47 protein-coding genes and 11 pseudogenes (2 of these 58 cut by a window edge) are annotated in these 57671 nt (G+C 59.9%); 18 read left to right on the top strand and 40 right to left on the bottom strand.

Annotation, left to right across the window (positions count from 1 at the left end; all coding sequences use genetic code 11):
* A protein-coding gene (locus tag OMK73_RS09835) for an IS4 family transposase (RefSeq protein WP_267601839.1) crosses the window boundary here: on the bottom strand, positions 1-131 show its start. 1201 nt of this gene lie to the left of the window's left edge; only the first 131 of its 1332 coding nucleotides appear in the window; the start codon lies at positions 129-131; its stop codon lies off the left edge, out of view.
* Positions 132-286: 155 nt separating this feature from the next.
* On the opposite strand from OMK73_RS09835, the pseudogene istB reads away from it, so the two are divergent.
* A pseudogene (gene istB / locus OMK73_RS09840) lies at positions 287-1067 on the top strand (IS21-like element helper ATPase IstB).
* Between the two features lie 90 nt (positions 1068-1157).
* Here istB and OMK73_RS09845 read toward each other — a convergent pair.
* The 5 genes and pseudogenes from OMK73_RS09845 to OMK73_RS09865 form a co-directional block, all read right to left on the bottom strand.
* On the bottom strand, positions 1158-2165 hold the full coding sequence (locus tag OMK73_RS09845) for a hypothetical protein (RefSeq protein WP_267601840.1): 1008 nt from the start codon (positions 2163-2165) through the stop codon (positions 1158-1160).
* 183 nt (positions 2166-2348) lie between these two features.
* Complete coding sequence (locus OMK73_RS09850) at positions 2349-3338, bottom strand: hypothetical protein (RefSeq protein ID WP_267601842.1); 990 nt, start codon at positions 3336-3338, stop codon at positions 2349-2351.
* Between the two features lie 323 nt (positions 3339-3661).
* A complete protein-coding gene (locus tag OMK73_RS09855; RefSeq protein ID WP_267601843.1) occupies positions 3662-4822 on the bottom strand; it encodes a hypothetical protein in 1161 nt (386 codons plus the stop codon).
* Positions 4819-6033 (bottom strand): trypsin-like serine peptidase, encoded by a 1215-nt coding sequence (locus OMK73_RS09860; protein WP_267601844.1) that lies wholly within the window; start codon positions 6031-6033, stop codon positions 4819-4821. Before OMK73_RS09860 ends, OMK73_RS09855 begins: the two co-directional genes overlap by 4 nt.
* A 542-nt stretch (positions 6034-6575) precedes the next feature.
* Positions 6576-6705 (bottom strand): annotated as a pseudogene (locus OMK73_RS09865) (IS5/IS1182 family transposase); the annotation flags it as partial.
* Positions 6706-6928: 223 nt separating this feature from the next.
* On the opposite strand from OMK73_RS09865, the gene OMK73_RS09870 reads away from it, so the two are divergent.
* The 9 genes and pseudogenes from OMK73_RS09870 to OMK73_RS09910 all read left to right on the top strand — a co-directional run bounded on the left by OMK73_RS09870 (position 6929) and on the right by OMK73_RS09910 (position 17095).
* Positions 6929-7177, top strand: a complete 249-nt coding sequence (locus OMK73_RS09870; protein ID WP_267601845.1) for a hypothetical protein — start codon at positions 6929-6931, stop codon at positions 7175-7177.
* Between the two features lie 142 nt (positions 7178-7319).
* Positions 7320-9818: pseudogene (locus OMK73_RS09875) on the top strand (Tn3 family transposase); the annotation flags it as partial.
* Between the two features lie 56 nt (positions 9819-9874).
* Entirely contained in the window at positions 9875-11278 is a 1404-nt protein-coding gene (gene tnpC, locus OMK73_RS09880; protein WP_267601846.1) for an IS66 family transposase, read from the top strand.
* Positions 11279-11295: 17 nt separating this feature from the next.
* A complete protein-coding gene (locus tag OMK73_RS09885; RefSeq protein ID WP_267601847.1) occupies positions 11296-11793 on the top strand; it encodes a hypothetical protein in 498 nt (165 codons plus the stop codon).
* 41 nt (positions 11794-11834) lie between these two features.
* Positions 11835-12311: a hypothetical protein gene (locus tag OMK73_RS09890; protein WP_267601848.1), complete on the top strand. Its 477-nt coding sequence runs from the start codon at positions 11835-11837 to the stop codon at positions 12309-12311.
* A gap of 967 nt (positions 12312-13278) precedes the next feature.
* The gene (locus OMK73_RS09895; protein WP_267601849.1) at positions 13279-13869 is read left to right on the top strand and encodes a hypothetical protein; all 591 of its coding nucleotides are present in this window, start codon (positions 13279-13281) and stop codon (positions 13867-13869) included.
* Between the two features lie 845 nt (positions 13870-14714).
* A complete protein-coding gene (locus OMK73_RS09900) occupies positions 14715-15173 on the top strand; it encodes a MarR family winged helix-turn-helix transcriptional regulator (protein ID WP_267601851.1) in 459 nt (152 codons plus the stop codon).
* An 87-nt stretch (positions 15174-15260) separates the two neighbouring features.
* Positions 15261-15827 (top strand): isochorismatase family protein, encoded by a 567-nt coding sequence (locus OMK73_RS09905; protein WP_267601852.1) that lies wholly within the window; start codon positions 15261-15263, stop codon positions 15825-15827.
* A complete protein-coding gene (locus OMK73_RS09910) occupies positions 15824-17095 on the top strand; it encodes an MFS transporter (RefSeq protein WP_267601854.1) in 1272 nt (423 codons plus the stop codon). Before OMK73_RS09905 ends, OMK73_RS09910 begins: the two co-directional genes overlap by 4 nt.
* Before the next feature lie 8 nt (positions 17096-17103).
* Here the strand turns inward: OMK73_RS09910 and OMK73_RS09915 are convergent, their stop codons facing one another.
* The 4 genes and pseudogenes from OMK73_RS09915 to OMK73_RS09930 all read right to left on the bottom strand — a co-directional run bounded on the left by OMK73_RS09915 (position 17104) and on the right by OMK73_RS09930 (position 21969).
* A complete protein-coding gene (locus OMK73_RS09915; RefSeq protein WP_267601855.1) occupies positions 17104-17904 on the bottom strand; it encodes an IclR family transcriptional regulator in 801 nt (266 codons plus the stop codon).
* Positions 17905-18016: 112 nt separating this feature from the next.
* Positions 18017-20130: pseudogene (locus tag OMK73_RS09920) on the bottom strand (acetate--CoA ligase family protein).
* A gap of 4 nt (positions 20131-20134) precedes the next feature.
* Entirely contained in the window at positions 20135-20935 is an 801-nt protein-coding gene (locus tag OMK73_RS09925; RefSeq protein ID WP_267601856.1) for an enoyl-CoA hydratase/isomerase family protein, read from the bottom strand.
* A 98-nt stretch (positions 20936-21033) separates the two neighbouring features.
* Complete coding sequence (locus tag OMK73_RS09930; RefSeq protein WP_267602081.1) at positions 21034-21969, bottom strand: tripartite tricarboxylate transporter substrate binding protein; 936 nt, start codon at positions 21967-21969, stop codon at positions 21034-21036.
* A gap of 545 nt (positions 21970-22514) precedes the next feature.
* Here OMK73_RS09930 and OMK73_RS09935 point away from each other — a divergent pair.
* Positions 22515-24806 (top strand): annotated as a pseudogene (locus tag OMK73_RS09935) (Tn3 family transposase); the annotation flags it as partial.
* Positions 24807-25018: 212 nt separating this feature from the next.
* On the opposite strand, the pseudogene OMK73_RS09945 reads toward OMK73_RS09935, so the two are convergent.
* From OMK73_RS09945 to OMK73_RS09955, 3 genes and pseudogenes are all read right to left on the bottom strand, one after another.
* A pseudogene (locus OMK73_RS09945) lies at positions 25019-25126 on the bottom strand (cell division protein); the annotation flags it as partial.
* A gap of 639 nt (positions 25127-25765) precedes the next feature.
* Positions 25766-27256 carry a hypothetical protein gene (locus OMK73_RS09950; RefSeq protein WP_267601857.1) on the bottom strand — a complete coding sequence of 497 codons (1491 nt, stop codon included), beginning with the start codon at positions 27254-27256 and terminating at the stop codon, positions 25766-25768.
* A gap of 411 nt (positions 27257-27667) precedes the next feature.
* A pseudogene (locus OMK73_RS09955) lies at positions 27668-27892 on the bottom strand (Tn3 family transposase); the annotation flags it as partial.
* Positions 27893-28185: 293 nt separating this feature from the next.
* Here OMK73_RS09955 and OMK73_RS09960 point away from each other — a divergent pair.
* Complete coding sequence (locus OMK73_RS09960; protein ID WP_267601859.1) at positions 28186-28866, top strand: hypothetical protein; 681 nt, start codon at positions 28186-28188, stop codon at positions 28864-28866.
* A 275-nt stretch (positions 28867-29141) separates the two neighbouring features.
* Here the strand turns inward: OMK73_RS09960 and OMK73_RS09965 are convergent, their stop codons facing one another.
* Genes OMK73_RS09965 through OMK73_RS09980 form a run of 4 tightly spaced genes read right to left on the bottom strand, consistent with a single transcriptional unit; the run spans position 29142 to position 32001 of the window.
* Positions 29142-29510, bottom strand: a complete 369-nt coding sequence (locus OMK73_RS09965) for a calcium-binding protein (protein ID WP_267601860.1) — start codon at positions 29508-29510, stop codon at positions 29142-29144.
* A 35-nt stretch (positions 29511-29545) separates the two neighbouring features.
* Positions 29546-30043 (bottom strand): hypothetical protein, encoded by a 498-nt coding sequence (locus OMK73_RS09970; protein ID WP_267601862.1) that lies wholly within the window; start codon positions 30041-30043, stop codon positions 29546-29548.
* Positions 30044-30060: 17 nt separating this feature from the next.
* On the bottom strand, positions 30061-31212 hold the full coding sequence (locus OMK73_RS09975) for an IS66 family transposase (RefSeq protein WP_267601864.1): 1152 nt from the start codon (positions 31210-31212) through the stop codon (positions 30061-30063).
* Between the two features lie 30 nt (positions 31213-31242).
* Positions 31243-32001 (bottom strand): hypothetical protein, encoded by a 759-nt coding sequence (locus tag OMK73_RS09980; protein ID WP_267601866.1) that lies wholly within the window; start codon positions 31999-32001, stop codon positions 31243-31245.
* A 651-nt stretch (positions 32002-32652) separates the two neighbouring features.
* Here OMK73_RS09980 and OMK73_RS09985 point away from each other — a divergent pair.
* Together OMK73_RS09985 and OMK73_RS09990 are read left to right on the top strand one after the other, a co-directional pair.
* Positions 32653-33513: a lecithin retinol acyltransferase family protein gene (locus OMK73_RS09985; protein ID WP_267602082.1), complete on the top strand. Its 861-nt coding sequence runs from the start codon at positions 32653-32655 to the stop codon at positions 33511-33513.
* Positions 33512-33703: pseudogene (locus OMK73_RS09990) on the top strand (IS5/IS1182 family transposase); the annotation flags it as partial. The gene OMK73_RS09985 and the pseudogene OMK73_RS09990, both read left to right, overlap by 2 nt.
* 213 nt (positions 33704-33916) lie before the next feature.
* Here OMK73_RS09990 and OMK73_RS09995 read toward each other — a convergent pair.
* The 4 genes and pseudogenes from OMK73_RS09995 to OMK73_RS10010 all read right to left on the bottom strand — a co-directional run bounded on the left by OMK73_RS09995 (position 33917) and on the right by OMK73_RS10010 (position 38247).
* The gene (locus OMK73_RS09995; RefSeq protein ID WP_267601868.1) at positions 33917-34153 is read right to left on the bottom strand and encodes a hypothetical protein; all 237 of its coding nucleotides are present in this window, start codon (positions 34151-34153) and stop codon (positions 33917-33919) included.
* Between the two features lie 34 nt (positions 34154-34187).
* On the bottom strand, positions 34188-34667 hold the full coding sequence (locus tag OMK73_RS10000) for a hypothetical protein (protein ID WP_267601870.1): 480 nt from the start codon (positions 34665-34667) through the stop codon (positions 34188-34190).
* Positions 34668-34968: 301 nt separating this feature from the next.
* Positions 34969-37907, bottom strand: a pseudogene (locus OMK73_RS10005) (Tn3 family transposase).
* Positions 37908-38094: 187 nt separating this feature from the next.
* On the bottom strand, positions 38095-38247 hold the full coding sequence (locus OMK73_RS10010; protein WP_267601872.1) for a hypothetical protein: 153 nt from the start codon (positions 38245-38247) through the stop codon (positions 38095-38097).
* Between OMK73_RS10010 and OMK73_RS10015 the strand changes: the two genes are divergently transcribed.
* Positions 38240-38677, top strand: coding sequence for a hypothetical protein (locus OMK73_RS10015; RefSeq protein ID WP_267601877.1), 438 nt, complete (start codon positions 38240-38242; stop codon positions 38675-38677). The genes OMK73_RS10010 and OMK73_RS10015 overlap by 8 nt on opposite strands.
* A 150-nt stretch (positions 38678-38827) precedes the next feature.
* On the opposite strand, the gene OMK73_RS10020 is transcribed toward OMK73_RS10015, so the two are convergent.
* The 16 genes and pseudogenes from OMK73_RS10020 to OMK73_RS10095 form a co-directional block, all read right to left on the bottom strand.
* Positions 38828-39877, bottom strand: a complete 1050-nt coding sequence (locus tag OMK73_RS10020) for a competence protein CoiA family protein (RefSeq protein ID WP_267601878.1) — start codon at positions 39875-39877, stop codon at positions 38828-38830.
* A 411-nt stretch (positions 39878-40288) separates the two neighbouring features.
* Positions 40289-43012, bottom strand: coding sequence for a hypothetical protein (locus tag OMK73_RS10025; protein WP_267601879.1), 2724 nt, complete (start codon positions 43010-43012; stop codon positions 40289-40291).
* Positions 42999-43214, bottom strand: coding sequence for a hypothetical protein (locus tag OMK73_RS10030; RefSeq protein ID WP_267601880.1), 216 nt, complete (start codon positions 43212-43214; stop codon positions 42999-43001). Before OMK73_RS10030 ends, OMK73_RS10025 begins: the two co-directional genes overlap by 14 nt.
* A gap of 2 nt (positions 43215-43216) precedes the next feature.
* Positions 43217-43969 carry a hypothetical protein gene (locus tag OMK73_RS10035; RefSeq protein WP_267601881.1) on the bottom strand — a complete coding sequence of 251 codons (753 nt, stop codon included), beginning with the start codon at positions 43967-43969 and terminating at the stop codon, positions 43217-43219.
* A gap of 368 nt (positions 43970-44337) precedes the next feature.
* On the bottom strand, positions 44338-44613 hold the full coding sequence (locus OMK73_RS10040) for an H-NS family nucleoid-associated regulatory protein (RefSeq protein WP_267601884.1): 276 nt from the start codon (positions 44611-44613) through the stop codon (positions 44338-44340).
* A 257-nt stretch (positions 44614-44870) separates the two neighbouring features.
* Entirely contained in the window at positions 44871-45314 is a 444-nt protein-coding gene (locus OMK73_RS10045) for a hypothetical protein (RefSeq protein ID WP_267601885.1), read from the bottom strand.
* 246 nt (positions 45315-45560) lie between these two features.
* Positions 45561-45905: pseudogene (locus tag OMK73_RS10050) on the bottom strand (Tn3 family transposase); the annotation flags it as partial.
* On the bottom strand, positions 45869-46357 hold the full coding sequence (locus OMK73_RS10055; protein ID WP_420715495.1) for a DUF4158 domain-containing protein: 489 nt from the start codon (positions 46355-46357) through the stop codon (positions 45869-45871). The gene OMK73_RS10055 and the pseudogene OMK73_RS10050, both read right to left, overlap by 37 nt.
* Before the next feature lie 187 nt (positions 46358-46544).
* Positions 46545-47048: a hypothetical protein gene (locus OMK73_RS10060; RefSeq protein ID WP_267601887.1), complete on the bottom strand. Its 504-nt coding sequence runs from the start codon at positions 47046-47048 to the stop codon at positions 46545-46547.
* Positions 47049-47758: 710 nt separating this feature from the next.
* Positions 47759-47926, bottom strand: coding sequence for a hypothetical protein (locus tag OMK73_RS10065; protein ID WP_267601889.1), 168 nt, complete (start codon positions 47924-47926; stop codon positions 47759-47761).
* Between the two features lie 160 nt (positions 47927-48086).
* Positions 48087-49232, bottom strand: a complete 1146-nt coding sequence (locus tag OMK73_RS10070; RefSeq protein WP_267601890.1) for a hypothetical protein — start codon at positions 49230-49232, stop codon at positions 48087-48089.
* A 2-nt stretch (positions 49233-49234) separates the two neighbouring features.
* Positions 49235-50113: a MinD/ParA family ATP-binding protein gene (locus OMK73_RS10075; protein ID WP_420715496.1), complete on the bottom strand. Its 879-nt coding sequence runs from the start codon at positions 50111-50113 to the stop codon at positions 49235-49237.
* Positions 50114-50139: 26 nt separating this feature from the next.
* Entirely contained in the window at positions 50140-50583 is a 444-nt protein-coding gene (locus tag OMK73_RS10080) for a hypothetical protein (protein WP_267601891.1), read from the bottom strand.
* Between the two features lie 217 nt (positions 50584-50800).
* Complete coding sequence (locus OMK73_RS10085) at positions 50801-51136, bottom strand: hypothetical protein (protein WP_267601892.1); 336 nt, start codon at positions 51134-51136, stop codon at positions 50801-50803.
* 490 nt (positions 51137-51626) lie between these two features.
* On the bottom strand, positions 51627-52001 hold the full coding sequence (locus tag OMK73_RS10090) for a hypothetical protein (RefSeq protein WP_267601893.1): 375 nt from the start codon (positions 51999-52001) through the stop codon (positions 51627-51629).
* On the bottom strand, positions 51998-52546 hold the full coding sequence (locus OMK73_RS10095) for a hypothetical protein (protein WP_267601896.1): 549 nt from the start codon (positions 52544-52546) through the stop codon (positions 51998-52000). The genes OMK73_RS10090 and OMK73_RS10095 overlap by 4 nt, the downstream gene beginning before the upstream one ends.
* 487 nt (positions 52547-53033) lie before the next feature.
* On the opposite strand from OMK73_RS10095, the pseudogene OMK73_RS10100 reads away from it, so the two are divergent.
* Positions 53034-53253 (top strand): annotated as a pseudogene (locus OMK73_RS10100) (IS110 family transposase); the annotation flags it as partial.
* A 610-nt stretch (positions 53254-53863) separates the two neighbouring features.
* Here the strand turns inward: OMK73_RS10100 and OMK73_RS39055 are convergent.
* Together OMK73_RS39055 and OMK73_RS10110 are read right to left on the bottom strand one after the other, a co-directional pair.
* Positions 53864-54190 (bottom strand): hypothetical protein, encoded by a 327-nt coding sequence (locus OMK73_RS39055; RefSeq protein ID WP_420715497.1) that lies wholly within the window; start codon positions 54188-54190, stop codon positions 53864-53866.
* Positions 54163-54924, bottom strand: coding sequence for a DNA-binding protein (locus OMK73_RS10110; protein ID WP_420715498.1), 762 nt, complete (start codon positions 54922-54924; stop codon positions 54163-54165). The genes OMK73_RS39055 and OMK73_RS10110 overlap by 28 nt, the downstream gene beginning before the upstream one ends.
* A gap of 153 nt (positions 54925-55077) precedes the next feature.
* Here OMK73_RS10110 and OMK73_RS10115 point away from each other — a divergent pair, with 153 nt between their 5' ends.
* Positions 55078-56292, top strand: a complete 1215-nt coding sequence (locus OMK73_RS10115) for a tyrosine-type recombinase/integrase (protein ID WP_267601898.1) — start codon at positions 55078-55080, stop codon at positions 56290-56292.
* Between the two features lie 484 nt (positions 56293-56776).
* Positions 56777-57058, top strand: coding sequence for a hypothetical protein (locus OMK73_RS10120; protein ID WP_267602084.1), 282 nt, complete (start codon positions 56777-56779; stop codon positions 57056-57058).
* A gap of 401 nt (positions 57059-57459) precedes the next feature.
* Here OMK73_RS10120 and OMK73_RS10125 read toward each other — a convergent pair whose 3' ends face one another.
* Positions 57460-57671: the 3' portion of a hypothetical protein gene (locus tag OMK73_RS10125; RefSeq protein WP_267601900.1), read on the bottom strand. 169 nt of this gene lie beyond the right edge of the window; only the last 212 of its 381 coding nucleotides appear in the window; its start codon lies off the right edge, out of view — the gene reads right to left on this strand; the stop codon is at positions 57460-57462.

Below are 57671 nucleotides of genomic sequence, written 5' to 3' on the forward strand. Positions count from 1 at the left end.
CCAGGAATGCTCGCAGTCGGCCTCGCAGCCAGTCGCTTCAGCAGCCCCTTCGCCCGTCGGTCCCGCCTTGGATCGCCAAGATCCAGCGCCTCAAATTCTTCGTCCACCCATGCCCCCGACTCGTTGTTCATTCGCGCTCAAAAAAGCCAGGAGTAAACGCGAATCCGCACGAGTTTACAACCCCTCCCGCCCAAGTCCCATCAAATTCTGGTCGCACTGCGCCCGGTCAGGACGCTGGACTTTTGTATAAGGAGATGCCACTTACGATGCTGGTCGTCTCGCACTGATGCTCAACGAATTGCGCCTGCCAAAGATCGGCCGCATGTGGCCGGACTTCGCTGAGCGCTCGGACAAGGAGGGCTGGCAGGCGTGCCGGCTGCTCGGTGCACTACTCGAGCATGAACTTGCCGAGCGGGCCCAACGAAGCATCGAGCGTCATCGCACCGAGTCACGCCTGGATCCGACCAAGACGCTTGCCACCTTCGACTTCGGCGTTGTCCCCATGGTCTCGAAGGCGCATGTGATGGCGCTGGCCACTGGCGATTCGTGGCTAGAGAAAGGTGCCACGATTCTGCTGTTCGGGCCGCCTGGCGGGGGCAAAAGTCAGCTTGGAAGTGCCATCGGACACGCCCTGATCGACGCTGGATATCGCGTGCTGTTCACGCGCACCGGTGAAATCGTGCAGAAGCTCCAGGTCGCTCGTCAGAGTCTGCAACTGCCTTCGGCCCTCGCCAAACTCGACCGATTCGACCCTGATCATCCTGGACGATCTGTCGTGTCTGAGGAAAGATCAGGCCGAAACCAGCGTGCTGTTCGGGTTGATCGCTGAGAGGTATGAGCGGCGAAGTCTTCTGATCACGGCCAATCAGCCGTTCTCCGGCTGGAATGACGTCTTCCCGGACCCCGGCATGACGGTGGCCGCCATTGACTGGCTCGTCCATCACTCGACGATCTTCGAGCTGCATGTTGAGAGCTATCGGCGTCGCAAAGCCAGCGACAAACAGAAGGAGCGTCGCCGTCAATTACCCACTGACAACCCGAATGGAGCGACAGCCATGACCACTTGACGCGACAATCACCTCGGCCGACCGCCAAGATGTTTGTCGGTAAACCGGACATCCTGCTTGACGCTATCCACTGCGCGTTGCCATGGCTTGTCATGGTTCTGGGCGCAGCACGACGGCACCAGGCATGACCAATATATCAGGAATGATTGCCTGCTCAATCTTCAACAATGGCAAAGCGCTGTTAGGAGGCGAGTACTTATCTCCTACTTGGCGGCACATCTTGTCGTAACAATCAACCGCCAGTCGGATTGAGCTGTTAGCCAATTTTAGAAATTCATCCGTCTGTCTTTGCATAGGCTCAGTCCGCTGGGCGATTTCCTTGGTGATACTCTCTCGCATTACGTCAAACGAATCCCTACAGATTCCATTCCGACAGATCTGGGCAGGCGCCGTATGTGACGGCACAATAGCGTTTCCGTCCTGCGTCGCGATACAGGTATACTTAGTTTCACCGACGATCGTACAGTTTATGGAAAAATGAGACTTTGGCGACATTGAGAGGCCGACTCTATCTCTGCTGGCGCTTGCTTGCTTCACAAAATCGTCCATCATTGGACGAGCACTCTTTATGTGACCCGGGTCCTTATCAAGTTTATACAATGCATAAATAGAAAACAATTTATACGCCATCGCAGTTGTTGTGATAAATAGCGCTTGATCGTAATTCAGCGATAGCGGAATAAGTCGAGAAATCTCTATATCTGAATTTTGTAATAAGAGCTTATTCTGTTCTTGTTTTTTTGGTTTTAGACTAGCGTATTCATAGAGGATTGTAGTAACTCCTTGCAGACTAGCTCGCATCTGTTCCATGACCAAGGCATCCAACCTTATTTTTAGCTCTGCGGACACGTAGGCTTCGAGTTCAGCGACAGCGTTTTGAATCCAAATTCGTACGTCTGAGATCGTCGGATCCCCAAGGGCGCTCGACATCACCTTACCGCCAACATAGCTGATTCCACCCTGCAATAGAGCCAAGCCGACGAACGCCGCGGCCGCCCCCGTGGTTATTGGCTCGGCAGCAAGAACAGTTTTTCGGCTGTACATTGGTAAAACGACCGCTAAGGCGGAAAACACTACTTGTCGACGCGAAATGGACATTGGGCCTCCGATACTTTTCGTTTTATTTACGTTACCTCTACTCGTGTGGTCGCCACAGGCGATGCGACCTAATTTTGATGATTGCAGAGGCGCGCTATTCTCACATTTTCGCTGGAAATTCAGCTGAATTTCTATGAAATGTGCATCCAATTCAAACCGTACGCCATTATCTGGTGAATAATCCTACTTAGGGAATTCAAAAGGAGTGTTGAGAAGTGTGCTGGTACCGCCCGCCATGTCAAATGTGATGATCAAGTTCTGCACGCTGTCACGCTTCATTTCCACACCAGCACCGATGCTGACGATCTTAACATCAATTCCAACACCTCCTTTTTTACCATTTATAACTTCGAAATCCACTTCAGTCTTTAATTGACTTGGCCTAACGCATGGTAGTTGTGCATGGTCAATGTTCAAGAGATTTTGACGAAGAGTCCACAGAGTGGCCGCGAGAGTATGTTCTTTTAGAGCGGCTGGAGGCTGATCGGAATCTGCGTGTCCATATTCTGTTTTACCAACTGGAGCTATGGATTGGCGTAACAGGACGTAGCGATTCTCCAGATCCGCGTTCGCGCTCGCGATGGCGCCCGAGAAATTGGCATCAATAGTAGATTTGTGTTTGCCCTGAATATATATTTTTTCCGATTTTTTTAAAAATTCGATTCGTTTTCCTATTGTGTCAATGTCGCTTTGTAACTCAGCAACACTCCTGTGATGCTGTATATCAAGATCCAAGGTAAGGGCCTGAGTGCCATTTGTTCGATATGTACCAGAAAAGGAAGGATTCACGGTTATGATCGAACCTGCTGGAATTTTTACGCTAAGATTAGCGTCATAAATATTGGTGGCGGTGACTTTAAGAATTAATATCGCATTTGTCGGAACTACGCTAACAACAGCCCCTCCATTGACCCCGCCGCAGACTACTTTAGCGGGATTTTGCTGATGTGGAATATTTGGAGGTGTATCAGCGAACAATTTAAGCTCCTGCTTCAGCTCATTGACCACCTGGCTTACAGGCTCGCCGCCAGGCGGTACGGCCGTTGCTGTTGTATTACAGCCGCCTACCATCATCGCGATCGATATTAAGATAAATCTCATTTTTACCATTTCAAAATGGTCGCCATTTGTGCCAAGAAGCATATTTCGCAGGGACAATCCACAGGATGTCATTTGATTTATCGAAGATCACAGAAGGATGACGACTACATCGCTTTGACTGTCACTGTGGACGATGCCAAGGCGGCAAAGGGGGCCAATATCAGGATTGAAGCGGTCAACTTCGCGCAGACTCCTTGGTGATCAGCTCTCGAGCCTTCATGGCGGTCCCGTTCATGTCTGCCACTGTTTTGTCTCGCTACCATCAAGTGAACACAGTGCCGTAGGCGAACGACGGTTGCTCTGCTCGGCCTTTGGCGGCTCAGAGAGGCAGGCCCGTCACGCTGAACCAGCCTCCCCGCCCGCCTCAGGTGACCGCCGCGCCGTAGTTCAATAGCTCATTTCCCTTCAGCCGCTGCAGCGTCAGATACTCCCAGCGCCTTGCCTAGCCAATTCGAAACGGCCTTCTGAGTGATGTCTGTCGCCTTCTTCTTTGCTTCGTCGTCGAAAGCTGCAGCTGCGATAGCGCCGGCAAAATCGCCTCCGTCCTCCAACTCATTGATGATGACAGTAACCGTAACTGGCACGTTGCCATATACGGCAGCTTGCATCTCCCCACCGCTCGCCGACTTGGTTGCGGCAGCAAGCTTCTTCTTCCCATTTTCGTCGTTTGGCATAACAGCGGGAGCGGCAGCGAATGCCGTTGGGGCCGGCAATAGTGCCAAAGGTCCATCGTCGATGTCTAGATTCGTCGTCTTTCCGAATTGCAGCTTGCCAAAATCAAAAAGATGGTCATAAATGGGCTTCATCCCACTATCCCCCATCGTGCTAATCATTACTCTAGCAGTAACCTTCTTTCCGTTTCCATCATTTCGCTTGGCTCCGGACTTCAGATATAGCGCCTCAAGCGGAACCACTTTGAATTGGGTGGCGGCGTTCTTCCCAGGTTTCCCTGGGATTGGCATTCCTACTAGATCAATTGTAAAAGCTAAATATAACTCAGGTAGCGAGGATAGCTTGTATTTCGACCAATCGTCTTCGAGTTGTTCTTTTGTCCATCCCGGATACGGTTTATCGAATCCAGCCTCTTTTACTTCATTTACGCTAGCATCGTAGATCGTTTTGTTGAAATAAGGCTCTCTTAATGATCCTCGGACGAATTCTATACATTTAAATCCCAATCTTGACACGTCTGAGTCGTAAAATCCGGCACTAAACGTTGCTGTAGTCGACGCGGTCAAATTTGCCTTCTGAGACTTTAGCCAATCTGACGTCTTCTCAATGCCATACCCTGCAACCGCCCCGGCGGCCTTTGATCCAATCAGTTGAAGTAATGGGGCGAAAAGAAGAAGTAATGCTGGCGATTCGTTATGCCCAGGCACGATGGCCTTTTGACACTTATCTGCGGTGACTAAGCGGGCTGGTGATTGAGCTTTTGGAAGGATTGGCTGAGCAACGTCCTGACCTATGGTTTTCTCGTCTGCGGCGAAACCCATGCCGATGTGAGAAATGAACATCGCGGTCAAAACAATTCCATGATATTTATTTTTATTAATCATTTTAGTTCTTTAGGGGCAACTGCTACGTTCACTGTCGAACTGCCATCCACACCACGATTGCAACTAGGCTTTGGTGTACCTACATGGATACCTACCAAACTCTCCCGAATACTACTCTTAGCCGCAGCCTCATCAAAAACACCGGCCCCACTCACTCCAGGAAAACTGCTGCAACCATGAAGCACGCAAGTTTCCCCAGGACGCGGACTTCGCGTAATCAGTGCCTGACATAGCGTGGCTCGCCGATCAGTTTTAAGATACTTAACCCAGCGTGGATCCACTGTTCCATTTTTCAGTGGTCGGATCCCGGATACCTTCATTTCCTCGACGTTCACGCCAGCGACTACCAGTCCAAAGTTGGATCCGTCCAGCGTTCGCTTCCGCGGATAAGGGCGAGGGCTATTGCCAATGGCCTCTGCTAGCTTTAAGAAAGCGATATCTTTGGTTTGCGATAGCTGTGTTGGATTTATTCGATCATCAAATCCATTGAGAGCATCTTTGTCGATTTCTACAACTTTATCTGGCCGATTTGCAGGAATAAATCTTACATCGCTTGCCATTCTTATTGGTGTAGGTGAATTTGAATTTGCGTTTCCGTAGACAACGTGACGAGCCGTGACAATTGTGGCCGAATCAACGACCGTTGCCATTCCGATGACATCACCGTCTCGCGTTACCAGGACTCCAACAAAATCTTTGACGTATGCCGGTATATCGCTTGACAGGCATGCATCGGCGTATTTTCTGATTATCGTCTGTGCATCACTAACCGAGTTTCCTGCCGCCTCGGTCTGGGCAAGAAGCGCCCCCTGATCCAGGGTGCCCAAGATCCCGTTCGAATCCAGGCTGGCAATTAATTTGTCACATGGAGATTCTGATTTGTTAGATAAAATCATTCCAGAAAATGATTTAGCCGATTTATTACACAACAGATCATCCGAATCGCAGAAATCACCAAAACTCGCCACGGGCGTGGCCGGCGCCGGACCAGAGCCGCCAGCTAGCTTGACGCTCGTTTGATAATTTTTGACACCGCCTTCAGAAGTGGAGGCGCACGTAGGACACCCGCCCCCTCCTCCGGGACCGCCACTGTTGACGTTTAACTTGTAAACATCATTTTTTGTGATTTTCGGCTTTTCTACGAAATTACTGACTTTCGTATCGAAATGGATAGTGTTAGGATTTCCCATCTCCTTGAGCATTTTGGTCATTGCTTCTGCCATCTGCGACTTTACTCTGTCGGCTTCTGGTGAAGCTCCCCCACCCCCTTCAGCTTACTTTTCTTAGATTCAGGGTCATATGGCGGGATTTCTCCGATATGAACGACAGAATTTGGCGTCGTTGCCCTGTAGCGAGCCCCATCAACAGTCAAACCGTCAACGCGGCTGAGACCTTCTTGGCCTTGGAGCAAGCGAGGTTGTCCGATCGGAATTCCACCAGAGTTGGTTGGTTGCCCTAATGCAACGTTAAAACAGGACGCCAGCAATATTCCTAGGAGAAGTCGCTGCATGGCCTGCCCCCCGATTTTTTAGCGCAAGTCGTACGACGCCGTTCTTAAAGGCATGTGTGTCCAGTTTAGAGGCGAGTCGGAAATTTTCCAGTTCGTAATGAGAGTTGTAGCTATCCCTTCATGAATGTGCCATCCGGACTCATAGTTATATGCCCCATTGCGCACATCGCCAACGACGTGTCCCAGCTCTGTGTGCATATACAGTGCACATGATGATGAAGCCAATACGGCCTGAAGGGTCCGCCAACAAATCAGGTAACAGGCCAATTTGAGGAATGCCTCGTGCATGTCGGCGCGTCGGTCGCGAACGTCGGAGGTCGTGGAACCAAGCATGTGAGCGCTCTACCACCCAGCGGATTTCGCCCAGGCCGCTATGAGGCATGGCCGGGACCGAAACTTAGGGGATATTTACAAATCTTCGCCGCAGGCCTATATAGACAGGCAGACACGGCGCCCGCGTGTGGGCCCGCTGCGCCGGCGCTCGCGATCACCCCGTTTCGCCCTGAACGGGGTAATCGTACTTTTCGTGCAAAATCTGGCGGTTTGTTTTGATATTCCCTTTCAAAACAAGGACTTGAGAACCACCAGAATTCCGCATGCCACGTCCTTTTTGTGCAAAATTTGGCGCTTTACCCCGCCGCACCGGCACGCAACCGATAGTCCGCCGCGAGGAGTTGCGCCTGCGCGTCGAACTGTGCGGTGAGTTTGGCCAGATCGACGGTGAGCGACTCCCGCGCCACGCGTGCCTGCGCCAGTTCGGCCGCCTGCGCCCGGTTCGTCGTCTGCAGCGCGTCGCGTTCGGCCTCGGCGCGGGCGTGATCGGCAAGTTTCCGGTTCAGGGGTAGCTTTGATTTCGGTGCAATTTGCGACGGTTCGCAAGCCCAGCAGCGACGCAGGGGATCATGCCTAAGTTATTGATTTTTGAGGTTTGCTGTTCGCTTCTGCTTGGCGTATCTTGTTTGGCCCTAGGCACGGGAGGCGCACGAGATGCAAGGCTGGCAGAGCACCTTTTTGGGCGCGCGCGAGGTGCCGCGTGAACTCAGCAGTTTCGAATTGCAGACGTTCTTCACATACAGCCACGCCGAGCACGAATTGATCGGGCGACGGCGCGGCCCAACGATGAAGCTGGGCCTGGCGCTGCACATTGGCTTTTTGCGCATGAGCGGCTGCCTATTGGATGCGTTCAGTATCCTGCCACCAGTCCTGCTTCGCCACCTCGGCACGGAACTGGGTATCAATACGCCGGATCTGGCGTCCTTGCGGGCGCTCTACGCGCGTGGGCGAACGCTCTCCGACCATCAACTGCTGGCCTGCCAGACGCTCGGGTTTCGTTGGATAACGGTACATCAACGTCGAGCCCTTGTGCGGGCGCTGCGTGACGAAGTGATGCATTGCGCTGATCGGGACCGACTGCTGTCATATGCGCACCAGTGGCTGTATCAGCATCGACTGATCATCGTGCACGAGCGCGCCATCCGAAGCCTTGTCGCAGCGGCATTGACCGAGCTTGAGTCCGGTGCCTGCGCCTCGATCCATTCGGCGGTACCTCCCGCGACATGGCGAAGATGGCTAGCCGCAATGGAACAAGCACGACCGGATGGTCAGCACGTCCAGAACTGGCTGTGGGCGGTCCCGGCGAAGCACTCGACGCGACAGTTCGCCGAAGTGCTCGAACGTATCGAGTGGCTAGTCGAGATTGGCGTCGACCGCCATCGTTTCGGTCTCAACGATGTTTTGGTGCGCCGTTTTGCACGTCGCTTGGCGGCGCGGTCCCCATCGCTCAGCGCACGAATTAAGGAGCCGGCACGCACCGTCGAGCTGGGCTGCTTCCTGCGATATTGCCTGCTCACTGCCACTGACCAACTGATCCTCATGTTTCAGCGCCGGGTGGCAGATCTATGGCGGCAGAGCGCGGAGGGTGTGAAGGCTCCCATCGACTGGGCCGCACAATACCGGCAACTGCTCGACGAGCTGGCCAGCTTGAGTAGCGATGGGAGTATTCCGGATGCCGAGCTGCGCCCGCATCTGGCCCAATTGGTGGCCGACAAGCGCACTCAGCGCACACCGAGCCGGTCGTCTGCGATCAGGCTGCGGCTGATCGACGCCATCAGGCCCGTACGCGCGTTACTGGTCGCCGTCGCCAAGCTGCCCTGGCAAGCCACCGGCGAACACCCGGTAATTGACGCTCTGGGCAAGCTGCGCCACCTGTATGCGAAGGCCGTTCGAAGCTTACCCGATGACGTGACCGCCCCTTGCCTAGGGCCAGCCTGGCTCGATGCGATCAGCGGTGCCGATCGCGAGCGCGCCTTCCGGGCACTTGAAGTCGCCACCCTGTTTGCCTTGCGCCGCGCCGTTCGCAACGGCTCAGTCTGGATCGAGCATTCATTGAGCTTCCGAGGTCGCGAGCGCTTGTTCCTGCCAGCCGAGCGTTGGCAGGCTGAAGCTCGGCGCCACTATACGCGGCTGTCGCTGCCAGCCCAAGCTGCCGACTTTCTCGGGCCGTTGCTTGAGCGCGTGCGCACAGGCATTGCCGCGGTCGCGGTAGCGACGCGCGCCGGCACGCTACGCGTCGATGACGAGTTGCACCTGGCACCGCTAGCGGCACAGGAAGAGGATCCCGAGGTCTCAAGGCTGCGGACCCGCCTTGACCACCACATCGGCGATGTTCAGTTGCCGGAGGTCATCTTGGCAGTGGACGCCCAGACGCGCTTCAGCTGGATCATGCTCGGCCGCGAGCCCCGGTCTGCGCAGGAACTGTTGATGGTCTACGCTGGCATCCTCGCGCATGGCACGAGTCTGACGGCGGCCGAGTGTGCCAGGATGATTCCACAATTGTCAGCCACGAGCATACGTCACGTCATGCGCTGGGCGGGCGATGAGCGGCGACTGGTTCAGGCCTGTAAGGCAGTTCTGGAGTTCATGCACCGCCATCCGATCGCGGCAACTTGGGGCCGGTCGGACCTCGCCTCCTCGGACATGAGGAGCCTGGAGACAAGCCAGCGCGTCTGGCAGGCACGGCAAGACCCACGTCGCCACACCGCCTCGGTAGGTATCTACACTCACGTCCGAGATCGGTGGGGGATCTTTCACGCCCAGCCGATTGTGCTCAACGAAAGGCAGGCCGGCGCGGCGATCGAGGGCGTTGTGCGGCAGGAGCGAATCGAGACCACACAATTGGCGGTCGACACTCATATAAATACCGATTTCGCAATGGCGTTGGCCAGGCTACTTGGGTTCGACCTGTGTCCCCGATTGCGAGAGCTCAAGCAGCGTCGTCTCTTCGTACCTCGCGGCGTTGCTGTTCCCGATGAGATCGCCTCCGTGTGTCTCGCCAACGTGGACTTGGCTGCGATCGAGGCGCAATGGGACCCTTTGGTGCACCTGACGGCCTCGGTGATGTCGGGACACGCCAGCGCCGTGGCGGCCCTAGCGCGATTTGGCTCGGCCGCGCGGGGCGACCCTATCTATGACGCCGGCGTGCAGCTACCCTCGCGCTGGAGCAGAACCGGGTCGCCCGCGCGCTGTGGGAGCAACTGGAGATATTGAAGCACCAGATCGCGCAGCTTAACCGCGCGCACTTCGGCGCCAGCTCCGAACGTCTGCCGGGTCAGGCCGAACTCTTTGCCGCGCCGCTCGATCTGCCGTCACCGCCAACCGCCGCAGAGATCAAGGTGGCGGGCCACACCCGCAAGGGGCGCCCGGGACTTTCCAAGGACCTACCGCGCACGCGGATCGAATACGATCTGTCCGCGGCGGAGAAGGCCGCCTTCGATTCACTGCAGCGCATCGGCGAGGAGCGCAGCGAGACGCTGCATTACGAGCCAGCCAAGCTTACCGTCATCGAGCACATCCGCTTCAAGTATGCGGCCATGAAGAACGGTGAGTCCACCATCGTGACCGCCACCGCGCAGCCCTCGCCGTTACCCAAGAGCAACGCCAGCGCGGGCCTGCTCGCCAACATCCAGGTCAATACCTTTGTGGACCACTTGCCGATCCACCGGCAGGAGATGGGCTACGCCCGCCTGGGCATTCATCTGCCGCGTGCCACACTGTGCGAATGGAAGCTGGGGTCGGCCGAGTTGCTGCAGACGCTCTTACCATCCTTGCGCATTCACATCCTACAAGCACCGCGCCTGCACCTGGACGACACCACGCTGCCGTTGCTCGAACGCGGGCGCGCCACCACCAAGCAGGCGCACCTGTGGGGCTACCTCGGAGCCGGACAGCGGCAGGAGAACGGGCTGTGGGTCGATCACCCGCCGGCGGTCATGTTCGAGTTCGCCGAATCCCGTGCCGCCACCCATCCGCTCACCTTCCTGCGCGACTATCGGGGGTACCTGCAGGCCGACGCCTACAGTGGTCACGATGCCCTCTATCGCACCGGCCGCATCATCGAAGTCGGTTGTTGGGCGCATTGCAGGAGACGCTTCTTTGAGATCGCCAAGGTGCAGAAGGCGCCGGGGTTGGCCGCGCAGGCGCTGGCGTGGATCGCCCAGTTGTATGCCATCGAGGCCGGCATCAAGGACAAGCCACCGGATCACAAACTGGCCGTGCGGCAGGCGCAATCCGTGCCGCTGCTCGCCCAGTTCCACCAGTGGCTGCTAGGCAATGCCCATGGCTTGCTGGCCAAGCAGCAGCCGTTGGAGCAGGCCTTCGGCTATGCACTGCGACATTGGCAGGCCCTCGTGCGCTACACCGAAAGCGGTATCCTGGAGCCGGACAACAATCGCCTCGAGCGCGCCATCCGCCCAATTGCCGTTGGCAGAGCGAATTTTATGTTCGTGGGCTCGCCGCGTGGCGGGCGTGCCGCCGCGACGATGTACTCGCTGCTGGGTACCTGTCGCCTGAATGGTATCGAGCCCTATGGCTGGCTCAAGGATACCCTGGAGCGCCTGCCAGCCCACCCCATCAGCCGGGTCCACGAACTGCTACCGCTGCCACGCTAACCGGTAAACTGTGCGTCATGGACATTCTTGACGCATTGCGCCTCGCCCCGAGCGCCGACCTGTACCGCTTGTATCTGACCATCGGTCGGATGCTCGACGATCCGAAGCGGATCCTGGAGAGCCGCCGGCACCTGCATATCGGCATGACCGTCAGTTACGTGGCCGACGATCTCATCCAGCCGGTGCGGCAGGGCCGTATCCTTGAGTTGCGGCAGACCCAGGCCGTGATCGAGGACACCGCTACGCGCCGGCGCTGGGCCTTGCCCTATGCCGCGGTCATCGCCGACGCCAACGCTGCGGCCCAATCGCCACCACACGACCCGCCGCCACCGCCCCGTGCACAGCGTGCTGACTTCATGGTTGGTGACACGGTGGCCTTTACCGACCAGCACCTGCACGAGCGCATCGGCACCGTCGTGCGTGTCAACCAGAAGACCGCGTCCGTACAGTGCAATCCCGACGAAGGCCACTGGCGGGTCTCCTTCGCGCTCCTGCGTAAAGTGGTCGATCTGTAGCCGTCATCCACGAGCAGAGGAAGGCGTCAAGTCCATTACGGATGGGTTCCGCTGACGCTTACGCAACAAAGAACGATCTGTACCAAGCCTATCTCAAGCTGTTTGACATTCCGTTCAAGACGCACTTCAAGCGTCGCGCGCTGGAAGAGTTGGCGCTCGAGATCAAACAATGGCACGTGTCCGAGATCTCCTTGGAGGCGGTGAGGCACATGCGTCAGACGGGGAGTGCTCAGGGCCTTCGACGTGGTCACGTGGTACCTCGGATCGAACGAGGGAAAAGGCTGTTCGAGCGGGAAACACCATATTCGATCGGGACCTTTCTCAAGGTCTTTTTCGACAATGACCACGTGACCCTGGTTGCGGCATCCGAGAACAATCGGGAAGGGGTTGACCACTGGTCGCCGCGTTTCCCAGTCCCAAAAGGACGTTTTGTTCAGAATGGCAGCTATCGGGTGTCCGCCAAAGCCGAAGACGTAGAATGGGCGACCAAGGAGTTGGATACGTCAGCGCACGATTAATTTGTCCCTGCGCCACTATCGAGAACCTACGCGCAGGGATAGAACCCAGATGAGGAGCAGCAGGGAAATCGCTCGGGATGCAACGAACCCCGAGACTGGCTTCAGGAACGCCGTCGCACCATTGCTGTCTGACCTGGAATGGGAGACGGACAAGATCTGCGGCTTCGTCTGCCCGGATCAGTACGTTGGTCAGGTGACCGACAGCGGGAGCAGTTTCCACTATGCGGCATCGGCCGCACGGCCCTAGCGCCACATATTGATGCTCGACTTGCCGTCCGCCGGTAGCGCGTTGAGCGGCCGACGCAGCGTCTTTCTCGTGACGTCGGCCCAGCGCCGGCCCTAGTCGGCCAGTTCCTGCCGCGATTGGCCCTGCGCCTGGCTCTCGGCATCTAGCTCCTCGCCCAGCCGCTTGCCGGCCGTCCGTCGCGCTCCTGCTCGGCGCGCACCCGTTCCAGATCCGCCTCCAGTCGCGGCATAGGCTCCAGGCGCAATCGCGCCTTGGCCAGCTCGGTCCGCGCCGCCTCGGCCGCCTCTCGCTCGCTGAGGTTGACCTACGTCGCGACTGGCGTGGCGAATTTCTCGCCCGCGACACGCTAGACTATGGGGCGAGTAGGGCCGAAGGGCCCACTAGGCTCGTCTGCAACTCGGTGGCCAGGCGCCAGATCTTGCTTTCGAGTTCCCGGGAATGAGGGAAGTCGCCATCCCGGGCATCGCGCTGCAGGTATCCTCTGAATAAGGTGACAGCGGCGGTTGCGGCTACGAGGCCGCGACCCGTTTTCGAATTGTTCCCGCAACGATGGCGGTCGCTCTCCCCAGGGATGCTGGCAAACGACCAATGTCCATTCGCGAGAGCGCGCCACCGCGGGGTCCCCCGTGCGCCTGGCCGTGACCGCGGGACGAGGAACTTGGACGGGGGACGTGGGGCGTACTCAGGGCATAATGTCAGCCTCTTTGAATGCTCTGCGTTATGGCGCTCGTAATTTCCGGCACCTTTGTCGACCTTTCCCACCTAGCTGGCGGCACATATTCCGTCGACGTGCCATTGCGGGGCAACCAGGTCAAGAAAATGACCGTGGAGCTGGCCTATACCAACCACTGCTACTCGCGGGGGCCGCTCGTCGGCGAGGAGGTACCGACCGGCTTTGTGGTGATGGACGGTGCGAAGGCACGGATCTTTGATTGGCGTCGATATCACCTTTCGAAGAATCTGCCTCACGTGATGGCCAGCTTGTTCAGTGGTGACGCGACGGTGCGAGCTACGCACCACCACAATTTCGTCCAAATCGAACTGGTCGAGGAGCTTGCTGACGGTATAAAAAGAGAGGTGAACTATTATATCTTCTTGCGCATCCGAAAGCACGACGTCCCCAATGAACCGAAGCTAATGAAGATTCGCGTCGAAACAGCATTCCCAGAAGATCTGCTCTACTACGACAAGCCTGAACTCGGGAAGCCGTATAGCTTGAAGAAGATTCTGCAGTGCTACTGGGAGGGGCGAGACTACTGGCGCCCCGATCCAGGCAGCAACTCGAAAAAGAAGGGGAAGAACAAGCGCTGATGCACCGGCCCGCCAAAAGCAAACGCCCCCTGCGATGAGGGGGCGTTTAGGAAGAGGTCGCGGGGCTTCTCTTGGGTATCCCACTCCAGGTGGGACCTCGACCCGTGCCGAGGCGGCGCTTAGCTTTTGAGACTGGACACCCCGCTAGCTGCTAAGCCTTTCCGGTTCCTTCCGGAACCGGACCTCCTACAGGCTGTTGGCTCGCACCGAAGCGGCAGGAGGATTTGGTTTGCTCAAATATTAGCATGACATCCCATTGCATAACAGTGACATCTACTCAGTAGATGGAGGCCATACCTCAAGCAAGCAAAAAAGGCCTTATGCGACGCCTTCCGAAGGTCCGAAATAGGCAATCGTGCCCTTGGAATGCACCGACTGCAAGGAACGACGAAGATCGCATATGCTGCGTGATGCACATAGATGCTGCATACACCACATGGATCGGTCGGAGGCGAAAAAACAAACGGATACCGTTGCCTCGTCTGAGAGGGCGCAGCTGCCACCGTGCGGGAGCAACCGTCAGCCGGTGGACCGGCTCCGCGGCGGAGCCGATCCCTACTTGAGTTGACCCGGCGGCGGGCCCCTCAGAAAGCCATGCCCATCTTGGGGTAATCGTCCTTTTCATACAAAAAATGGCGGTAGCAGGGTTCGCAGGCACCTGTAGCAAGGCTTTTCGCCACAATGAGTCTCGCGTGATCGGTGTAATTGTAAGTCCTTGATAGATCAAAACTTTCCGTCACGAACCGCCAGAAAATGCACGGAAAGTACGATGACCCCATGATGAACCTGAACAAAATAAGAAGGTTACCTTTGTAGTTTTCCTTCGCATCGACTACATTGGGGAGATGCATTCCAACCACAAACAAGATGATCCGCAGGCTGCCGGCGCATCCGCGCTGGCAACCGATCTTCGTATCGTGATCGGCCAGTTGAGGCGCCGCCTGCGTGAAGAGGTGCATCCGGGCGATCTCACCTGGTCGCAGATGTCCGTTCTTGGCCGCCTGGAGCGCGATGGCCCGGCCACTGTGACAACCCTGGCGCGGGCCGAGGGTGTGCGGTCGCAGTCCATGGGCGCCACGGTCGCTGTCCTGGAAGCAGCCCGGCTGGTGAGCGGTGCGCCGGATCCGGTCGACGGGCGGCAGACCATCTTGTCGCTCACGGCTGACGCCAGGGAGATGATCCTGGCGACCCGTGCAGCGCGCGAAGACTGGCTGCTCCGTGCCATCCGGACAAAGCTGGCGGCGACGGAGCAAGAGGCGCTTGCGGCCGGCATCGCCCTGCTCAAACGGCTGGCCGACTCGTGACGGGGCCCTTTCAAAGCCCCGGCCAGCGCCCCGCTCCGGACTTGCCGTAGTCCCGACCGTAGTCCCTATCGACCGAGAGAAAACACCATGCCAGTCACCGTTCTTGATCCGAAAGCCGCTCTCGTTGTCATCGATCTGCAGCAGGGAATCGTCTCGCTTCCCGTCGTGCACCCGGTCGATGAGGTCGTGAAGCAGTCTGCGGCCCTTGCCACCGCGTTCCGTGGCCACGGCCTGCCAGTTGTGCTGGTCAATGTTGCCGGCGGCGCCCCCGGCCGTACCGAACAGGGACGCAGGCTTGGCGATCTTCCTGCCGGATGGGACGATCTGGTGCCCGAGTTGAACCGGCAGCCGGCTGACCACACGGTGACAAAGCGGACCTGGGGAGCCTTCACCAAGACCGATCTTGAGGCGCAACTGAGAAAGCTGGGTGTGACACAGGTGGTGCTTGCCGGCGTTGCGACCAGCATCGGCGTGGAGTCGACTGCGCGCCAGGCGTATGAGTTTGGGTTCAACGTTGCCCTGGCCGTCGATGCCATGACCGACATGAGCCTGGATGCGCACGCGAACAGCATTGCGCGGATTTTCCCGAGGCTGGGGGAGACCGGCACAACCCGCGAGATCATCGATCTGCTCGAAAAGAGCGGTAGCCGGTGAGAGGCACCTTCCGTTCGCTGAACAACTTCAACTACCGGCTCTGGGCCGGCGGGGCCATCGTATCCAATGTGGGAACCTGGATGCAGCGCACCGCGCAGGACTGGCTGGTGCTCACGCATCTGACGCACAAGAACGCAACGTCCGTGGGCGTGGTCATGGCGCTGCAGTTCGGGCCCCAGATGCTCTTGTTACCCTTGACCGGCTTTGCGGCGGATCATTTCGACCGGCGCAAGCTCCTGCTTGCCACCCAGGCCGCCATGGGCACGCTGGCGCTCGGACTGGGGCTCCTGACCTTGTCCGGGCACGTCCAGTTGTGGCACGTGTACCTGTTTGCGTTCCTGCTCGGCTGCGTCACGGCATTCGACTCTCCCGCGCGCCAGACCTTTGTCGCCGAGCTGGTCGGGGACTCGGACCTGTCCAATGCCGTGGCGCTGAATTTCACCTCGTTCAACGCAGCGCGGATGATTGGCCCTGCCGTGGCCGGCGTGCTGATCAGCGTGGTGGGCACCGGATGGGTATTCCTGATCAATGCGGCGTCTTTTGTCGCGGTGCTGGGGGCGTTGAGCCGCCTGCGCCTTGGTGAACTGCATCGGAAGCCCCGGGCGGTGCGCACGCGGGGCAGCTTTGCCGAGGGCTTTCGCTATGTCTGGCGGCGCCCCGACCTGAAGGCTGCCTTGCTCATGCTGTTCCTGATCGGTACGTTTGGGCTGAACTTCCCGATTTTCATCTCGACGATGTCGGTTACCGTCTTTCATGCCGGTGCGGATCAGTTCGGTTTCCTGACGTCGATCATGGCGATCGGGTCGGTTACCGGCGCCTTGCTGGCGGCAAGGCGAGCCAAGCCGCGTTTCTCGCTTTTACTCGCTGGCGCAACGGTTTTCGGGGTAGGCTGCGCGCTAGCCGCGATCATGCCCAGCTACGCCCTGTTTGGTCTTGCACTGATCATGGTTGGCGTGGCGGCACAGACCGTGACCACGTCGACAAACAGCCTGGTGCAGCTATCGACCGAACCCGCCATGCGCGGCCGGGTGGTGGCCATCCTCCTCGCCTTGGCTTTGGGCGGCACCCCGCTTGGCGCGCCGATCGTCGGCTGGGTCGCCGACACGTTCGGGCCACGCTGGGCGCTTGGCATCGGCGCTGGCGCGGGCTTTGCCGCTGCGATCGTCGGCGTGCGTTACCTCGCGAAATATCATCGCCTGCGCTTGCGCATCGACGCCGGGCGCCTGCGCTTGAGCTTGGACGAACACATGCTCAAGCCGAAGGCGTGAGCCGCCTGTTACACGGCCTCGTCGCCCATCGCGCTGCGGATCTGCGCGGCAAGCTTCATCAGGTGTGGCTTGAGAATGCGTGCGGCGCTGGCCGGCGTTGCCTGCGTGGCGGTGCTGACGTTCAGCACGTGGATGGCGTAGCTCTTGAACACCAGTGGCGTGGAGAGCGCGACCACTTCCGGCTGCCAGCTCGCCATGCACCAGCCTTGCTTGCGCACCTGCCCGATGGCTTGCTCGATGTCTTGTGCAAGTGCGGGCCAGTTAGCGCGCAGGCGCCTGCCGAAGCCTTCCAGCAAGGCCTTGGTTTCCTGCTCGGGGGCCGCGGCCAGGTAGGCGCGCCCCAGGGAGGTCAGCTCCATGGGCACACGCTGCCCGGTCACGACGCTGCGCAGCGAAACCTTGCGGCTATAGCGGATGGATTCCAGGTAGACCATCTCGTCGCGGTCGGCCATGGCCAGCCCGACGTTGATGTGCTGGCTTTGCGCGAGCTCGCGCATCAAGGGGGCTGCTGCCTGCAGCACGGCAGAGCCGGTGCGCATGGCGTGCGCCAGGCTCAGGACCGGCGGGCCAAGCCGGTAAGCGCGCAGCGTGGCGTCGTACAGGAGGAAGCCGGCCTCGACCAGGCTTTGCGTGAGCCGGCTGACGGTCGAGCGCGGCAGGCCGGTGCGTTCGGCCAGGTCGCCGTTGCCCAGCACTTCCGAGCCCGCGCGAAACGCCCGGAGTATCTCCATGCCGCGCTCGAGCGAGCGATTGGCCGATGTGCTGCTCGCCCTGCCACGCGCCCGCGACAGCGCTAGTTCGGGATCCAAGGTCATGCTCCTGGGTAGGACTGATTTCCGGCAGCCGGAATTAAAGCATCGGAGGGGAGTCTGGCATCATTTGGCATGACTATGCCAGACTCCCCTGCCCGGCTCCCTGCCATCAGCCCGCCATCACAACCACGCCATCTGCCGCCCGCACGCCTTGCGATGCCGGCAGCACGAAGACCGGGTTGATCTCTGCCTCCACCAACTGCTCGCCCAGCGCTGCCGTCATGCTGGAAAACGCCACAATGGCATCGGCCAGCGCCGCAACGTCGGCCTTGGGCCGCCCGCGGAAGCCGTCCAGCAGCGGCCAGGTTTTCAGTTCCTGGATCATGCCAAGTGCTTCGGTGTGCGACAGCCCGCGGGCCGGCGGCAGCATGCGCATGGTGGTGTCCTTGAACAGCTCCGCGGTCACGCCGCCCATGCCAAGCAGGATCGCGGTGCCGAGCGCGTCGCGGTGCATGCCAAGGATCATCTCCACGCCGCCGGTGACCATCTCCTGGACGAGGAAGCGCTGGGGCAGCACGCCGGTATGCGTCCGCACGTCGTCGGCCATCACCGACAACCGCGCCGATATGTCTTGCGGCGTCAGGTTGACGGCGACGCCGCCCACATCGCTCTTGTGCGTGATCTCGGTGCTGAGGATCTTAAGGACCACGCGGGCACCGAGGGCCTTGGCGGCGTCGCTGGCTTCTTGCCCATTGCGTACGATGCGCTCGCGCACCGACGGGATGCCAAAGCGCGCGAAGAGCTGCTTTGCCGCTGCCTCATCCAGCGAGCCGCGCGGCAGCTCCCCGGCGATGCGGGCTGCCGCCGGGGCCGGGACGTCAGGCGCCTCGCGCCATTGCCCGGCACGCAGCATGGCGCTTAGCGCGGCCGTACAGCTCTCGGGCGCGCTGAATGCGGGCACGCCGCGCGCGGTCAGCAGGCTGGCCACCTGCTGCGCATGCGGGCTGACGAAGGCCACCACCGGCTTGTCGCTGGTGGGCAGGCAATCCTGGATCGCGCCTGCCATCAGGTCTGGCATGGCCAGGCCGGACGACCCGACGATGATGGCAACGGCGTCATAGCTCGGGCTATCCAGCAGCGCCCGGATTGCGCCGCGCAGCAGGTCCGGCTGCAGGCCTGCCAGGGTGACATCGATGGGGTTGCGATCCAGTGCCGCGTGATCGCCCTGCTGCAGCGCCCGCAGCCGTTGCGCGGTGGCTTCATCCGGCGCGGGCGTCTCGAAGCCGGACAACCCGAGGCTGTCCGAAACCAGCGTGCCGGCGCCGCCGGTCGAGGTCAGGATGGCAACCCGGTTGCCGCGCAGCGCCCTGCCGGTGGCGAGCGCGGCGGGCATGTCGAGCAGGTCCGCGAAGGTCTGCGCGCGGATCACGCCGGCTTGCCGGAACAGCGCGTCGTACATCCGGTCCGCGCCGGCCAGCGCGCCCGTGTGCGATATCGCAGCGCGTGCCCCCGCCTCGGAGCGGCCGATCTTGAACGCGACCACCGGCTTGCCTGCCCTGGCCGCTTTCAGCGCGGCGGCACGGAATCGGTCGGGATGGCGCACGCTTTCCACATACAGCGCAATCACGCGGGTGGCCTCATCATCCGCCAGGTAGTCGACGAAATCCGCCAGGTCGAGGTCCACTTCATTGCTGGTGGAAACCAGCTTGGAAAGCCCGATGCCGCGCGCGGCGGCGCGCGAGAGCAAAGCGCCAAGAATGCCGCCGCTCTGGGAGACCACGCCGATGTTGCCGACGGGGAAATGATCCATCTCCAGCGCCCCGCTGGCGGAGAGCGGGATATTGTCGGTGAGGTTGACCAGGCCGATGGTGTTGGGGCCGAGCAGGCGCATGGCGCCGGCTGCCTCGATCAGCTCCGCCTGGCGGCGCGCGCCTTCGGCGCCCGTCTCCGAGTAGCCGCTGGCCAGCACGATGGCGGCGCCGGTGCCGAGCGCGGCCAGTTCGCGCACGGCCAGGTGGGCGCGCTGCGCGCCTAGCAGGACGATGCCCACATCCGGCACTTCCGGCAACGCGTCGATATCCGCATAGCAGCGGATGCCGTCAATCTCGCCCACCTTCGGGTTGACCGGGTAGATGGCGCCGGCGAAGCCGTGTTTTTCAGGTAGGCGACCGGGCGCCCGGCGGTCTTGGCCGCATCGGCGGAAGCGCCGATGATGGCGACGCTGCGCGGCTTGACCAGGCGGGCGATGGCGGAGAGTGCGTTTTCTGCGTTATCTGCGTCCATGGTGTCAGGCCTGTTCCTTTCCAGCCATCTTGGCCAGGAATGCCAGCACGGATTCCCGATGCTCGGCGCTGGTGTAGCAGATGCCCTGTGCCTGGCTGCCTTGTGCGAATACCTGCTCGGCCGGCAACTCGAAGGCCTGGTTCAGGATGGACTTGCCCAGCGCCAGGGCAGTTGCGGAGCCCTGGCTCAGCTCCGCCGCCCAGGCCCTGGCACTGGGCAACAGCGCTTCCGGCTCGCTCACGCGATCCGCGATGCCCAGCTGGAGGGCCTCTGCGGCATCGACCTTGCGCCCGCTGAAGATCAGCTCCTTGGCCTTGGACAGCCCGGTGCGGCGCGGCAGGAAGTACATGCCGCCGCCGTCCGGGATCAGGCCACGATGGATGTACGACCAGGCGAAACTGGCGCTTTCCGAGGCCACCACAAAATCGCAGCTCATGGCCATATCGGCACCCAGCCCGGCGGCGGCGCCATTGACCGCGGCAATGGTGGGCTTGGGCATGTTGTGCAGCAGCGCCACGGTATGGTGCACCCGTTGCTGGCGCGACCAGCCGTTGAACGCAACCTCGCCCGCCGGCGCATCCATGCGCCGCTGCATGCCGGCCACATCGCCACCTGCGCAGAAGCCTTTACCGTTGCCGGTGAGCACCAGCGCCCGAATGGTCTTGTCCTGCGTGACATGCTCCAAGGCGGCGATCAGCTCGGTACGCATGTCGTCGGTCATGGCGTTGCGCTTTTCAGGGCGGTTCAGCGTCAGGGTGGCGATCCCGGCGTCGATGTCGAGCGTGATCAGTGAAGTGGTGTTCATGGTGGGTCTCTCTACCTTGTGTTTTGTGCTTCGCGCTTGGTGCTTGGTGCTTGGTGTTCTGTGTATTGCGTGCCGAAGCGCAATCGAGGGCTGCCAGACTACTCTGCGGTGATGTTGGCTTGCTTGACCACCCGGCTCCAGCGAACCTCCTCGGCGCGCACATAGCGGCCAAATTCCTCGGGCGTTCCCGCGCTGACTTCCAGGCCCTCGGTTTCGGCGCGCTTGCGGAACGCCTCGGTCTGCACGGCCTTCCTGGCGGCGGCGTTCAGGCGGGCAATCACCGCGGCGGGCGTGCCTGCCGGCACGAAGAACCCGTACCAGCTTTCGGCCACGTAGCCGGGCACGCCGCTTTCCGCGATGGTGGGCACCTTCGCCAGGACAGGGCTTGTCGAGCGCTTGGCCGTGGTCACCGCGATCGCGCGCAGCTTGCCGTTCTCAAGCAACGACCCGACTGCGGAGGCCGTGGCGAACATCACATCCACCTGGCCGCCCAGCAAGTCTGTAATGGCTGGGCCGGCACCTCGGTAAGGAATGTGATTGAGGTCGACTTTGGCCAGTGACTTGAACAGTTCACCCGCGAGGTGCGCGGAGGTGCCAGGGCCCTGCGATCCAAACGAGATTTTCCCTGGCTTGGCCTTGGCGGCAGCGATCAGGTCCTGCACCGTCTTGTAGGGGCTGTCCGGGCGAACCACCAGTACGTTGGGCGACTGGCCTACCAGCATCACCGGCGCAAATGCCTTGTCGGTCGCATAGGGCAGCTTGGCGTGGATGCTCGGGTTGACCGCGTGCGCAAACGTGGCCATTACCATGGTGTAGCCATCCGGCGCGCTCTTGGCCACCGTGTCGGAGCCGATGATGGTACCGCCACCCGGCTTGTTGTCGATGATCACCGGCTGGCCGAGATCCTGCGACATCGTCACGCCCATGGTCCTGGCGATCAGGTCGGTGCCACCGCCCGGGGCGAAGGGTACGACGAGGCGAATGGGCTTTTCCGGGAAGGCTGCGGCGTTGGCGGCTGGCGCCAGCGCGCCCATGGCGGCAAGCGCAATGGCCAACGTGGCCAGCGCCCTGTTGAAGAGGGGGAATGAATTAGGCACTTGCGTCTCCGTCTGGGTTTCTTGACGGGACAGGCGCCATGCTTTGCCCTGCCCGCCGTTTATCGATGAACCGAGATTAAGCGCAAATACGGTCGAATACAGCCCTGCATTTCCATGTAGTGGAATTGAGATCCGGCCTCGGCGGGCTTGCTTGGGGCCTGCATGACCGCCCGCCCGGCCGCTACCGGCATCCCGAGACTACCGTCACGACAAGCGGCCGCGGCAACATCCGGGATGCGTCAAGATGCCGTCCCACGTAGGTGTCCCTTTGATTTCGGTGCATTTTACCGGGATAGCTGCCCCTAGCATTCATGCGGGTTTCCGGGCGATTTCGTGGAAATACCACGACAAATCAATAGGTTGCTGTCTGCTGTTGCTTGCTCTTTTTGAGATGCCCAAAACAGCACATTCGTGTTCTGGCATTGCGATCCCTTCTCATTGCCGCTACCCTCCGCAGTCCGTCTCACGCTTGGGAGAGCGCGGTGGATCACTGGCGGTTGGCCTACCTCGGGATGCGGCAGATCCCACGGGAACTCAGCGAGTTCGAGCTTGCCACGTTCTTCACCTACTCGCCCAAGGAACGGGCGCTGATTGATGCCCGGCGCAGCCCCTGGTATCGCCTGGCCGTTGCCGTACACATCGGCTTTATCCGCATGACGGGACGCACGCTGGACGCCTGCAAGCAAGTGCCCAGATTTCTCTGGGCGCATGTCGGCGCTCAGATCGGTGTGACACCGCCGGATATGGGCACGCTCAACGCGCTCTACGACGGGCGCACAGATACATTGGCACACCACCAAATGTTGGCCTATCAAGCCCTCGGCTTCAGCCCAATGGCTGAGCATCAGCGCCGCTATGTTACGCGCTGGCTCAAAGAACGTTTGACGGGTCAGCCGAGCCGCACCGAGCTGTTCCATGAACTGAAGCGCTGGCTGTACGAACATCGAATACTGATACCCCATGACCGGGCACTAAAAAGACTGATCAGTCAGGCCGTCGCCACCGCCGAGACCGCGCTTGCCGTCGCCCTGGTGCGCGCCTATGGGGCTGCCTCCCTGGACGTTTGGGGCACATCGCTGGCGCACCCGCATTGTGACCGCGCCAGCCTGCAACAATGGCTATGGACCGTCCCGTTACGAACCTCGACCCATCAGATGGGGGAATTGTTCGACAAGGTCGAACTCCTTTACAAGATGGGCATTCACCGCAACTGGCCGGAGGCGTGCAATGAAGCGCTGGTACGCTACTACGCCAAGCGCTGTGCCAATCGTCCGGCATCAGTGAGCAAGCGAGTCGCGCAGCAACCCCGCCGTTTGGAAGCTGCTTGCTTTCTGCGTTACGCTTTATGCGCCGCCACGGACCAATTGGCGACCATGTTGCGACACTGGATTCAGAAATCCGTCAACGACGTTCGGCGCCTGATTGACGCTGGCCGACCGGACCCTGACACCCAGATGCGAGAGTTCGCGACTGCGGTCAAAGCGCTGGCCGCGGATGAGGTGCTAACCCGTGAAGCACTATGCCAGCAGCTGTCGGCGTTGGCCGATGCAGCGCTTAACCGGCGTGCGCCCAGCCGTGCCAGCCTGATCCGCATGCAACTCCTGTCACGGCACCGCCAGGCCCGAGCCTTGCTCGGCAGGTTGGTTCTGCTGCCCTTCTCTGCCCAGTTGGCGCACCCCGTGATCGAAGCCTTGACCGTGCTGCAGGAACTCTACGCGCGGAAGACCGATTCTCTTCCCGACCAGATCACGATTCGACTCGGCCGCGCCTGGCAACCCGCTATGGAGGGACAGGACCGTCAGCGTGCGCTGGCCGCCTTCGAGTGGGGCACGTTATTCGCTCTACGGGTGGCACTGCGCAACGGCTCAGTCTTTCTTGCGCACAGCTTTGCCTTCCGAAGCCAAGCGGCGCTTTTGATCGGCGCCAGCGATTGGAAGGCTAAACGCAACCACTTCTATGGCCATCTCAAGTTGCCGCAGGACGCTCAGGCATTTCTGGTGCCGGTGATCGCGCATCTGGACGAAGGCCTCGTCAAGCTGAGGGACGCTGTCTTGTGTGGGAAGCTCAAGATTGACGATGCGATCCACATCGATCCCTTGGTGGCGAGCGCTACGCCCGCGTCGGTGGAGACATTGCGACGCGCACTGTTCGAGCGGCACCCCGGCGGCCAGCTTCCTGAGATCCTGCTCGAGATCGACAGCGCCACGCACTTCAGTTGGCTCTTGCTGGGGAGGGAGCCGCATTCCCGCAGCGAATTGCTATTGGTCTACGCAGCCATACTCGCTCATGGCACGTCGATGTCGGCTGCGGATCTCGCCCGAATGGTGCCGGAGCTGTCGCCGCCAGCGATCCGGCAGATGATGCATCGTATCGCGGACGAACGGAAGCTGCGCCACGCGGCAGAAGCCGTGCTGACCTTCATGCACCAGCACCCGATTGCCCAGCATTGGGGACGCTCCGATCTGGCGTCGTCGGACATGATGTCGTTGGAAACGACACGCTCTGTCTGGCAAGCGCGGGCCGACCCGCGCCGGCGGACGGCATCGATCGGGATGTACACTCACGTTCGCGATCGCTGGGGCATTTTCTATGACCAGCCAATTCTGCTTAATGAGCGGCAGGCAGGCGCAGCGATCGAGGGCGTGATCCGGCAAGGTGGATCGGACGACGTGGCCCAACTTGCTGTGGATACACACGGGTTTACGGATTTCGCGATGAGCCTGTCACGGTTGTTGGGCTTCGATCTCTGTCCGCGACTCGCCCACCTGCGCGACCTTTGCCGTACGGGTACGGGCCAGCGTGATCGTTTCGCCTGATCAATGCGGACGGCAGCCCCTGTGTCTCCTTTGTCGCCCTCGCCCGCAATCGCGAGGGCTACGGCAACCTGTGCGAGCTGGCACCTGGCCGCGCAGAGTGGCGAGGCGCTGTTTTTCCTCATGCGGCCCCTGGCCTGTGCACGCGACGCGTCGCCAGCGCCCCTGCGCTGCAGGCGGCGCAGCGCGTCATTGCGGATATGGGTCTGCCAAAGCAGAACCGCGCCGCAAGTGCCGGCGCGCAGCAACTGCTCGGTGGCCCAAAGGGCATCGGCCGTACGCTGAAAAGCGGAGCCGTGCCCGTTCCGAATCGCCCCTATCACGCACCCAATAACCTTTCTAGCGACTAGCTACGCCATGCAATCGCGTTGAGGAGACGCTGCGGCTGAAAACAACCCGGAGCGGGCAGGCAGTTGCACGGCATCAATGCCGGACGATCGACCGGCTTGACGGAGAAAATGGCATACAAAATGGATGGATCACTCGATCCTTGCCGTTCGATATTGCCGCACTAACACGCCCACAGGTCCTCACAACGCGAGCGCCGGTGCATTCGAATGCTCGCCCGGACTTCCGCGTCGAGCTTTTCAGCAGCGCGCTCGTAATATAGCTAGACCGCCCGCTAATTTGTTGAGGGAGCCAAAGGGGCCGCGGGGAGCGCTTGAACGATTGTTCTACAGTCGCCAGTAGCTCCAAGCAGATCGTATTGAACAAGGCTGTCATACCACTGCTTCCAATCGCTATTCAGCTGGAAGATCTGAAGCTCTCCAAACCCGCCATTTGCGGATCGCGAAAACTCGGGAAGGGCCACCCAAATGACTCCGGCCTCGTCAAGCATCAGGAACGAACCGGCCTTTGTCTGGGCGTCGAAGGCGGCGTCCGAATATGGATAGCTGAAACAGCCAACTGCTTTGAGAGCCTTAGCGGTAAGCCGAAACACCCAAGGTCTCCCCCGGTTGTGCCGGTTGATCTGGCCACGCTCCCGCTGCCTTGGGGGCGATGACCGCAAGATCACCGTTCCTGGTCGCCTTTAGGAAATATGCTTCTTGGTTCTCATTTGCCCTAAAGCCGGTCCGCATATTCTTCAACGGCTCAATGCTCTTCCGCAGCCACTCGTCATACAGTCCATCTTGACCGGGCACTGGGCGCCGCATCGTGTCCCCACCAGTCGGCGGAATTGGCGCAGAACCAGGTCCGAATATAGCCAGCCAAGTATTATTGACGCTCGCATCGACCCCTTGGGCACAGGCGGTCGCGAGAGGAGTTCCGTACCACGCAGTACCGCCCCTTGCCACATTGATAAAGCTTCGCAAGGCCAGACTTCTATCGAGAAGGCTCAAGCCCTTCTTGTCTAGGATCTCCAAAGCCTTGGCGCAATGAGTCCTAAAGTCTTGTGCGTTTGCTGCCGTTGCAAAAAGGGGAAGCAGGCTCGGCTCTTTTGGATTATTCCCGCTTAACCACTGAAACACGCTCGGAACCCCGTCTTCAGATGGATAAGCCAAAATCTCGGAATCTTGTATGTCGGCACCGATTGGCGTCCCGTCTGTCTTGTAGGTAAGTGGAAACAGGGAGCGAGTGTAAAAGAAAGACAATTTCACTCGGAAGACCGGATCCTCCTTCGATTGGCGCTTTTCCCTTTGAATGAGCGGAATAGCATCTGCCTCACTACTCCCCTTATTCGTGCTCCAGCCGTACTCGCCCAAGTGAACGGGAAATACGATTTCGGTGACCGGTTGCCCTGTCTCTCGAATGGTGAAGGTGTGGGACGCTTGCGCCGGAACCTTACCCTGCATCTTTTTCGTCATATACCTTTCCGCCTTACCAATCGCTGGCTCGGCGAGGAGTTTGGAAGCTCCGGCAATGCTGGCGGCAGCCACGGGACTCGCAAATAAAGAGGCGAGAGTAAGTCCCGCTTGGGCGGACGAAACGAGGTTCAACTCAGTATCGGACGTGGTTCGTGCCTTTACCTCAACCGAGATGGAATTGGTCGCAGCGGGGTCAAACCGTTTGAGGCGGGCCGTGGGAACGATAGTAATAGGAGGTGCGTTCAACTCAATACAGCCGCCCGGATTATCTCTACCGTCCACCAGAGCGATGGGGACCTCCTTATCAGCAAGCGGCGAGGAAAGCCCAGACAACTTCAAAGATACTGCAAGCTGGATTTTCTCTTGCCCAATCGTCGAGGCCCAGCCTGAGTACCCGATGGGTAGGCAGGGCGCATCCAAATCGATGCTTGCCACGACCCGCACATAGCCATCGTCTTCACTGCCAGTGCGGAGCCAATTTAGAGCAGCTGTTGCATCACGCTTTACTCCGTCGGGTCGCACCGGAACGAAGACGTGTGTCGACGCGAAGGCGTTTGCTCCCAGTATCAAGCCAATCAGTAACCCGCATGACTTCGCAAAGCGCATCCGCATCGCCTCTCCCCTCAGGTCAACTGTGTGACGCGCCCGATGATAAGGATTGCGTCTAGGCATATCTACCCCCTAACGTTTGGTGCGCGTTGCGGTTGCACCGAGTGCCCGCGTGCTTGCTTGACGGATCGACAAGCCTGCCAGATCCGCTTCGCCACAGCGCTGGTCGAGCAGGACGACAGCGGCCGGCAGCCTGGAACTGGGGGCATGAGCGCTGAGGGGACGGCCGTCCCGTCATGATCCCCATCTATCTGGCAACGATCATGCGTGCGCCAGTCGCACCGGTAGGAGATCGGCGAGAAACTCGCGTTAAAAGCGGTTATCGAGACTTTTAGAGGGTCGGCCGGGATTCGCAAATGTGTGAAGCTTAAGATATTTGCGAATCCCGGCCAGCCCTCAAGGTGGCCCTCACGATCCAGCCGCACGCTGCCAAGGCGCCGCTTCGAGCAGCATTTCCTGGTACTGCTCGAGGGGAAATCGCAACGTGCCCCGAAAGTTCACGTGCGCCGAATGCGCCGGCCCCATTCGGCGCAGCCAATCGTCCTCGACTCGCTGCCCCTTGCCGCGCCACGCGTCGACTGTCGCCTGCATGCGCTGCGTGTTCCAGGCAATCACCAGATTCGTCAGCAGGGTCGACACAACGCTGCCTTGATGCCCGATACCAAGGTATAACTGCCGTTCGCCTGGGCGCATCGGACGGCGATTCGTCGCCACCGCAGTCATCCGAACTCGGCATCCTCCGGCCCTCGGCGATTGACCATCTCAAGTGACGCCGCGGGTGTTCCTCGCACAATTATTGTGGTCTTCCGCATAGAAGGACCGCGCCTAGACTGGAAAAATCCACCTAGTCGTGTACCGAACTACGTGGTTCGGTTCGTCTATGTACAGGGCGATACGCCCGCGGCTGCAAGATCGGAGGCCATCAAATGGCGCTGACAATGTACTCGCCGGAGGAATTTCCCAGCCTCCCGGACACGCGAGCCACCTCGGCACAAGGCATATTTTTGTATTATGTTTACACGGGGCGCAATGCCTGGCACTCGACCTGGATAAACAGGTACAACAACGGATGCATGCACGCTTCACGGCACGAGGCCGAACTCTACGCTGAAACGTTGCGAAAGGAAGGCACAGTTCTTTACATCCAAGAACTTCCAGCTCTTGTCGTTCGAAGCAAAGCGGGATGTCTGATTGCGACGCAAATCAACAATGATTCTCCGTTGCGAGAATACAAACCTTATTTCAAGATGGACGGCGGCACAGCAGAAAATCCCGAGTGGGGAATCCACTGGTTGCGAAAGGGGGCGGATCTCTCTAGGATCGCGGCATCTCTACGTCCGACGAGCGCTTGGTGGCGTTTTAATCCACCTACCCAAGACTCCGTGATTGTGTTGGCATCAGAGAATCCATTCTGCCATTTTGATCGCATATTGACTCAACCTACGCTTTTTCGCGGTTTCACTACTGGTAGCGACTATAGGCTGGGCTGGGAAACAATAAAGCGAGTCATTAGCCCCGAGCCTGTTAAATATCTCGAACGAATGTTCCCGATCGAGCGACCGGCCATTTTCCCAGAAGAACGCTGGCAATCGTCAGATGTGAAGTAAGTTGAGCGCAACCAGCAGTCTTTTGGAGATGTTTGCGCATCGCCGACGACGCGACACGGAGGACTAAAGCTGACGGGCTGTTGCCTGGGGTGAGCCGAAGTTCGCTAGTCTCAACGCAAGGGCGGACCAACGGCCGTAGATGGCCGGTAGCGGAAACTTCAGCGATCAATGTATCCGTCAGCAGAACCCATGTTGACTTGGGAATACTGCTCCGTCAGGTCATTGGCGTTGTGGGGGGCATCGGATGCCATGGCATCACGGCTGACGATCTGATGTCAGAACTGATAGCCGCGCTCCCGCCAGTACTGCCAATCGGCAATGGCCTGCTGTGTCAGCTCGTCGCTCGCCAGTGGCACGAGTTGCGCTAGTGGTACAGCAAGCTTGCGCTTGTTCCATCGTATCCACACGAAGGCTTCAGTCTCGCACACTTCCTCCGGCGCCATTGCGATCACCTGAACCCGGTCGCCGGGGATGAGCGGTGAGGTTGGCGATCTCTTGCGAACCTCAGCTTCAAACGGAACGGTGAGTTGCTCCTCGAGGTAGTAGTACCATGCCATACACCGCTCCTCTGAGTTGTAAGCGTCGACGATCACCTCCATCTCGATTCGCTGTTCGCGGTCCGGCTCGATCTTGCGTTTAGACATGTTTTTCGTACTGATGTCGATGGAAGGCTGGAAGCTCAGAGGTCGACGACCTTGCGCAGAAGTGCAAACGAGACACGCCAGTGGCCCTCATCGGGATTGCACTGCACAGAAGCAGTCTTCTGGTTGATGCGTACGATGGTGCCGATGCGCTCGTGCAAGTGCTGGTCCGTGAAGGCCACCGTGTCACCGACCACGAAGTCAGCACGTTGCGCACGGGCCGGTGGCGGTGGATCGTGCGGTGATGGTTGGGCCGCAGCGTTGGCGTCGGCGATGACCGCGGCATAGGGTAAGGCCCAGCGCCGGCGCGTAGCGATATCCTCGACCACGGCCTGGGTCTGCCGGAGTTCGAGGATGCGGCCCTGCCGCACCGGCTGGGTCAGATCGTCAGCCACGTAACTGACGGTCATGCCGATATGCAGGTGCCGGCGGCTCTCCAGAATCCGCTTCGGATCGTCGAGCATCCGCCCGATGGTCAGATACAAGCGGTACAGGTCGGCGCTCGGGGCGAGGCGCAATGCGTCAAGAATGTCCATGACGCACAGTTTACCGGTTAGCGTGGCAGCGGTAGCAGTTCGTGGACCCGGCTGATGGGGTGGGCTGGCAGGCGCTCCAGGGTATCCTTGAGCCAGCCATAGGGCTCGATACCATTCAGGCGACAGGTACCCAGCAGCGAGTACATCGTCGCGGCGGCACGCCCGCCACGCGGCGAGCCCACGAACATAAAATTCGCTCTGCCAACGGCAATTGGGCGGATGGCGCGCTCGAGGCGATTGTTGTCCGGCTCCAGGATACCGCTTTCGGTGTAGCGCACGAGGGCCTGCCAATGTCGCAGTGCATAGCCGAAGGCCTGCTCCAACGGCTGCTGCTTGGCCAGCAAGCCATGGGCATTGCCTAGCAGCCACTGGTGGAACTGGGCGAGCAGCGGCACGGATTGCGCCTGCCGCACGGCCAGTTTGTGATCCGGTGGCTTGTCCTTGATGCCGGCCTCGATGGCATACAACTGGGCGATCCACGCCAGCGCCTGCGCGGCCAACCCCGGCGCCTTCTGCACCTTGGCGATCTCAAAGAAACGATCGTAGGGATTAAATGCCCCGGTGGTAGACGTGTTGGGTGGACGAAAATCGGGCTTGAAGTTCAGAAATAGCAGCAACTCTGACCCGTCCACAATGGCCTTCGGCACGGCGCCGACTTTGATGTACTTTGTGAGCCCGCGCAAACCTGTATCGCGAGACAGGGGCACATCAACGGGATGCGGATTCTTTGCCCGCCGTGGCACAATTGGATACCAGTCATGCCCGAGGACAATGGTCAGCCGGCCCTTGTCCTTGTTTTGCTCATAGGTTTGGAACAGACCGTGATCGGTCCACGGACACACGCCAAGGCTTAGTCCGACGCCCGTCGCTCGCGTAATATCTCGAAGGCGGTTGCCGCGCTCCACTGGGTCATGAATAGTTGCTTCGACCTCAATTGCTAGCCGGCTGGCTTCTTCGTATTGCTCGTACGTGGAAGTCTCAAAATCGGTTGTCAAACATCCCCATTCGCGCGCTCGATCGAGGTCCCAGTACTCGCGCAGTTCCTTGCCGATCGGGCCAAAGATGTGCTTGTACGCGTCAGTTATCAATTTCACCTGGTCGCGTGTGTAGAATGTTCTTTCATGCATGATTCTTGCACCCTGCGGTGACGAGAAGCGAAGTCCGACCATGGACCATCGCTGACGAAAACTTACTCATGACTATTGCAGCCGGCCGGCGACCACGCGCAGGGCGGCAGAGAGTTCCGCCGGGACTTCATTGGCAGGCATAAGGCGGCCGCGGGTGTCGTTGAGTTGCGATGAGTGGTCACCAAAGCAGGAAATCGCGGCAATCGCGTGATTCTCCCAAACGGCAAGCGTGTCCTTATCCGGGGCGTTACACAGAAGTGTCACTTTGACCTTGTGGCGGGCAATTGCGGCGTCCACCAGGGCATGGTGAATCGTGCGCCCCTGGGCTCCCGCCATTACCCCGACAACCCGGATGCCATACCATGTCAGGGGCCGGTAGTGGCCTTGCGCCTTGCCGAGATACTTGCCGATCAGGGCGCCGTCGGCCGACCGAATCTCCCAGAGGTAGAGTAGATGGCTGTTCAGAACACCATTCACGTTCTGTTCATAGTCGAACGGGACAGCTTTGCTGTAGTTCGGAAGGTTTGAGATGCTCGTCCGGGGATGACGTGTTGCAGGCCGCCTAGTCGCTCGCTCTGGCGCGGGCTTGCTTTGCAACAGCTTGATCTCGTTTTCAACTAATGCGGCTAGAGCGTCCTCTGACTCAACCAGATCCAGAGAACGAATGCCTTCCGACGCCTGGGACTCGGCAAGTTTTAGGTCGAGCAGCATCCGGCCGGCAGGCTTCAGCCGGAAAATCCGGTTTCTGCTGCTCTTGGACCCCAGGAAGTAACTGGTGCTGACGCTGTTCTTTTCACATGCCAGCGCCGGGAAGCGCTCCGTGACCAGCAAGTGGATTCGCTCGAGACTCAAGTTTGTCCGCATGGCTTTCCGCCGAAAGGAAAAACAATAGCATATAGCGGCGACCACTAAGCCCGAAGATGATTAGAAGCCGGCCTTGTTGCGAGAATGTAAGTCTATCGGATGCGTTTCACGTCGGTGACCGGTCTGGACGGCCGCCGGAAGGTGTGCAGCGGCCGATACCGACTTCACTCCTTCGTTATTGCCCCCTGACCGACAGAAATGTAGCCGAAAGCGGGCGTTGACGTTCTATCCTCTCGCTGGGTTTAGCGACCACGAGGAGCCGTCCGGAACATTCGCGAGTCCCCCGCTCTAGCGTAACTAGATGTCCAGAGATGAAAACCACATCTTCGGTTGGCCCAGTGGCCGCTCTTAGCTGATGATTCAACCGTAGCAGCCATTGGCCAATCCGGCGCTCGATGCCCCCTTCTGTCACGTCTCGGTAGTATGGTCAAACTCGATCTCTTGGCAGTGCCGCCTACAATTCAGCAACAACAGGGGGCGGTGGAATTGCTGCGGGATAGGATCGCGCCATGAATTATGTAGTGTCCCGCCAAAGCCTCGCAATGTGACACCCTAAAGTTTGTCTGTCTTGCGTCCGATAATTCGATGGCAGATAAACCAACGGTTTCTTTGGAAGATATGGCGACTGTTTACGAACTCAAAGGTGGAGACCACATCTACGTCCGGCGTCTCGGATACTCGCACCACGGCCTGTATCTCGGCGATAGTCAGGTAATCCAGTATTCCGGGCACTCGCCTGACGATCTGATGGGCAAGATCGAAGTCGTTCCCATGCATGTCTTTGTCGGCGATACCGGAGGTGAGGTCAAAGTCCGGGTATATGAAAAGCGTCGCTTTGGGCGAACTGCCAGCATTGCCCGCGCGCTGGGTCGGCTGGGTGAGAAGCTCTATAACGTCATCCTCAACAACTGCGAGCACTTTGTCACTTGGTGCGTCACGGGATGGCACTCAAGTCGTCAGGTAAACAGGGCGGCGAAGTTTGTCTACGATGTGCATCGATTGTCGCGCGTCACATTGAACACGCTACTTACGCATTCCTGGACACTCAGCGATCTGCTCGATCCACGTTCATTGTTGTATCGACTTGCCAAGCGCGTGGCAGCGGCGATGGCCAAGAGGGCGACCAAGGCCATTGCCTCGCCCAACGCAAGGGTGGCCACCCGGATATTGACCGAAGGTATCAATGCATCGATGAAGATTGCCGGTGCCACGATCATGCCGGTGGGATTCGCCATTGTCATTGCCGCCCACACAGCCCTGGAGTTGATGTCCGCGGCAACCGGGATTCCTGTTCAGAGCCTGCCGCGCGCCATTATCGGCGTAGTCCGGGCCGTAGTGACCAAGGTCTGCGCAACAGCGAAGGGCGTCTTCCGCAAGGCTGTCGACATGGCCAGAAGCATTGGCCAGCGAATATGGGACGGAGTCGGAAAGCGGATCGGGGGAATCTTCCGCTGGGCAGAGGATGTGTTGTGGTGGTGAAATTGAGCGTCGTCATGAGGATCAGGTTGGCTTCGCAGTGCTGCCCCGGCGCTAGCTGGTGGAGCGTACCTTCGGCTGAATGACTCGCTGGCGTCGCCTGGTCAGTGACTACGAGCGGCGTACTGATGTATCCGAGGCCATGGTCTATATCGCCATGGGCGGGCTGCTGCTACGCAGAATCGCCCATCCTGGAATTATCAAACGGGCTCTAACACGATGTAGCGCTAGGCGATCCGCCATCATGGAAGTGTGAATGGCCGTTCCTCAGCGTGGATACGGCTGGGCGGCGACAATCATTTTGTCCGTCCGGTCAAGATGTTTGTCGGTAAACCGGACATCTTGCTTGAAGCTATCCAGTTTCTTCCATGAAGGCGGCGCGGTGGCCGAGCCATGCCGGTTCACCCTAGTCAATCACCCAACCGGCGGCAATCAGCGCGTCAATGGACGCATATTCGCGCCTCTCTCCGTCGGCCCTGTCCTCCACCGTAAACCGGCCGACCACAAGATCGCTCAGGGAAATTCTGCCGAACGCCCCATCGATGTGCTTCAGCGCGACATAGCCGTCTGGCGTGAGCGGCAGCGTCTGAAGCGTCGAGCGCGTTTGCTGTACCAAGGTGTCGGACCATCCATTGCCGCTCATCGTCGTCTTCCAATCCGTAAGGCGTTGCCGGTAGTCAGAAATCTTCCGCCCACCGTTCCCAGAAGCCCGGGTCATCATGGTGCGCATTCTTCATAGCAAGCCGAAGCGACAGCGCCCAGAATCGCATCTGCGGCAAACGCAGACTGCCATCCGGATGCTCCAGGAACCCTATGAGCGCCTGGTATGCCGGATCCGCCTGATCGAAAGGCGTATCGATATAGATGGAGCCACGGTAGCCCTGGATTCGCCGTTCGTTGGCGATCTCTCCGCACGGCGTCCATGCGTGGCCGTTCGCGGTCAGCCAGGCAATCACCATCTGCCGCGTTTCGTTCTCCTGCCAGTCCAGCTCCACGGGGCGTCCGTCTCCATCCTCGAAGAAGGTCAGGTACAACACATCGCGCTGCTTGCAGCGGGCGATGGCGTCGATGTGTTCGATAATTTGTGGCATGGTGTTGTGGTTGCAGCCTTGAACTAGACGCCCCAGATTGTCTTGATGTCGGGAGACTTCGATCACTCGCCGGTATAGGGGTAATCGTCCTTTTGCAGCAGATTGATACGGTCAGGCTTAAAAAGACGTTCTAGAACAATGACTTAGCGATCCTTCGCTTCGCACTGCACCGTCCTTTCTTTGCCGATTGGTACGCGGTCAGCAGGCGCTGTCTCGCTTTTTGTGCAACGTCGACAAAGTATGCCTGGCCAGCCTGCGAAGCTGCTGTCGTAGCTGCCGCTGCGAAGGTACTGCCGTATTTCGGCCTCGAGCCACTTCGGTGTGCCAATCTGTGGCAGATTTTGCTCTGCGGCGTTTGATGTTGCGGTCATGCCATAGCCTGTCGGATTGTTGCGCCACGGCCTTGGATCAGCGCGTCAATGTAGCGCTCGACTCCGAAGCTGAGGATCCCCCGGAAGTTGATGTGTCCGGAATGCCCCGGCCCCATGCGGCGCAGCCAAGCGTCCTCGATGTTTGTGCCCCCTTGCGAAGTCGCTCGACGACATCGTTCATGCGGTGCGTGTTCCACGCCAGTACGATGTTGGTCAGAAGCGCGTGTGCCCCCGAGATCGCCGTCATCTCATCGCCTCGCCGGCCGCGTTCGTGTGGTACCCGGCCAGCATGGATCGCGCGCTGCAGCTGGTGCACCGACTCCCCCGGCTGAGCAATGTATGGATTTCACGGCGGAAGTCTTCAATGGTCACGTAGTCACACAGGAAGATGCTACGTAACAGCCGGCCGAGATGCTCGGCAGCTTTGTGCGCCTTGTTGGTCCGGGCGGCGCTGCCCAACCGTTGCATAGCGAGTTCTGCGCTAATGCGGCCGATGCGGATCGATGCCAGCACCCGTAGGAAATCGTCCCAACCCAAGCGTATGGCTCTCAAGGACAAGCGCTTCGTGGTGACACGCTCGATGCTTTCCGGCACTTTGAACTCTGCAGGCAAGTACAGCTTGCGCTCTGCCAGATCGCGCAGCCGAGGGCATAGATCGAAACTCAGGCCCTTGGCCAGGGCCATCGCGGTGTTCGTGTAGCCGTGGGTGTCCACTGCCAGTAACGACAGGCGAATATGGTCCTCGCTGCGGTTGTGCTGCTCTACGCCTTCGATGGCAACCCCTGCCTGACGCTCGTTCAAGACGATCGGTTGGTCATAGACGATGCCCCACTTGTCGAGCACGTGGGTGTAGATGCCGGTCGCGTAGGTGCGTCGGCGCGGATCAACGCGAGCGATCCACAGATGCCGTGAAACATCCAGTGACATCATGTCGGCCGATGCCTTCTTTCCTGTGCCCCAGTGCGTGGCTATTGGGATCTTTCCTTGAAACTCAGCCACTACCTCGTTGGCCCTGCGCAAACGGCCATGAGTCTCCAGCCCGCGCATGGCAAGTGACACCTGAGCGGTGTCGATGCCGGGAATCATCGCAGCAATGCCCTTGGCATCGATCTCGGTGCCATGGGCGAGCAAGGCCGCGTAGGTCGACAGCAGTTCGGCCACGGACTTCGCCCGGTGCCCGAGTAGCACCTCGCTGAAATTGGTCGAGGCGTCGACCTCCAGCAATAGGTCCGGGAACTGTACATCGCCGATTGTCTTGTAGATCAAGTCGCGTGTGCGGCGCGGCTCATCGTCCTGCTCCAGCGGCACAATCGCCGGCACGTGAAGCATGCCATCGTCTCCAATTTCGATCTTGCCTTGAGCGGAGGCCTCGGCCACCGCAGCCACGCCAGCACGAAGCGTATCCAGTAGCTGTTCGATGAAGCTATCAGCCGCGACTGGCAGGCCCAACAGCCCGAGATACTTGGCACGGTCGCGCTCCCACTCCTTGGCAGGGATGAGCATTTGGTCGCCATCACGAAAGCGCATCGAGTGGTCAATCCATACGCCGCCCCGACGCAGGCTATTTCGTAGCGACATCATCGTGCAGGCAGCGAAGGCTTGATAGCCGCGCTTTGGGTCAGGGTCATGGACGAGGTCATGCCACGCCGTGCCAACGCCGGTCTCCGAAAAGTCTCCTGGCAGAGCATTGAACTTCCTCGTCTGCAGGTCGCGCCACGCCTTGAGGTTCGCAAAGCCGGGATCGTTCTCCCTGCCGCCGAACTCCAGGCCTTCCAGGCCCGACAGCAGAGCGTGAACCCGCTGATGGATCACCGGTCAGCGCCGCGCGCACGTGTGACGCAAAGCTCGATTGCGCCGCGTCGGTGACGATGGCCAGGTGCTTCAGGGCTTCATCCACTCGCTGATTGGTGGACTTGCTCTTGTCTTGCAGAACGGCCTTGGCCTTGAGCGCCTGCTGCCTGTCTTCCATGGCAGAACGGGTGTGCGTCGACTGCGCCGTGCTGGCCGCGCGTCGGAACAAATCCTGGCTGCGTCGACTGGTCTGGTGCATCGCGATATCGGTGAGTTCCAGCAAACTCATCCGTAGAAAGCACACCAGTTCAAGCGCCTGGGTGCTCTCCTTCAGTGTTTTGGTCTTGGCCGGGCGCCTTGCTTGCACCTTCTGCGCATAGGCACGCAGTTTGGGCAACGCGATGTCATCCAGGTTCCACTCGTGCACAGCGAGGGACTTCAGGTAGCGGATCTTGTCCAGCGTTTCAGCGAGGTTCTTGAGGCCGTTGCGCCTGGAAGGCGCCTTGATCCACTCGAGGTGCGTTGCAGAGCCGTCAGCCCGTGGACTGCGGACGGATTCCATGCAGTGCTGCAGCGTGGCCGCCGGCACTGCGCGGTTGACCGCTGCGAGCATTTGCGCCTCGTAGGCGGAAAATGCATGCCGTGCCATGTCGGTGATCTGGCGTTGGCCGGGAATGAGGCGGCAGCGATCGTAGAGCCATCGCTGGGTGGTGGTGATAAGTTCATCCACGTGTGCCGCTGCGGCGGCTTGCACGCGGAGCATTTCCAGCAAAGCGGCCTGGCTGGTGACATCGAACGGCTTGATGCCAAGGTGCTCCTTGACCCATTGCTGATGCTCGTACAACGTCGGGCGTCGCTGATACAGCGTCTTCAGGCTGGCAATCGACAGCAGCGGCGCTGAGAAAGCTTCGCACAGGTACCGAAGGAGATTACGCGGAACAGCAGCAAACCGGTCCAACGGCCGACCGAAGGCCCGGAGGCAAACGAGCTGTAGGCCGACCGCGGCGTATCTGTCGGCCCGAAACCGCTCCCGTATTGCCGCGATGTCAGCACTGGTGAGCTGAAAAAACTGCCGCAGGTCAAATTCGGTCAAGCGGACGGGCAACTCTTCCCTGCCAACGTAGCGATACGAAAATGCCGACATCTACACTTCTCGTTATGTGTCGTTCGGGACAAAACTGTACGACAAGTGCTCGGATGGCTGCAATAAGGTCAGGCGGATGGGCTGCAACCCGCGCCAACAAGGGGCTCGGCTGCTAATAACCGTATCAATCTGCAGGAAAAGGACGATCACCCCCAGCAGGGCACACCCACTTGCGGGTGCAAGTCCCTTACACACCCGGCAAGCCATCTGGTGTCAGTGCCGGGTCCATTGGACTGGGCTGCACTACCTGTCGAACACCCAGCGCGCCTACCGCAAGGAGGCCGAACGCTTCCTGCTGTGGGCTGCTGGCGCCGCGCAAGCCGCTGTCCTCGATGGACACCGACGATTGCCTGGCCTATCGCGACTTCCTGGCGGCGCCGTTGGCAAACTGGTGCGCGCCACGCTCGCGCGAGCGCTGGAGCCCACTGTGGCGCCCGTTTGAGGGGCCGCTCAATCCACGCGCCCAGTCCTATGCCGTCGGCGTGCTGGCCAACCTGTACCGTTACCTCAACGACAAGAACTACCTGGCCGGCAATCCATGGCTGGGCATCCACGTGCCGAAGAGCGCCAAGCCGGAGCTGCTGGACGTGGGCCGCAGCCTGACCGAGGACCAGTGGGCCTTCGTCACGGGCTACCTCGCGCGCCTGCCGGCTACGTCCGCCAACCAGCGCCTGCAGGTGGTGCTGCCGCTGCTGTATGCGACCGGTCTGCCGCCATCCGCAACCTTTGCGGTGGCTTTCGACGTTCGAGATGGAGGTCGGGGACATTGAGGCGAGACCGAGGCGACGACGAGCTGCGCTTCCGCCGTGGCAAGTCGCATTGCTTGTCGATAGCTCAGTCCCAGCGCTTCGCAGCGGTGCGAGAGACCTTCTTCGTTAGGCCGCATCTCGCTGCTCACTTGCTAGTCCTCCAGAGTGCTGTCACGGGATGCACTGCTGACTTGCATCAAGCGATGCTCTATCATGACCGGACGCAGCAGGATCCGGCGCGACATGCCAGTGCATCCCGTACACGCTGTTGAACACCGCCGCGGCGCCCGGTGAAATAGTAATGCCCGCTTCGACGAGGCGCTTTCCGCCACGGGTTGTCCGAAAGCCCACGTACACACGCGCCGGCGCCTCATACACCTTCCCGCACTTCTTACAGAGGTTCTGGCCGTCAACGATGTAGATGCCGTCCTGTCCCGAAACGCCCCACTCCTGCAGGACTTCCATATGGTAGGCGAAGTCCTTCACCCCCAACTCGCCGAAATACTCAGAGCCAGCAAACTTTAATCCTATTGTCCCTACCGGCCTGTTCCAGTACCCGCAACGCTTACACGGATCCCAGTCCGCGCAGACGAACATCTTCCCTTTGCCCCCGTGCGTTTCTCGCCCGTGCCTAAGCCGACCGGAGAAGGCAGCACGGATGAACTCCCGGACCGACATCGCCTGGTGCCAGAGCCTTGGATTGCGCTTGTCGTGGGCAGTGTAGTACAGCGACTGGTTCGGAATCAGGATCTGATAAGCGTCGTCACCGTCGATGGTGTCATCATGTACGACGCATCCGGCGGGCAAGTCCTTTGTGGTCGGGAACCCGGCTTGCCGCAGCATCCATAGCCCTCGAACTCCCGACGCCGCATAACGTGTCTGCCGGGAGAGCGTCTCTTCGTTCGTTTGCGACGACCACTGAACTTCCACGGCGACCTTCGCCCGGCCGCGAGTGGCCAGCAAATCCGCAATCCACGGGATGCCCCCCGGCGTAGTTCCCCGAACTTCCGTTTCGACATGCCAACCGCAGGACTCGATCACCCGCGCGGCCATGGCTTTAAGTGCCAGATGGTGTTCGCTCTCTGGCGCCGTTGCGCAGTCTCCCCGCTTCGCATGGGCGAAAAATCTGGTCCCTAGCTTGGAAGTCTTCAGAATAACCCCGCGGTCGCAGCATGCCATTCGCAGATGCTTCGCTTTGGCATTGCGATACTTGAGATCCACCCACTCGGCTTCTGTCAGCTTGAATGCATGGACGCTCGAATCGCCTTCTAGGCAGCGCAGCGGCACTTTGGATCGTCAGGAAGTGGACTTGCCAGGAAATATACGCCGCTGCGTCGCACGCCGCGCTCCCTCAGACGTGGGGACACGGCTGGCGCAGCAAGATGGCGCGCATACGAAATCGTCCCAACCCAGGCGTATGGCTCTCAAGGACAATCGCTTCGTGGTGATACGCTCGATACCTTTTGGCACTTTGAACTCTGCAGGCACCCAAGCCTCTATGGCCTTTGTTGGCTGAATCCGCTTAAAAGGCCCTGGCATCAGCTCTTGTCGAGAGCTAGTCTCGCAGAGACTGCTTCGCGGCGCTAAGGTCGGCAAACTCCGCGTCACGCATCCAGCCATCCGCAATGCGCATCAGCATGGCCGACGTGCGGGGAAGTCCGGCATTGCGTCAGCCCAACCTCGAGCCTGCTTCGCCAATGCCCGTTCCTGGTCTCCGCCCTCACCGATCGCCTTGCTGCATACCCCTCTCATGTTAAAGCGCTCAATGACAAGCCCGTTCTCCAATTTACCTGATGCGATGCTCTCGATGGCAGAACGCACGGCCTCATGTGGCCACGCACCGTCGATGGAACTTGCCGGCGCATGTGCCAACAAGTGTCCAATCCGCCCGTCTGTGACGTCCACCCGGTCCATGCCCCCAGCTAACTTCCGCACCTCGGAGCACCAGTGCAGGAGAGCCTTTCCATCAACAACGTCGCCGGCTTGACCTGGGAGTAATCGAAGTCCTTCGAGCAGCTCGTATGCAGCTATCGCCACACGCCGCTCGCCTTCGGAGACCTCCCTTGCTTCCGCGTTTGCCGGCTTGAATACTGCGCAGATCGCCTCCATGAACAAGCCCGGCCGCTCCACCATCAGTCGATGCAATGTGAGGGAATTTTTTCGTCGACTGAAGCACGGTAGGTAGGCGAACTCCCGTTTGGCAAGCGCCTCGGGGGCGACATCATTTCTTTTCACCAGTTCCCCAAAGACCTGCTCAAGGTAGTAGGCGGTCATGGTGCCCCCGCGCCCTTGAGATGCGTTGATTTCTGGTACCGCGGAATCGAGCAGGCGCAAGAGCGTATCCGATGCGACCTCTTTCAGGCGACGAACGGCAGTCTCAATAGCAGCCATCGGGCGACCACGCGACGCGTAGCTTTCGATCGCAAACAGGAGTTCCTGGGTATCACCCGCTATCGAGTACGTGTGTTTCTGGGCCCAGTATGCTTCGTTGACTTCTCGCCCAAACGAACTGACGATATCCCAGCTTCGCATGTTCTCGTCCAGCGCAGTCAAGAGGCGCGCTGTGCGGGATGGCTCTACCCCGAGTGCGGCGACCGTATCTTTGACATCCGTTGCAAAGCTATCGCCGAACCGCGTCAATCCTTCGGCTATAACTGTCGCGCTCACAACATCGAGACCACTACCGCTTTCCACCGCCAACCGCAACAGCGCCAGCAGCTGTTCCCTCGGTAACTGCAGCGAGCGCGCTGCCGCCGCTACGATCTGAGGCAGCTTTGCGCGCTTTGCCAAGTCAGCCAGTCCTTGCACGCCGCTGCTTGCGACAATCGCCTGAACTGCATCGGAGCGTGCCGCGTCAACTGGCGTCATCGGGTCTTCCGCTGCGTCAGTCACACCGGAAACCGCTGGCATCCAATCATCAAAGAGCCATGCGCTCTGAAGCAATGTGTCGTCCGGCTTAAACTTCTCCACAAGTGCATCAACTCGGGACAGAACGTCAGGTTGAAGTGCCCAGTCAGTATTGGCAAAGAAGCGGTGCCGATTCGCCTCCTTTCGCAATACGTCCCATATCTGGAACCGGATTTCCCCCGTAACTTCAGCGAGCACGGCGTCCAGCGCACCAAGCATGCTGTCGAGCGGTTCCGGCGGGAACTCGCTCATTGCACCAATGAGCGTTTCCCATCGGTCCGGTTCTTGTCGCGCGTGCTCCAGAGCGAGGTGAACGACTGCGGCCTGGCTCTCCCAGACCACTCCATAAGTCAGAACCTCCTCCTCTTCAGTGTCACCGAACTCACGAAATTTCGGCGTTGCCGTCGGGCTTGACGTGTCGTGCGACTGAGGCAACAGCTTTGTGAGCAACGGCCAAGCAATGGCAGGCACAGCCTTTACGACATGGGAGAGAACCGCCGTTCTCTGTTTGGCTCGGGCACTGGTATTGGGCGACCATGACAGAAAGATGGCACGCAAACTGTTAATAGGCCGATTGGAAAGCGAGCCTCCCGGGTCAATTGTTGCCAGATGCGCCAGGCACATGCTAGAGCGAAGCAGAAGTGCCGGGTCCCAAGCCAGTGTCTCCAGTGCCCACAGCAGTCCGACGTGGTAAGTCCGGGGAGTGAGAAAGCCCTTATGTTCTTCGAAGATTGGTTTGATTGCCGCGGCGTCGCCCTCAAGTAGACGCTCGAGGGCTTCAAGAAAAGGGATGGGGGCGGCCTCCGCGAGCAGGGCGAGGTTTTCTTGCAGACTCGCAAGAAGTCGATGGTCGCTTGACAGACCCGGCAGACCTCGAACGAGGCTATTCACGAATTCTTGAGGCGTCGTGCCCTGCGCCGTGAAATCAGCCTGCTCATGCAGAACCGCCATGTGTAGAAGCATGGTCATCATCCCTTCACGAAGCCATGCGCTGTGGGTGTCCAGCCTCTCTGACGGCGGCCGGTAAACCTCGTCAGCCCTCGGTGCCGGCGGGATATGAGAGAAAACCTCCTTCACCGCAGATGAGAACTGACGCAGGTGTTCTGGCCCGATGAGATGACCGAGGTGTACGAACGCATCTACCGATGAGCGCATGGTCCAAACGTCACCCACGTGATCCACCGGCGGATCTTTTAGCTTCGCGAGCTTCCGTAGTGGAGCCTCGACCACCTCATATTCGGCGCACCTGGCAAGCGTGCAGAGTATCGCCTGGTCCGTGTTGCCCGAAGAGACCCAGGCGCCCGCCAACAACGCAGGCAACAGCGACTCCGCACTGTCTATCCATTCTGGCCTTTCGGCGGTACCGCTTGGTCTTTGGCGTGCCAGTACGGCCAGACTCCGCCCGCAGTGTCTCGCAATGTCGTATCCCTGCTGCTCAGTGAATCCCATGGCGACGAACGCCTTGCCGAGAGCTGAGCTCGTGCGGTCGCTTGAGCAGGACATGATTCGACCGCTTTTCGTCCGCGCCTGCACTGACGATGGTGGGACCATACTGGGAAAGCAAGCCCGCGAGCCCCCGTGCCTGCCCGCGGGGCAGAAAGGCAAGCCCGGCCTTGCCGGCAAGCGCACGTGCGGCTTCCTCGGTGTCCACGATTAAGGTCCGCGCTTCGAGAAAAAACGTACCGACGGTTCTGCCCGACGAATCGCGGCAACAGCAAAAGCCAGAACCTCATCTGGAGAATCGGCCGCAAAAGCAAGCCTACCGGTGCCTTCATTTAGTCCGCGCAAAAGCTCTTCGGCTTGCGGCTCTCGACCGGCAAGCAGAACTTCCTCGACAAGAGCAGGAGAAAATCTGTTTGAGAACTCTTCCCAGAATTCATCAATGCTCCGCGCCCCAGCTGAAGGCATCAGCCTCAGCTCATATCTCGCCCAGCGGGCTGCAACTGCGGGACATGCGCCCAGCCAGTCCTCCAACATCGCCCCATCGACGTACTTAACGTCCTTCCAGTCCCCCTGCTCGCACTTCGCCTGTACCCAGTCTGGCAACTTCTCCTTGGGGTTGTCCCATGTCCGTGGAGAAACGAAAACGAAGGTCGTTTCACTGCGCGCAGCCTCGTCAACCTGCTTTGTTCGCTTCTCGTAGTCACTACTGGCCTTTCCGGCTGCGCCTTCGGTGACGCCGAACTCCCAGATTGACCTCCCATCGGGTACGTATGGTGAAATCCCCGTCGCTTCCAGAACACCGTCGAACCCTCGAACCTGCCCCTTATCACCGCTTGGAAAGCGAATGTCTGTGATGTTCGCTGCGGTTGCCCTGATTAGGTCGGCGACCAGCGCCGGGAAACTCGTTCGAGCTTGGAGCGTGTCCGCCCACTGTTGCAGGTTTGTCGCCGTGACCCAACGCATCTCGCCCCTCATACACATGTTATTGAAGACTTAACTTGCGAGCGCCAGCGTTCTGCAATGTCTAACGCAGTACCGCCCGTCGAAAACCCCAGCTTATCGGCTGCAGCACAGAGGGTTTTCTTGAGGTCCTGATCCAGGTCGCGCGTTAAACGCCCGGGCGTAGCAAAGTCTTAATCATACCGGCCGGCAATCGGCAGGTCACTTTCACTGACTTCCGCTAGCCGCGCCGTATGAGCTCGTCAGAAGCTTTCCCAGCCTCCGCCGTCCGTGAACGGATACGACGCTGTCCAAGGATGATGAAGTGCGTGAATGTCGCCCTGGATTCGTCAAAAACCCGCCACGCCTCCGGCTAACGGTTCCGCCCCACTTCATGATTCGCCCGTGACGCCCGGAATGGGCACCCCGAAATGTTCCACGGTCTGCCCGGCATTGACCGCCCGCTGCAGCCAATCGGGCATGGCGCCGCGGCCGTCCCAGCCCTGCCCGTGCGCGTTGCGGTAGCGCACCGCGCCAGGCGTTGGGGGCGGAGGCGACTCGGCAAAGCAGCCAGCGGCCTGCAGGTCGGCCACGGTCAGGCCGTGCTGGGCCATCTGGATGCGGATCCAGGTAATCGCTTCGGCGCGCTCGATTTCGATCGACTTCATTCCAGGTGCACAGATTTGAGGAAGCTGCGGAGCAGGATCCTGCGTTGTCGTCTCAAAGACCGTTAGGCCTCCACATTGTTCCGGCGGATCGCTGGTGTAACGCAACCTGCTCCCTTGGGGATTGGGAATCACGTGGTCACCCCGCCGCTTCAAAATTAATCAGACTCGAGGAGCCCGCCGGGCATCTGTCCTCGCGCGGTTTGTCCACAGGCTTATCCCGTGGCGCGGTGGACAAATCCTACTGCCGCCCACGCCCTTCAGGCCGGCCCCGGCTTGAACTTGGTGCGTGTCGTCGGCGCCCGGCGCTTGGCGGTCGCCAGGTGGCGTGTCGCCTTGGCTTCCGCTTGCGCGCGCTCGGCCCGCCGCAGCGCCGCTGCCAGTTCGGCCCGCAGCCCGTCTTGTACCACCTGCCCTCGCCCGAGCGCCTGCTCGGCCGCCGCCAGTTGCCGACTGAGCGTATCGCGCTCGGCCTGCAACCGCGCCCGCTCCTCGGCACCGGCCACAGCGGCGTCTTGCGCCTTCGCCTGCACGGCCGCCAGTTCGGTGCGCAGGTCCGCGACCGCCTGCTCGCCCTTCTGGCGCAGCGTGCGCTCCTGGTCGATCTCGCGCAGCGCGCGGCGCTCGGTGGCGCTGGCTCGCTCCTGCGCGACGGCCACCTGCTCGCGGGTGTGCTCCAGGTCCGCCGAGAACTGCGTATGCATCTCGCCCAGTTGCCGCTCCAGCGCCTCGACCTGGCGCTTGCTCTCGTCGTGACGCGCTTGCGCGGCGGCGTGGGCCTGGCGCTCGGCCTCCAGTTCCCCCTGCAGGGGTAGCTTTGATTTCGGTGCAATTTGCGACGGTTCGCAAGCCCAGCATCAGCGCGGACGTGTCCTCGTAAGCTATTGATTAATAGAGGATTTCTGTTTGGCCATCGATCAACCGCAAACGGCGTCATTGCGAGTTCGATTTCAGCCCGCAGCGCTTGTTTTGGGTGCAGTTTGTGACGGCAGTAGTTGTCCGACGTAGCGCTCAACTGGGAAGCGGAAGACGCCCCGGAGATTGATGCCCTCTAGCCGTGTTGGGGCGATTCGCCCGAACGACTCGGGTGCCACGGGCTGCCGTCGTTTCACTTGCCGATCGAGCACTGTCTGCATCTGACCAGTATTCCACGCCATCACGATGTTAGCCAGCAAGCTTAGCGCGTCGGCGACGGCCTGCATCTCGTCGGCGCGCCTAGCCTGCGTGGGGGCGACTCGGCCTGTATAGATCGCCCGCTTTAGCGTGTTGACCGCCTCGCCGCGATTAAGCACGCGTACAGCCACTGGTGCGCATATGACAGCAGTCGGTCCCGATCGGCGCAATGCAGCACTTCATCACGCAGCGCCCGCACAAGGGCTCGACGTTGATGTACCGTTATCCAACGAAACCCGAGCGTCTGGCAGGCCAGCAGTTGATGGTCGGAGAGCGTTCGCCCACGCGCGTAGAGCGCCCGCAAGGACGCTAGATCCGGCGTATTGATGCCGAGTTCCGTGCCGAGGTGGCGAAGCAGGACTGGTGGCAGGATACTGAACGCATCCAATAGGCAGCCGCTCATGCGCAAAAAGCCAATGTGCAGCGCCAGGCCCAGCTTCATCGTTGGGCCGCGCCGTCGCCCGATCAATTCGTGCTCGGCGTGGCTGTATGTGAAGAACGTCTGCAATTCGAAACTGCTGAGTTCACGCGGCACCTCGCGCGCGCCCAAAAAGGTGCTCTGCCAGCCTTGCATCTCGTGCGCCTCCCGTGCCTAGGGCCAAACAAGATACGCCAAGCAGAAGCGAACAGCAAACCTCAAAAAATCAATAACTTAGGCATGAGCCCCCGCGTCGCTGCTGGGCTTGCGAACCGTCGCATATTGCACCGAAATCAAAGCTACCCCTGGTCGGCGCATTTCCGCCCGGCCGTGGCCAGGAGCTTCATTGGCGTCCTGGCTGGCAGGGGAACGTATCCTTCAAGAGAAACAGCACAGTCATGGAGAGCGGCATGTCGTCGCTGAATTGCGATGGATTTTTCGTGACAGCACTATCCAGCATCGCCTTTATGTTGCCGACATTCAGTGGGAGGTCCCTTGGTTGACAGTAAAGCTGTGGCTGTCCGCTATGTGCCAGTGCGGCATTTGCCGACAAAAACGCTGAACTGGCGCCAGCAATGTAGTTGTCCAGTATCTGCGGCACTTCAGGCGCCCCGCCTCTCGACCAGTCCTTGTAATTCTTCCAGAGAGCGTCCGCCAGCGCGCTGTTGCACGTGAGGATTGATCCAAGCGCTACCGCAGCGGCAGCCAAAACTCGTTGCATTGTGACCCTCCCGTTGTTGTTGTTGTTGTGCCGCCCGTGACCAGGAGCCTCATTGGCTGGCAAGATCGAATACTCTCTCGCCCCAACTGCGGCAGTGAAGAGCTTCCCAGTGGCAATTTGTAGCACTTCTTCTCCTACTACCTTTTAGTGGTCTATGGACGCGAAGCGCAACAGCACGCTGATCACTCAGGCTTCCCTTGCAAATGTAATTCGCGAAGGAAGAGTCTGTCTGATGGTCGCCCCTGGACGCTCAAGCTCCGGCGATCGCCTTTGGCTCAGCCAATTGTCCCGCTTGATCGACTAGGTCAATGATCTTCCAACCTTGATCCCGAGCAGGCTCAATGAGCATCGCTGCTTCAGATTTGCGCAGCGCCAGCCCTAGCAATTCGCTGGGCCTAGTCACGCCCACAAAGACGTTTGTAGCCGCGGTAAGCCCGACCCAGCGAAAGGCTCGTCAGAAACACCGAAGGCACGCGGAAGAACCGTGCTTAAGTCGATGCACTGTTCGTTCGCCCGGTTTCCTTTCCGCACCTCACTCTCTACGACGAGAATTCCGTCCACGCTCTTGCCCTTGACCGAGTGGATCAAGCCAAGCCGCAATGTAAGATCGTCAAATTGCACGTGATTCGTGGGGCGGCGTTCCGGGTCCACACGATCGGTCTTTTGCTCCGCAACGAAGGCACAAAAATCCGTGATTTCGCCCCGTCAAGTCCATTACGGATGGGTTCCGCTGACGCCGGCCCTTTCTCCTCGCCGGTTACCAGGATGTCTCTATATTGGTTATTATCCGCAACAGACCACCATAAAATGTGAAATTCGTAATGAGGTCTTCACACTTATTTTAATGGTTTCACTCCGCCATGTCGACCAAGTCCGAATGCAATACGATAAACATCCGGCATCTGAACACGGCCATCTTTTAATCGATTGACGATTCCGAGCTCAACCAGATTTTTTAAAACTCCCTCGAGACCATCTTCGATATTTTGAGGTGACAGCTTCACAGCACGGCCGGTACGTTGTAAGTTCCCATCCAAGTCGGAGAGCGTGCCCTCTGCCCTCCAAATGTCCCCGATATCCTTAGCGGCACAAGGGACTGTCAGCCTTCCGCGCAACGGCCTCATAACGAGATCCACCCACGGATAATCTTCGCTAGTAATCTCATCAACCCGAATTCTTGATGCAGCTTGGACGCCCTCCTGAATGGCCCGAAAACCTAAGGCAAGCGGATAATCTGAAGGAGTCTGATCGGCGGCCTGCCGAACAGCCGCAAAAAAGCTCCGAGGACTTACTTGGTCCAAGCCATCCTGCAAATGATTCACAAGCCACGTACTCCGGCTTTCCTCTCTTATAGCCGCTGGGGCCAGATGCCATTGCCTTCCCGGCCAACAGAATGAAAGCTTGCTCCTGCAATCGCTCGTCGGCCCGGAGGACGGATGGCAGTAGCCAACCACCATCCTTTCGCTGCCAATTCACGCGCAAGTTCGGTCCGGTTATATCACGAAAGATTACACCATTGTTAATTGCATTTGCTAAGCATTGAAAAAACAAGGCATAGAGATCCGCCCTTCTCCAATCAAGCTTTGCGCGACGTGCAAGCAATTTAGATGCATCAGGAAACGCTGTAATTGCCGGATCCTGCAGCATATCAGGACGAACGAATAGCTTAAACCGGATGCGCTTCGTGGCCCGCAGATCCTGAGTCACTTGAAATAGACCCTTTGCAAGTGGCCGAATACTCGCCCAATCCTCGGCAAGCCTATCAAGGGCATCAAACAGGATTACGACGGTCTGCCCTTTCCTCTCTTGCTCTTGATCTACTTTCTGAAGAAGCTCATCAAAGTCTTCTGGGTTGTCCTGCACCCATTCAACCCGTGCATCCCATCGATTCGTCTTGGGAAATGGCGTATCAAAACCCGCCTTATGGGCACAGACTGCACGCCAGATCGCCCTGGCAGGATATTTTTGGATGAGCTTCGCGAGAACGTCTTTGCTGGGCGCATCGTCCGACTTTTGCTGCGCACCGAAAGCCTGCAGTGCCTTAACGCCGATTTTTAGACGAGCTTCTGGAAATGCACCACTAATAAAGTGCTGGTGCGGGGTGGACGATAGGTGCGCCCACCAGAAGCTCTTCCCCGCCCCTCGGATACCCTCAACGATGCAAGCATCGGGATCCAGAGCACGGGCGTGACTCGGCGGCAGGTACGTAAAAAACGGATCCCGGTCGGGATCAGCGCCGGCTTGGTCCACAGAGGGTAGCGATTCCCGAAGTGCCGACCGCAACCCGGCGGCTTGAGTTGTGATACTCACCATTATTCTTCCAACGCCATCGCGATTACTCCGTCAAAGAATGGGCCAAACGCCGCTTGTATATCGGCATCGCCAACACCACCTCTCTCGACAGGCAACAACGGATTAAACTCCTGCAGGCGAGCGCTCCACCTTACCTGCCAAGGAAAGTGCGGCGCATCCTCATCATCAGTACTAAATGTGAACGCATCGATCGGCGTCTCTTGACCCGGCTCGATGCGGTCGTATAGGTTGTTTGCAAAAAGGTCGTACGCATTCTGCAAGAATCTCTCTGCTCGAGCTGCCTGTTCAGTTTCGGGAAACAGAGCCTGGACCAACGCTAAGCGTTGCCTCACCTGTCGCAAAACCTGTGGCCTACGTTGCCAATGGCCAAACAGTTGCTGATAGCCCTGCCAATTCTGGGCAGTATCTGTTGCAAAAAGTAGGGCCACAGTAGAAAGCCCTGCAATAGATATAGCCGCTAGATCATGCAAACCCGCCCGACTATCAATAAGAACAACATCGGGCTTCTCCCGGGTTTCAAGCTTCTCAACAATCCTGGCCATGCGATGGGCAAACTGCTCCGCCCCGCCCTGCGCCGACGGTATATCGGCATAAACTCGCGCAAGCTTGGAAAGGTAGGCAGTCTCGCCCTGACCCATTGCAGCCACAACCCGGATCTGCCCAGGAGTGTGCTCAGCTAGAGGACTGTCGGCAACGATGTCGTCAATAATACTATCTGAATCGCCAACAGCGTCCTCGACAAACCAATCGACCAAGCCATATCCAGCCACTCGTTCAGGCGGCAAGAGAAGCCCCGATAAGCCAGGCGACTCAAGATCGAAATCGAGGAGAAGAACACGCTTTCCCAAAGTAGCTAGGCGATGAGCGAGCATCGCCAAGGCCGTCGACCTTCCAACGCCGCCTTTTAAACCATAGAAAACGATACGCGGCGGATGCGTAGCTGCGCCGCTGGATACATCTGTGCGCAGCCAACTTGGCCGACAATCTGTCGGTCAAGAAGTGCCACAACAAGCTCTGGGCCAACAACACCATCATCATCATCATCATCGACATTGCCCGGCACCAAGGTCTCGTGCCAGTCGGGATGATTAAAGAGCGAATCGGCATCCGCAAAATCGTCTCGAAACAGCGGAGTGCCATTAGTTGAGTAGGGACCAAGTTTTGCTGCGTATGCTTTCAGGAAATTAGCTGCTTCCTCGCTGCAAGCTTCACGCTCCCTGTCTAATGCGAAGCGAATCCTGCCATAGATATCCCGAATGAGACGTACGGGCATGTCATATTTTTCGGCGAAAGCGCTGGCGGCCTCAGCGGCAATCCGAAGCGCATCATTAAAACGGATCGTGATCACACCATTACTCCATCGAGCGTAGCCGCATCCAGCATAGCTCTGACCTGTTGTGCGGCGGCCTGCCAGTTCGGGACCGACGCGAGGGGAATTACGGGTTCTTTCCAGTAGCGGTGATCGATGCTCCAGTCGTGAAGCACTCCCAAGTCCGGCAACATCGCTACATATCTTGTAGCGGCCCTGCCGTCCGGAAACGTCGCCATAGTCGCGATCGTCTGACTTAGCGACGGTACGTGCGCGCGATAGCCGGTGGAAGGCTTTTTTGGATATCGCCGGTGGCGTCTGTAGGCAGCCCATGCGATACCAAAAGCGCCTTCAGGCCGCACTCAACGGTGAAGCCGAACAACTGGCCCGCGTTTGCAAGACGACCTTCCGACTGCAGTAGGGTCGCATCAGCCAAATGCCGCTTTGCCGCACCCTTGAAATCAACGACTTGTGCAGCTGCACTCATAGGATTATTGTTTTTAAAGTTTACAAAAATGCACAAAACATCACAAATTGCGGTCGCCTGTACATCGACGAAAGCGGGGAATTGTAATGGATTCGCGGCAAGCAAAAGACGCGTAAAGGCTCGAAGTGGTGTGCAACAGCTATTGGCCCCGCTAGGCTTGGCATCTCGGACGGTTGCTTGCTCATCGACAGGTCGCATAGCAAGATCAGTACAACATGATGCTGCCCCACCACTACGGTCTTGCAAAGTTCCAGGACGATCAAGAGGGTCGCCCGGGATTCGAAAAAGATCCGCCACATCTTCGTGGCTCGCCTTTGATTGGCTAAAACATTCAGCATTCCGGCCCCGGCTTTGGCGGTTGAAGCTTCTGACCGACGCGGACGCCGCGGCGATCCTCGGTTATCTCCACGATCTTGTGATGCTCGTCGAATCGCATTACCTCGTGCAAACCGACGCCATGCCCAGGCACAACTGCAGCTCGCCGAGGAACTCCGCACCGAAAACACTGGCATGTCGCCGAGCCGCTCGTGCGGCTCGCCCTGCCTCCATCATTTACCTTGAGTGCCTCGCCATCAAATCTCGCGCTTACGCTCAGTCATTGCCCGGTCCGCGTCCCTATAGGCGGGATTCGCAGGAACTTGCCATCGGGGATGTTGGCCAGCAGGTTCAAAGCCTGCTCCTCGTTGATGCCCAGCGCCTGGGCTACGGGCCGACGGGTGTCGAGCATGACGGATGTCGACTCCGTCTCCGACAGGAAAAGGTCGTAGGCGCAGTTGCTCCACAGCCCGTCAGGCACGCCCTCCTGTCCGGTGCAGGCGGCTTCGCAGCCGTGGATGATGGGCGTGAATTCATGCCGACATGATAAGAGTTGGCACAGAAAACGGTCGCTAATATTGGTCTTGTCGACCAGCAGATAGGACTGCAACCCCTTGTTGGCTAACCTCCGTGCCCGGTCAATAAGCATGTTCACCAGGCTGTCCTGCCAGTTGTTCGAGTACTCTGCCCAGACGACGAAGTGTCTGTTGCCGTTGAAGACTTTTTCGAAAATCTCGAAGCGGCGCCCGTGTACCAGCCCTCCGGCTCCGGACGCGGCATGAGGTTCAGGCCAGTGATGACCGGACCTGGCGACGACGTTAGGTGTTCCACGATGCCTTGCGCGCCAATGACAAATCCCCCGTCACGACACACATCAGCAAGGTTGGCCCAACGGTTACCCAGAGCGGCCGATTTTGACCACTTGTCCTTAGCGCTGTTCGCGGGGGCTCGGACCAAGACCTCGCGCGCCTCGTTGAAGTCAGCAAAGCCGAGACTGCGAGCGACGGCATCCATCGCTTGAGCATGGGACAGTTGCAGGGAGTAGGCGGTCTCAAGAAAGCTCTGCAGGCCTTTGCCTTGTGCCCTAAGAATCTTGAGGTGCGACTTGCCATTCTTGGCATTACGCTTAAGAGTGGCCGGCATGGCCGTGAAGAATGCGCCGACATTGAAGTCGTGCGGGAATGCGCGCTCGGAAGACATGAAGTGCCCTCAATCGAGACTCGTCACCTTAAGAGGCTTTAAGCTGCTCGCATTGCCTGCCGAGTCCCGAAAAAGGGGATTCAACATGTCAGCGACGCCAACCAAATGGTTGCCGGGGTTTACCATGTCGCTTGCGCGACGCGAGCTGGCAGGCGCCGGAGCCTGCGAGATGTATACCACAAGTACCCTGTACGCCGCAAGTCTCGGGCTCGCCCGCTCAGACTGATTGATAGTGAGTCAGCCACCCAAAGGCGGGGGCATCGTACTTTTGGTGCGAATTCTGACACTAGCAAATTCTGACACCAGAACGCGGAATGGCGCTTGCGGCAAGGCTTTCCACGTTACCTCGCGCGCGTACCCGCTGATCTTACAAGCAACTGATTCCAAACGATTTTCAGACTGAACCGCCAGATTTTACTGGAATGGGAGCCGACGCCTCCCTTCGGGGGACACTGAGGAACTCAAATCGGACGTCTGGAGGTTCATCATGGAAATCGACATGCTCGGCATTGATCTCGCGAAACAAGTGTTCCAGCTTCACGGAGCCGATCGCCGTGGGCGAACTGTACACCGGGCGAAGGTGTCGCGTGGTTCACTGTTCGAATCCGTGCGCATCCTGAAGCCCAGGATGGTCGTGATGGAGGCGTGCAGCACCGCCCACCGCCCACCACTGGGCACGGCGTTTTCAGTCGCTTGGCATCGAAGTCGAGGGAGGGCCGGAATTCGCAAAGAATCCGCCGCACCCCTCGCTAACCGTGTGATTCCAAATCGGAACTCCCCTTCACGGCGCACCCCGTGCCTCCCGCGTTGGGCACAAGGAAATGTCCCCCCAATCCCACCGGCATGGATCGCCCGCTGCAGCCAGTCCGGCATGGCGCCGCGGCCGTCCCAGCCCTGCCCGTGCGCGTTGCGGTAGCGCACCGCTCCTGGCGTTGGGGTCGCCGGCGGCTCGGCAAAGCAGCCGGCGGCCTGCAAGTCGGCCAGGCTCAGCCCACGCTGGGCCATCTGAATGCGGATCCAGGTAATCGCTTGCGCGCGCTCGATTTCGATCGACTTCATTCTAGGTGCACAGATTTGAGGAAGCTGCGGAGCAGGATCCTGCGTTGTCGTCTCAAAGACCGTTGGGCCTCAACAGTGTTCCGGCGGATCGCTGGTGTAAAGCAACACGCTCGCTTGCGGATTGTGAATCGCGTGGTCACCCCGCCGCTCAAAAATTAATCAGACCCGAGGAGCCCGCCGGGCATTCGGTCCTCGCGCGGCTTGTCCACAGGCTTGTCCCCGCGCGCGGTGGACAAATCCCCGCCCTCGGGCGCCCCCTCATGCCAGCCCGGGCTTGAACTTGGTGCGCGTCGCCGGCGCCCGCCGCCTCGTGGTCGCCAGGCGGCGCGACGCGGTGGCTTCCGCCTGCGCACGCTCGGCCCGTCGCAGCGCCACCTCGAGTTCGGCCCGTAGGTGCTCGTGCGCCACCCGCCCCTCCGCCAGTTCTTGCTGCGCCGCCGCCAGTTGCCGGCTGAGCGTGTCGCGCTCGGCCTGCAGGCGCGCCCGTGCCTCGGCGCCGGCCACGGCGGCGTCCTGCGCCCTCGCCTGCACCGCCGCGAGTTCGGCGCGCAAATCCGCTACGGACTGCTCGCCCTTCTGGCGCAACGTGCGCTCCTGGTCGATCTCGCGCAGCGCGCGGCGCTCGGTGGCGCTGGCCCGCTCCTGCGCGACGGCCACCTGCTCGCGGGTGCGCTCCAGCTCCGCCGAGAATTGGGTACGCAACTCCTGCAACTGCCGCTCGAGCGCCTCGGCCTGACGCTTGCTCTCGTCGTGACGCGCCTGTGCGGCCGCGTGGGCCTGGCGCTCGGCGTCCAGCTCCCCTGTAGCGCCGCGCGCGCTTGCTGGGCAGCGTCGAATTCGGCTTGCACTGCCTTCGTCTCCTGCTCGGCCACCACCACCGCGGCGCGCGCCTGGTCGCGTTGCGCTTCCGCCTCGCTCGCCTGCCACCGCGCTTCGGCCCGCAAGGCGGCCAGCTCGCCGGTGGCCGCCTCGTTGGCGGCCTGCCAGATCGACTGCACGGCATTGGCGGCGATCGCCTTGAGTGCGTCCGGCAGCCCGGGCTGGTCGATGGTCACGCGCATCTTGCCGCGTAGGTCCTGCCAGAACTGCGCCAGCACCTCGGTCGGCGTGCCCATGCTGCCCTTGCGCACCAGGCCGTAGAGCTTGTTGGCGGTGGGGGTGATGCCATAGCGGAAGAACAGCAGGGCGCAGACCTCGCGGTAGAGCGCGCGGGTCTCGGGGAACTGCGCACGCAGCGCGGCCACGTCGGCGGCGAGCCGGGCCTCTGGGGCGGCGTCGCCAGGCGTGGGCGGCGGGTGATCGAGCGGGCTGGCGGTCATGTTCTAGGTGGGACGTTCGTGGAATTCTACGAGATATTACTACGTAATACGCTAATTATTTGAGTAAACTTCTGAATCTTTAGACATAAGTGTCATTCTGTCTATTCTGTCTATAATGATGGCTACACTCACGCCATGCCGCCCGCTGCCCCGATGGAAGCCCTCCCCCTGCCCGCCCTGCACGCCCTGCCCGCCACCCCGCTCGAGCGCCTGCGCCTGCCCGCCGAACTCTCCGGCGCCGCCGGCAGCAACCGGGCGCGCGGCGGCACCCCGCAGATCGCGGCCGCCGACGATCTGGCGGCAGTGACGGCCTGGCTCGCCCGCTACGCCGACACCCCCGCCACCCTGCAGACCTATCGGCGCGAGGTGGAGCGGCTGCTGCTGTGGGCCGTGATGCAGCACGGCAAGCCGCTGTCGTCGCTCACCCATGAGGATCTGCTGCGATACGAGCGCTTCCTGGCCGATCCGCAGCCGGCCTGGCGCTGGGTGATGGCGTCGCGCAAGAAGCTGGCGCGCGACGCGCCCGCGTGGCGGCCGTTCGCCGGGCCGCTTTCCCCGGTCAGCGCGCGCCACACCCTGGTGATCCTCAATGGCCTGTTCGCCTGGCTGGTCGACGCCGGCTACCTGGCCGGCAATCCGCTCTCGCTGGCGCGCAGCCGGCGCGGCGCGCCCAAGCCGCGCATCACGCGCTACCTGAGTCACGACATGTGGCAGGCGGTCAAGGACGCCATCGACGCCATGCCGGGCACGCTCGAACGTGCGACCGAGCGCGACCGCCTGCACGCGGCGCGCTGCCGCTGGCTGCTGACCGTGCTGTACCTGGGGGGCTTGCGGGCGGCGGAGGTGGCCAGCACGCGCATGGGGGCGTTTTTTTGCCGGCGTGACAGCCAGGGCCTGGAGCGCTGGTGGCTGGAGGTGACGGGCAAAGGCAACAAGACGCGGCTGGTGCCGGCCACGGACGAAATGATGGTGGAGCTGGCGCGCTATCGCGCCGCCTACGGCCTGCCGCCGATGCCATTGCCAGGCGAGGATCGCCCCATCGTGCTACCGGTCATTGGCAAGGAAAAACCCTTGTCGCGCGGCGCGCTTCACCTGGTGCTCAAGGAGATCTTCGCGCTGGCGGCCGAGCGCCTGCGCGCGCGCGGACCGGATTGGGAAAGCCGGGCCGCGGTGCTGGCCAGCGCCTCGGCGCACTGGCTGCGGCATACTGCGGGGTCGCATATGACGGACCAGCAGGTGGACCTGCGTTTCGTGCGGGACAATTTCGGGCACGCTTCCATCTCGACCACCAGCGCCTACCTGCACACCGAAGACGATGCGCGGCATGAGGCCACGCAGGAACGGCACCGGATCGGCTGGAAGCGCTAGGGTTCGCTACTCGTTTCCTGCTAGGCTCTCTGATTAAGGCGGGTGTATAGGGGCTGGAACTTGAATTCGCGTGACGCAGGCGGCAGACTACCACCGCGTCCCCATCGGCCATCAGAGTCTCCGCTCTGCGCTCCACAATCATCCCATCGCCTGCGGCTGGCTGCAGCTCACCTCGTACGATGTGGACGCGCTCGGCGGCGTGCTCGCCCTGCTAGCGGCATACATCTCTGAACCTGAGCGGCCGGAAATTACAGAAAACTACCCTCACCCTCGATCGCGACGCATCGATATCAACGCATCAAACTCAGCTTCAGCATCAACAAATCGTTACAAAGCACTCCCCGCCTCCTTGTCATCGCCGCCCGATTCCGCGGCGTTACTGGAATGCGCGGCCAATCCTGCCGGGCATCAACAACCAAGGGAGCTCACGGTGTTTACTCGCAAACTGATTGGAAGTGTGGCAATCGCCGTTCTGGCGGCAGGCATGGCTGGTGGCGCAATGGCAAACGATACCCAGTGGCAGAAGAATCACCCGCGTCGCGAGCAGGTCAACGGGCGTCTGGCCAACCAGAACGCTCGTATCCACCAAGAGGTCAAGGAAGGTGAAATGTCCCGCGGCCAGGCAGCCAAGCTGCACAGCGAAGATCACCAGATCCGCGCCGAAGAACGCACCATGGCAAGCCACGACGGCGGCCACATTACCCGTGCCGACCAGCGCGCCCTTAACCAGCAGGAGAACGCCGTGAGCAAGCAGATCGGCCGTTGATCGCTCGCTATGGATTCGCGTCCTGGTCTCACTGCTCGCCAGGCAAGAATCAGGACACACGAATCAGGAAGCAGACGACCCAGTCGTCGTAGCCCGCCGCCCGGCGGGCTTTTTCTATTCCGAAAGCACAGGGACCAAGCACTGCGGTAGCGCGAGCGGCCGCGTGGGAATGCTGTGCAGGCGTTCTTGTCTAATCATTCGGATGCACGGGGCGCGTCAATGAACACACGTATCCGAACGGAATTGTCGCGATAAGGGTGCGTAGCCGGCCCGAAACTTGGCGGAATTGGTCTTGCTCATGCGGCCAGCGTGTGCGCGTGCAGTGCATCGTCACCAGCCCGCCCGCTGAAGGTAAACCATCAAGCCATGACGATTCAAATACTTGTCGACCTCGCCAAGACTCAGACAAGGCGGAGGTTACGAACAGGAAAAGGCGGCTTGCCCGGCTCCACAGGCCGCTCTAAATCCTTTGCGTACTTTAGAGCGAGCGCCTCGGCCTTGGCCTCCCTTCCCGTTTCTCTCAGGCGATCTAGGTAGGCCCGCAGCTTCCCGCGAACGTGGTAGGGCCCACCTTCCTTCACGACATTGACGAGCGGATCTCTTCCGCGCGCCG

The organism is Cupriavidus sp. D39 (genome assembly GCF_026627925.1).
GTDB lineage: Bacteria > Pseudomonadota > Gammaproteobacteria > Burkholderiales > Burkholderiaceae > Cupriavidus > Cupriavidus ulmosensis.

Bases quoted from the DNA above. Each gene is read 5' to 3' on its own strand.
- OMK73_RS09995 (WP_267601868.1), bottom strand. From the start codon at position 34,153: ATGAGCGGCAATGGATGGTCCGACACCTTGGTACAGCAAACGCGCTCG.
- OMK73_RS09870 (WP_267601845.1), top strand. From the start codon at position 6,929: ATGCCACGTCCTTTTTGTGCAAAATTTGGCGCTTTACCCCGCCGCACC.
- OMK73_RS09925 (WP_267601856.1), bottom strand. From the start codon at position 20,935: ATGAACACCACTTCACTGATCACGCTCGACATCGACGCCGGGATCGCC.
- OMK73_RS09985 (WP_267602082.1), top strand. From the start codon at position 32,653: ATGGCGACTGTTTACGAACTCAAAGGTGGAGACCACATCTACGTCCGG.
- OMK73_RS10035 (WP_267601881.1), bottom strand. From the start codon at position 43,969: ATGCGTTGGGTCACGGCGACAAACCTGCAACAGTGGGCGGACACGCTC.
- OMK73_RS09930 (WP_267602081.1), bottom strand. From the start codon at position 21,969: ATGGGCGCGCTGGCGCCAGCCGCCAACGCCGCAGCCTTCCCGGAAAAG.
- OMK73_RS10015 (WP_267601877.1), top strand. From the start codon at position 38,240: ATGGACACCGACGATTGCCTGGCCTATCGCGACTTCCTGGCGGCGCCG.
- OMK73_RS09975 (WP_267601864.1), bottom strand. From the start codon at position 31,212: ATGGTCGGACTTCGCTTCTCGTCACCGCAGGGTGCAAGAATCATGCAT.
- OMK73_RS10055 (WP_420715495.1), bottom strand. From the start codon at position 46,357: ATGCAAGGCTGGCAGAGCACCTTTTTGGGCGCGCGCGAGGTGCCGCGT.
- OMK73_RS10040 (WP_267601884.1), bottom strand. From the start codon at position 44,613: ATGAAGTCGATCGAAATCGAGCGCGCCGAAGCGATTACCTGGATCCGC.
- OMK73_RS09905 (WP_267601852.1), top strand. From the start codon at position 15,261: ATGCCAGTCACCGTTCTTGATCCGAAAGCCGCTCTCGTTGTCATCGAT.
- OMK73_RS10120 (WP_267602084.1), top strand. From the start codon at position 56,777: ATGGCTGGTGGCGCAATGGCAAACGATACCCAGTGGCAGAAGAATCAC.
- OMK73_RS09895 (WP_267601849.1), top strand. From the start codon at position 13,279: ATGGCGCTCGTAATTTCCGGCACCTTTGTCGACCTTTCCCACCTAGCT.
- OMK73_RS09970 (WP_267601862.1), bottom strand. From the start codon at position 30,043: ATGGACATTCTTGACGCATTGCGCCTCGCCCCGAGCGCCGACCTGTAC.
- OMK73_RS09850 (WP_267601842.1), bottom strand. From the start codon at position 3,338: ATGACATCCTGTGGATTGTCCCTGCGAAATATGCTTCTTGGCACAAAT.
- OMK73_RS09885 (WP_267601847.1), top strand. From the start codon at position 11,296: ATGGACATTCTTGACGCATTGCGCCTCGCCCCGAGCGCCGACCTGTAC.
- OMK73_RS09890 (WP_267601848.1), top strand. From the start codon at position 11,835: ATGGGTTCCGCTGACGCTTACGCAACAAAGAACGATCTGTACCAAGCC.
- OMK73_RS09845 (WP_267601840.1), bottom strand. From the start codon at position 2,165: ATGTCCATTTCGCGTCGACAAGTAGTGTTTTCCGCCTTAGCGGTCGTT.
- OMK73_RS10025 (WP_267601879.1), bottom strand. From the start codon at position 43,012: ATGGGATTCACTGAGCAGCAGGGATACGACATTGCGAGACACTGCGGG.
- OMK73_RS09965 (WP_267601860.1), bottom strand. From the start codon at position 29,510: ATGTCTAAACGCAAGATCGAGCCGGACCGCGAACAGCGAATCGAGATG.
- OMK73_RS10115 (WP_267601898.1), top strand. From the start codon at position 55,078: ATGGAAGCCCTCCCCCTGCCCGCCCTGCACGCCCTGCCCGCCACCCCG.
- OMK73_RS09855 (WP_267601843.1), bottom strand. From the start codon at position 4,822: ATGATTAATAAAAATAAATATCATGGAATTGTTTTGACCGCGATGTTC.
- OMK73_RS09950 (WP_267601857.1), bottom strand. From the start codon at position 27,256: ATGCGCTTTGCGAAGTCATGCGGGTTACTGATTGGCTTGATACTGGGA.
- OMK73_RS10110 (WP_420715498.1), bottom strand. From the start codon at position 54,924: ATGACCGCCAGCCCGCTCGATCACCCGCCGCCCACGCCTGGCGACGCC.
- OMK73_RS10095 (WP_267601896.1), bottom strand. From the start codon at position 52,546: ATGTCTTCCGAGCGCGCATTCCCGCACGACTTCAATGTCGGCGCATTC.
- OMK73_RS10045 (WP_267601885.1), bottom strand. From the start codon at position 45,314: ATGCATACGCAGTTCTCGGCGGACCTGGAGCACACCCGCGAGCAGGTG.
- OMK73_RS09860 (WP_267601844.1), bottom strand. From the start codon at position 6,033: ATGACCAAAATGCTCAAGGAGATGGGAAATCCTAACACTATCCATTTC.
- OMK73_RS09960 (WP_267601859.1), top strand. From the start codon at position 28,186: ATGGCGCTGACAATGTACTCGCCGGAGGAATTTCCCAGCCTCCCGGAC.
- OMK73_RS09900 (WP_267601851.1), top strand. From the start codon at position 14,715: ATGCATTCCAACCACAAACAAGATGATCCGCAGGCTGCCGGCGCATCC.